This is a genomic window from Bradyrhizobium sp. CFUWI (assembly GCF_056429085.1).
In genome coordinates, this window is record NZ_JBWJZE010000004.1 from 227,522 (window position 1) to 283,248 (window position 55,727).

The following is a 55,727-nucleotide window of genomic DNA, read 5'->3' on the forward strand; positions in this document are numbered from 1 at the left end:
GCAAAACGCGACGAACTGATCAAGCAGCACGGCTTCAGATATTATCCGCGCCACGAATAGTCTTCGTCGGCCGGGGAATCGATCCAAGCAAATGAGCGCCCACCGCGGCGCTCATTTTTTTGAATCATTCCGGAACTTAGACCAAGGGCGATGGAATGCCTCGCGACCGAACGGCATCGTCCACGGGAACCCCAATGTCGTCGGCGGCGCCTTTCAGGCCGGGATTCTGCTGCCCTATCGCATTGCCCTGCCCTGCCATGGCCTCCGACCATCGGTGCACAATCGTGCGACGATCCCAACGATCGACGGCGCGCCTTCTTCCTTCCGCACCGAAATGTTCACAGAGAGCCGGCGCTCCGCTGAGTTGGCAGATCGCAAGCTCAAGAGCGGCCGAATCTCCGGGTGGAATCACAATGCCCGCATCCGTGACTTCCGCCGCAAGACCCGTACCTTCTTCAGCCATCGCGATGACAGGCCTAGCGGACGCGAAGATTGCGCCGAGTTTCGAGGGCAACACCAGATCGGCGGCCTCAGCCTTCTGCGGAATCAGATGAAAATCGGCCGTGGCCATCAATTGATTGAAGCTATCGACCGGCTGAAGCCCGAGAAAATGGATATTGCGATGTCCGGTGGCGAGCTGCTCCAGCCTCGTTTTATGAGGCCCCTCGCCTGCAAGGATGAAGTGGATGTGCGGTTGGCTTTTCTCCAATCCAATCGCGGCCTCGATCACGAGTTCGAGCCCTTGCTTGTTGGACATTGTTCCAGAGTAAAGTGCAACAATATCGCTCTCGCCCAGCTTCAGGTCCTGACGGTATCTGGTCATCCGCGAACCCGGGCAGATCGCACTGGTGTCAATCCAGTTTCTCACCTCGGCTGTCTTGTCGGGACCCAGCCCTTTGATTCTCAGCCGCTCCACCATCGCTTGAGAGATGGTCGAAACATGATCGAACGATCTGAGGATCGCCGCCTCAGCTTTCAGCATCCATTTTCGCAAGTTAGGATTGCGCAACAGACCAAGGTCGAACGCCGCATCGACCTCGAAATCCTGTACATGGAGCCATGATTTGGCACCGACGCGACGGGCTACGAACGACACGAAAGCAGCCGACATCAGCGATGGCGCCACGGCGATCATAATGTCGGGTCGCCAGGATAGCGCCTGAAAGAGGACCGGCGCCGCGCTCGTGAGCGCGAATGAAGCATGATGGACCAACCGTTTTGCGCCCGAGGGATGTCCCGGCACATAAATCGGCGTACGCGTCACCTGAACGCCGCCAATTTCTCTCGATCTGAAGTACGACGACTTGAACGCCGGGGGAATCTTCCAGGCCGGATAATAGGGCGGCGCCGTAATGACCTTAACTTCATGCCCCTCGGCGGCCAGACTTTCGCAGAGCTCGGCGTTGTATTTCGCCACGCCGATCAGATCGGGGGCATAGTTGATGCCGACCAAGAGAACACGCATAAAGCCCCGCCCAAATCAAAGTTCAGAATAAAAATATTTTGCAGTTGAAGTCGTCTACTCAGCGCGTTGCGCTGACTTCCAGATGGCGTCCGTAGCCCTTCAAAAAATCTGCGTAAGCGGCCGCGAGACCGACCCGCAGAGCAACGTTCGGTCGCCAACCAAGCCCACGAATTCGCGAGCTGTCCAGAAGCTTGCGCGGCGTGCCGTCGGGCTTCGACGTATCGAAAATCAGCTTGCCTTCGTAGCCCACGACCTCGGCGACAGCCGCTGCGAAATCCGCAATCGACACCTCGTCGCCACTACCGACATTGATCGGCAGGTCACTCGAATAATTCTTCAGTAGAAAGACGCAGGCGTCCGCGAAATCATCGACGTTGAGAAATTCGCGAAGCGGCGTGCCCGTGCCCCACACGGTGACTGTCGGCGCCTTGGCGAGCTTGGCTTCGTGGAAGCGCCGAATCAGCGCTGCGGGCACATGGCTATGATCCGGATGATAATTGTCGCCGCGGCCGTAGAGATTGGTCGGCATAGCCGAGATGAAATCATCGCCATATTGGCGACGATACGCCTGGCACATCTTGAGGCCGGCAATCTTGGCGATTGCATACCACTCGTTGGTCGGTTCAAGCGGCCCCGTCAGCAATTCGCTTTCGGCGATCGGCTGCTTGGCGTGCTTGGGATAGATGCAGGACGAGCCGAGGAACAGCAGGCGCTGCACACCAACCGCGTGACTTGCGCGAATCACGTTCAACTCCAGCGCAAGGTTGTCGCAGAGAAAGTCGACCGGAAAATTGTTGTTGGCTGCGATACCGCCGACCTTCGCCGCGGCGTGAACTACGACCTCGGGACGATTGGCCTCGAGCCATTTCAGCGTGGGCTCTTCCTTTGTCAGATCGAGTTGGCGGCGATCGGCTGTCAGGACGGTGCAATTCTCGGACGCAAGCCTGCGGACGACAGCCGATCCGACCATGCCGCGGTGACCCGCGACAAAGACACGTTTGCCCGAGAGATCGTAGGTTGCAGCCCCTGTCATCGTATCCTCTACAAGCGTTCGGTTCGCCGGATCATCAGCGATCCAGTTACCGCCGCATTACGCAATCACGCTGCCGATGCAGCCCCGCCGAACAGCTAACACAATCTTCACCATGCGACAGCCTGTCCCGGCCGGACAAAGATATTCATGATGAACCTGCGCTGCGCGCACAAAAGGTCAGCACACAATGAAACAAAAACGAGCAAGGCAGCCGCATCGGCTATGCGGCTGCCTTGGAAGATCGTTGAAAACGGCAGCCGCCGCTCGGGCTAGCTCAACCTCAGTATGCCCGGCGCAAGACAGGGCCGACAGGCGCGCAAACCCGGTCCATGTACCAGCCATAGGGCGTCTCGACCCGCACCAGGGGGCAACGGCGCCACGGCACATACCGATAGGGATAGGGCTGCGCCCAGAACGTCACAGGCGTCGCCTGGCTCTCGCCCGTGAGCAGGGCTGCCGGTGCCGGCATCTGCATCGCGGCGCTCGCTCCGCTCGCCGCGCAGAAGGTAACAGTTGCGGCCAAAAGGCCTGCTCGGATCAACGTCTTAAACATCCAAAATAACTCCTCGCCCCTGCGGATTTGATCCCCGACCGTACTCGTCAGATCCCAGCCGACCGACGTCGCCGGTTCGCAGCGCCACTCCGCGACCAGCCCAAATAGTGAACCGAACTTTACCAAGGCCACCGCCGGAAATGCAACCGGTGCCGGGGCGGCCGAGCGACTTTTGGGACGATATGGCGCGCAGGTGTGGCTTCTTGGTCCTATTTTTCCTCGCTCCAGGCGCCCGGGGCAGCGAGGTCGGGTGAACGGCGGTACACATCCCGGAGGAATTGGTAGTTGACGGTCTGAGCCAGAGGCACATCTTCCTCGCCGAGCTTGGCGAAGAGGAGGATGTCCCGCAGCGTCCGCCAGCGGCTTTCGTCGTAGTCGCCGATACGTCCGCCCGTCGGGAGCACCAGCGGGCGCTGCTGCTGCAGCTCGAATCTGAGCCGCTCGGGATTCAGACTGCCAGGTCCGGCACCGGCGAGAACGGGCACGCTCCGTGCATAGTCCGCGTAGGTGAATTGCCATCCTCGAATGAGGCCCTGAAGGACATCGGCAATCGTGGATGGCTGTTCATGGACGAGAGCATTGCTCGCGAAGTAAACCAAGCCAGGAACATGGATACCATAGTCTTGCGGCTTGATGACATTCAGCTTCACGAAGGCCGAACTGGTGGGATCCGGTTGCGCGTCAATTGCGGCGATGATGGCATCCACCTCCCCGGCTCGCAGAGCATCGAAGCTGTCGCGGTCAGCCACCTTGGTGATCTGGCTTCGGGGCAGTCCGAGCTGCGCCATCATGGCATCGAAAACGACGTCTCCCTCGCTCGCCCTGCGGTATCCCACACGCTTTCCGACCAGATCAGCCGGCCGCCGCAGGCCCGAGCTTTCCAGCGTGAAGATCGCCACGGAGGTATCGAGAAAGCTCGCGGCAAAGGCCGTCACGGGAACGCCGCGCCAGGTTGCCAGCAGGAACTTGTGGCCGCTCGTCACGCCGATGGCATGTTGACGTGCGACAATTTGGACGAAGTCTGGATCGGATTGGGCCGCCAGCTCGATGCGGGACGAGAAATAACTCTGCCTGGATGCAGAGAGTTCGCCCGCAAAGCGCGCGCCATGTGGCCCGTCGAGGAGGAGCTTCACCGCGGCGGCAGTCGGAGCCGTCGGGGCCCGTACGGGTGCCACATCGGGGCGAAGAAGGAGAAGCGCGGTCCCGACCAAGGCCAAGGCAGCAAGGCCAATGGCGAGGGTGCGCTTCCCGCTCGGCCGGGTTCGTCGCCGGGACTGGGTTCGAGGCAACGAGATCTTCCTAACGGGTTGCGAAAATTAACATATCAGCCGGGGCGGGATGGGCTACAATGCAGGCTTGTGGGGTAAGGTTAACTTTTCCTTCGCCTTGTTTTAACAGCGATTTTGACCGATAGCACGGCTGTTCGGGTAATGAATATTGCGTCGATGGATTTGGCAGGATGACTATTCTTTCCACAAGGCCGGTGCCTGTTGCTGATTCTACGGCGAAAATTGGTGTGGTCGAGCCGGCGGCGGATGCGACTTCCGGATTTTCACCGAACTGGCTGCGACCTGTGGTTGTCGAGCGGGCGATGGCGGTCATCGACGCGGCGCTGGTCATGGTCAGCGGCATCGGCTGCGCGGCCGGCTATCACATCGCGACCGCGGGCACGCTCGGCAAGGCGGATGTCTATGCGGCGGCGAGCGTGCTGGTGGCGATCAATTTCGTGCTGCTGACGGTGGTGCAGCACGGCTACCGGCTGAAGAACATCACCAACCTGCCGCGCACCTTCCGGCTGACGCTGACGACCTGGACCGGGCTGTTCGGGGCGCTGCTGGCGATCGCCTTCACGATGAAGGTCAGCGAGGAGTTTTCGCGCGGGACCACGATCTCGTTCTACCTGGTCGGCCTCATTGTGCTGCTGGCCTGGAAGATGATGGCGGCGCGCTGGACCGCGCATGCCTTGCGCACCGGCGCCTTCGCCAACGGCCGCGCCATCATGATCGCCGAGTTCGGCCTTGCCAGCTCCTCCAACGCGGTCGACGACCTCGGCCAGCACGGCTACCGCCTGGTGCGGGTGATGGAGATCCCGCCGAGGGACCTGGCCTCGCCGCTGCTGCTGTCGCAGCTGGCGCCGCGCTTCGAGGAGCTGATCGCGTTCGCGCGCGAGCAGCGGATCGAGCACGTCTTCCTGCTGATGAACTGGAGCCGGCAGCACGCGATCGACAGCATTCTGGACGCGCTGAAGATCCTGCCCATCCCCGTGCATCTGGTGCCGGACCCCAACGCGGCGCGGTTCCTGCGCTATCCGCTGGTCTCCACCGGCAACACGTTCACCGCCGAGCTGCGCCGCGCGCCGCTGTCCTGGAAGGAGCGCGCGCTGAAGCGGATGCTCGACCTCGTCGGCGCGAGCCTTGCGCTTTTCGTGTTCGCGCCGGTGATGCTGGTGACCGCGATGCTGATCAAGCTGAGCTCGAAGGGCCCGGTGTTCTTCCGCCAGACCCGCCACGGCTTTGGCGGGCGCGCGTTCATGATCTTCAAGTTTCGCACCATGCGCGTGCTGGAGGACGGCCCGACGATTCGGCAGGCAGAGAAGAACGACCCGCGCGTCACGCCGATCGGCAAATGGCTGCGCAAGACCTCGATCGACGAGCTGCCGCAGCTCTTCAACGTGCTCAAGGGCGACATGTCGATGGTCGGCCCCCGCCCGCACGCGGCCGCCCACAACGACGAATATGAGCAGATCATCGGCAACTACGCCTTCCGCCACCACGTCAAGCCCGGCATCACCGGCTGGGCCCAGGTTAATGGTTATCGCGGAGAAACCCGCACGCTCGACCTGATGCAGAAGCGCGTGGAGCATGACCTGTGGTACATCAATAATTGGAGCGTGGCGTTGGATCTCAAAATCTTGGTTCGAACAATCGTATTGGGCTTCAGGCAAAACACAGCCTATTGATGCTGGGTACAACGAGATGCAATCATACGCGCGGCAGAAGGCGACATGAAGGATCTGAGCTCTATATCAGGCTACAAATACGACGACGCCGAGCTGAACGATTCACATTCACATTTGGTGCCGTCGCTGCTCTCCTTCTTGGATAGCGTCGGTCAGCCTGGAAACAATTTGAGATTGATGGATCTTGGATGCGGCAATGGCTCAATCACTGAGCTCTTGCATAGGCGCGGGTATTCTGTCGTAGGTGTCGATCCCTCCGAGGAGGGAATCCAACTTGCCAGAGCAAGATATCCGCATCTCACAATTCATCGCGGTTCTGCTTACGACGACTTGGCAAAAACCTATGGCAAGTTCGACGTCGTAGTCAGCCTCGAAGTGGTCGAGCATGTCTACAGCCCGCGCGAATACGCAGATGCAATTTACAATCTACTCGTTCCTGGCGGAATAGCCATTATCAGCACCCCGTACCATGGCTACCTCAAGAACGTCGCGCTTGCCTTGAGCGGAAAATTGGACAGGCATTTTACTGCGTTGTGGGATCACGGCCATATCAAGTTCTGGTCCATTCGGACTCTAACAAAGCTTTTGGATGAAAAAGGATTCAAAGACATCCGCTTTAGGCGCAGTGGACGGGTTCCGGTGCTCGCAAAGTCGATGGTCGCCTGCGCGCGGAAATAGACTGGACTCGCTGCACGCATCGCCCTGCGAAAATCTATCTGTGCTCCGGCTTCTGCGCGGTCCCTCCAGCAACACGCAACCACGCCCTCGCGTCATGAAGCCAAATGAGCTCTAGCCAAGAACCAGGGGACTCAATCTTCCATTCGTCTTGACCGGAACCTCGGATGGCAATCATACCAACTCCATTCGAGGCTTCAGTGCGCACTACTCTGCAAGTTGCACCTGAACAGGAACCGGGCCGAGGAAGTACCAAGCGCTTATTCCCCGTCAAATCCTTTGAGAATACCACCTCCACCTTGCTGGCGCGTGGGAGTTCAAACTCATCATCGGCCGGATCGAGCAGCAACGTAGGCGCGACGTTATGGAAGTTATTTTCGTAGGTAGCCTCGACCCGATATCCGCTCATACTTTTCTGATTTGTACGAAGCGGCAGTGGGCTCAAAAGATTGTAGGAGCTATTCTTTCCGCCGAGTGAGATTCGATCCCAGGCTCCAAAAAATCCAAAACTCTTATCGATGATGTGAGCAACGACAATGTCACTCTCATAAGCATTGATAATCCGAAATGAGGATTGCCCCGAACCACCAGACGTCAACGAACCTTGTATTGTCCACCCCTGACAAAACAATGAACAGCGGCTTGCACGGAGTACACAGACCTCCTTTGCCTCGGGCAAGAGCGCCTTCTTGTGCTCGATATGCACGCTAAGAATAGAGCCGTAGCATTGCTCAAGCGAGATGTCTTCAAACGAAAATCCCTCTATATCCAATTGCGATAAGAAGACCTCGCAATCCCAAATCCGGATGTGAGGCTCAACTGCAGGTGCTCGATAGTGATAGATCCCGATATCTTGGAGAGTGAGGCTGAGTTGGCCAGCGTTCGTCTTGCGCGGCTGGATAAAAATGGCCGCTCCAGTGAAGTTTCGAAAGCGACAGTCGACAATCGACGCGGCCCAAATGAGAGGATTATTGAAGAGGCCTGGGAGATAAGAACTAACGCCACGGAAACCCCCATTGAAATGACAGCTCTCGATTCGAAACCCCCAGCCTCCACCGCCTCCAATTGCAATTGCTATTGATTTCGTATTGTTGCTTCCTTGAAGTTCACTCCATTCGAAACGGAAGCCGGAAATGGTCCACTCTGCCCCTTCAATTTCAAGGATCGGACAATTGGCTTTCGCCTGCTTCAAAACCGCAAAATTGCCGACTACTCGAACTCTGTTTAGCTTCGCCGATACGGAGCCATCGAGAAGATAAGTGCCTGCCGGGAACTCCACCGCGGTCCAGATTCCGGCTAGAGTCGTCTGGGAGCACTTTCCCAAGCATCGAGCAACCGCTTCTGTATCGTTGTGAAGTCCATCGGCATATGCCCCGAACCACCTCGGATTCAACTCTCCATCCGGAATTCGCAACCATCGCCCCTTGCTCGACAGCTCCGACGCAAAGACCAATCCAAGGTCAGGCTCGGAATTCGAATCCGAGCTCCATGCAAAGATACCGCCTCCACCGTCGCCTGCTGTGTGATACCCAAGACAAACAATTGATTCCGAGAGAGGCGCAAGTTTAAGCGCCGAAACGTCGGAAATAGTCCTTATTTCTCCACCCCGAAAGACACTCTCACTCGCTGTCGCGACCTTCGTTGCCGTTCCCGCTCCCATCAAGAAACTGCCTGCAATCAACTCCCGACGCCTCATTGCGCTGCTCCTAAGGGAACCGGGTTCTTACTACCCATTCTTATGACTGAGCTTAGATGTCCTAGGATCATTCTCCTTTGCAGGATAAGCGTAAGCATCGTCGTCACCACAAATGCCAATGAGCTACACAGCAAGCTAATTATACTAGCTGGCCCGGATCCACTACTGAGGTGGACGATCATTGCCGCAATCGTACCCAATGCAGAAGCCAAGCACGGCAGCCAAAGAATACGTGCTACAGATGACCATGTCATTCCAAGCATGGTAAACATGAGCATCAAGGTGCCCACGAATACGACTGTCGAAAACATAAGATACACCCAACACAGTTGAACAATGTTCCAGCCAAACCAAGCGACAGCCGTAAACAACAACAGCGTCAGAACTGTAGTAGCCAGATTAAGCAAGAAGAGGGACTTGGCGCGCCCCCGTATCAGCATTGTCGGCCCAATGTAAGAACTGAGCGATTGTAGCGCCCCTATTGGTGCGAGAATGGCGACAATCTGCGCAGCAAGCTGCCATTGAGGACCCAGCACGTACGGTAGGATGTATGGCCCCTCAATGACAAGGAAGGCGGTCGCAGGAAAGGTTGCAGTAGCAGTAAGGCAAATGACCGAGCCAACAACCTTCCTTGCCTCTCCTGCGTCCGGTCGCAGCCTGCTGAATGTTGCCAAGAGCACACCTGATGCAGGCCAGGTAAGGACCATGAGCGGCAACACGATGAATTGGTAGGCAAAAGCATAAGCACCGAGCGCCGCAGGCCCAAGCATCGCACCAATTATAATATTGTCGCCATTTCTGAAGAGAAACGTGAGGAGGCTAGAACCAAAGACCCAGCTTCCGAAACTTAGAAGGCGCCTTGTAGACGACCAGCGAAGATTCGCCCTAATATCAGAACAAGAAAGTAGGAAGAAACCTGCAAACCGCACCGCTTGTGTAATCAAGTGAAAAGCTACCAAGCTCCAGACGCCCGCCTCTTGCGCCGCAAGGATCAGCCCACAGAGCGCCCCTGAAGAAATCGCGATTGCTTCGATCGCCGCGAGCGATCGGTACGCTAACTTTCGCTCAACCAATGCCCTCGGCACTATCGTCGCTAGGGAGAGTAGCGGGACCACCGAGAATGCAACGATGATGGGCCGGACCGCCGCTGTCCGAGGATCCGGAAGCATCCACAATGCGACATTGACAGCCAAGCTAAGCAGCAAAGCAACGAAAACGCTTAAGGTAAATGCGGCTCCCGCTTCATGCTCTCCCAGATCGCGATCGCGCACAACCGCAGTCGATAGCCCGAAATCCCCAAGCAGGATCACTAGAGTAACCAGCGGAAGAATGAAGTTAACTATGCCGAATTCGGCAGGCGCCAAATAGTGAGTAAGCGCTACGTTGAAGAGAAATTGGAGCAACGCTCGGTAAACGTTTAGCCCCGACGAGGATATTAAGTTAGCTAGCATGTTGGACGCCTAGATCGCCAGAAGGCAAGATCGACAGTGCCATCTGTGTATCCGGTTAGAATCGACTTTGAAAACCAAATATGCTATTCATCCGAAAAGACATAAGGACACCTTTCAATCAATGAATATCGAGCAAAGAAATCGCCTACGGCGCATTGCCAGCGTCGTCGATCCCAATCGTTTTCTCAGAGATGGCATAAGAAATCTACGGGGGCACTGGGCCTATCGCGGGCTGAATGTACTATCTGCGAGCCAAGGAAACGCTGCGCTTAAGGAGATTGTCCAGGCAAGCGCGGCAGCGAGCGTTGGCAAGATTGGCGCTTCCGAGCTCAAGGTTCTTAACCAGTACATTTCAGCGCCTCAAGGTGGGAGCCGTTACGACGAGAGGATTAAGGAGGAGATCTTTGTTCATTCCGGGGTCTTCCCAACAAATGACGATCTCTTAGATCGATACGCAGCAGCGATGCTGACTGCCTTAAGCGCGGTAGACCTTCTTGCAGTTTGGTACAATCCGGGCGAACGCCAAGTCGTGGAGCGCGCCTGTCGAAACGCAACCCTTTGCGAGTTAACCGGACTGGAGTCGTATTATTTTCCAGATCCATGGACGTCGGCGCTACGTGGAAAGCGCGTTCTGGTGATATCTCCATTCATCGATTCGATTCAGGCACAGTATCGTCGGCGAGGTTCCGTCTGGAAAGCTCAGCCTGATGTTCTACCCGACTTCGATCTCGTCACTCTGGCGTGCCCTCAAAGTCCCGCACTTATACCGAGTGCAGATAGTAATTGGTTCGAGGTTTTTGATCGGCTGCAGAACTCAGTCGCCAAGTTGGATTTCGATGTAGCCCTTATCGGAGCGGGCGCACTCTCAATTCCTCTGTGCGCGGCGATCAAGGCCTCCGGCAGGATCGCCGTACATCTCGGCGGGCAGCTCCAGATCTTGTTTGGAATTAAGGGACGACGATGGGATTCTCATCCCGTTATCTCGAAGATGTTCAATGAAAATTGGACACGCACACTCCCCCACGAAAGCCCCCCCGATCGCAACAAGATCGAGAACGGAGCTTATTGGTGAATACACTTGCGAGAGTAGACGGAAGGCAGAAAACCTTTTGCTTCGTTGTTTCGGGTGATGAAACGTACGGAGTTAGGAGGCTTACTCTCTCCCTAATCGCCGCTCTGGTCAAACTCGGAGTAAATTGCCGAGTCATTTCGATGGCGTCAGGGCCCATGGCAAATGACTGTTCCGAGGCCGGCGCAGATTGTGAGATTCTCTCTCTCGGGGTCCCTCCAAACTTTGGAGCGGGATTTTGGCAATCCATCGGAAGAATGGTTAGTCTGGCACTCTATCTCAAACGCGCGGTTAAGGCCGTCTCTCAACGAATTGGTCAATTGGAGCCCGACGCTGCGGTCGTGAGAATGCCGAATCTGGTGCCCATTGCGAGCATGGCCGCACACAGCGTCGGCGTAACAACTTATTGGATAATCCCGAACGCAATCAGCGATGACTATCCCTTCAGGTTGAACAAATGGATCTATGATTTTTGGTTCTACTGGTATTCCGTAAAGCCCTTGGCGAATAGCGCCTTCACTAGCAAAACCCTCTTGAATCGAAAAGTGAAAAGCGCTGTTTTCTATCTCGGAATAGACTCGCGAGGGTTTTCCAAAGAATCTCACTCGCCAATTCAGCGTGCCTCGTTGGGCCTCAACGAGAGGGATCTAGTCTTTGGAATATTTGCACGTTTGGTTCCTGAAAAGGGACAAGAACTCATTATTCGGTCATTAGCTGATGGAGGACATGAATTCGAGTCCATCAAGCTGCTGTTGTGCGGTGGCCCGTATGAAGCCAAATACCAGCAGCGTCTCGTTGGCTTGGTGCGGTCCTTAGGCCTGGATGAGCGCGTAATATTTCTGGGGCCGGTTAAAGAAGTGGCACCCGTCTGCATGACGTGCGACGTCGTCGTGAACTCCCGAATCGATGCCGAGCCTTTTGGGCTCTCCGTCATAGAAGCGATGATGCTGGAAAAGCCGGTCTTAGCTCACTCCTTAGGAGGGCCATCTGAGACGGTCGTCGATGGAGTAACCGGCTGGTTATTTCACGAGCCAACCGTGAGTTGCGTAAAAGAGGCGATTCGCCGAACACTGAAAGACAGGGATAACTGGGCGCGAATGGGGCAAGCTGGCAGATCTAGAGCAATAGAACACTTCGACATCGCCCGCGTTGCCGCCGATCTTTGCGGGCTCGTCGAAAGTACGCCAAGCCCTTCCAAGAACATGTCACAGGCAGGCTGACTTGGGAATACACGTACTGTGGCTTGCAAAGGCCTTTCCGTACGAAGACTCGTTCGGCGGGGACCTTGTCTATTCGAAAGGACTGATGGAAGGGCTCATAGCGAACAACGTCGCATTGACAGTTATTTGCTTCGCGGAAGTCTCATCAGAAACACGAACAACTGCTCACGGAATTCGCTGGATCAAGATCCCATTGCAGCATCGCCCTCGCATTCTTAGCATATTGTCAGCCCTCCCCAGCATCTCGCATCGTTACGCCTCAGAACGTTACAATGAAGCACTTCGTGAGACGCTCAAAGCTGAGAGATGGTCTGCAATTATACTGGACTCGATCGCAATGGGCGTTTTGCTGCCCAATCTTAGGCAGACCAAAACCCCAAAGATCTATCTCGCCCATAACGATGAAACCATTGTACGACGCCAATTCGCACGAACGGCGCGCTCTAAATTTCGCAAGGTCCCGTTGCTCTGGGATGCGAAAAAGGCTGAACTGCTAGAAAAGGACATTTGCAATCGAGTAGATTGCATCGCAACAATCACCGAACAGGACTCCACTACGTTTCGCAAGCGACATCCGCTTGTCGAAACGGTGGTCTGTGCCCCTGGATATTCAGACATCCCTCAATCACTGCCTGATTTTAGGGGCACACGAACAAGAACTGTTGTTTTGCTCGGCTCACTGCACTGGGCTGTTAAACAGCAAAACCTGGAGAGCTTCCTTGAGTGCGCTTACGAGCCATGTTTGAAGGAGTCGGTAAGCATTCGAATTGTCGGTGATACTCCTCCACAATTTGCGGAAAGAATGCTTGTACGATTTCCCGGGATCGACTTTCGAGGCAAAGTCAAATCGTTCGAAGAGCATCTGGCGGATTGTCGAATTGGCCTCGTTATTGATGAACTTGGCGGCGGCTTCAAACTGAAGATTCTAGATTATATCTTCAATGGGATTCCCGTCGCTGGTCTAATCCACGCCATGGAAGGATCTCATCTAAGACCAGGGACTGACTACATCGGATCGGACACAACTGAGGAACTGGTCTCCAGCATACTGAGATCAGTAGATGATATTGATCGACTCGCTTCACTACGTAATTCTGCATATGCACACAGCAAGACGCAGCACTCCTGGAGAGGATCGGCAGAGTCTCTTCTACAAGCCATCCAGATCACCGAGGGTACACTGAGAAGGCCAACGCCAGATGAGCACTAGATCGCTGGCTGCTAGCCGAACCGTGCATGAAGTCTCGCAACGTAGCACCGACACCTTGCTTATGCTCTACTTGCTTGGGGCATATACCGGAGTTTCTATCTACAGCGGCACGCAGATACTTGTGCCTAGCGTAGCCTGCATCGCTATCGCAGGTGTTCTTTACTTCCTCAAATGGCCGAGCATCCCACGCCGATATATCAGCACAATCTATGCGCTGGTCGTGATGTTTACGATTCAATATGCGATCAGTGCCGTCAGATACGGCGATCAAGACGGAGTCATGCTGCGGGCAACGATCAATCAGATCGCTTCAATCTTGATTGGCTTCTCTCTAGTATTGCTCTCTTTCCAACTTTCGGCTGCGCGCTTCTCGAGAGTATTGAAGTATTTCTGGCTCTTCCTGGTTGTCGGCGCAACGCTCGAGCAATTCGCTGGTCTCGGGATAGTCAGCGATACTTTCCGCTCTCTGGTTTATCCAAAGAGCGCTTATGTTGCTGACATAAGAGACATGCAACTATTTGGCGGCGTTAGACCAAAGGTATTCTCCCTTGAACCTTCTTTCGTTGGCATTTGGTTTACAGCGACGATGGCTGCATGGTTGGCCGGCACTGACGCGAGACCGTTTAGCCCTAGGTTCTATGCGGCCTTGGTGACCTGCCTGTGGATGGGATATGTGGTCCGAAGCTCGACGATTGCATTTGTCGCCCCTCTATACGTCGCACAGATACTGCTGCTTCCTTCCTCCAGGGTAAGGCGCTATGGCGACCAAGTTTCCAGGGCAGCCATCGCCACAGCCCTTGTTGGCGCCTTCATCCTGGTTGGAGTGATTATTGAATCCCTTCCCCGTGGATTGGCCCCCGAATTCGTATATGGCGATAGCGTTTATGGGCGCTTGATCGCCCCTCGCTTGGTAACTCAAGCCATTCTGGCCGACTCACCCGTTACCGGCACCGGTCTCGGAAACCAAGACACACTTTTTACAGCAACTTTGCCGGTCTATCTTTCTAATCGGCTCGCATTCACAGGAGGCTACTTGGAAGCCTCCTCGGCGCGATCATTGATTACAAATAGCTTCTTCTTGCACTGGATTTATCTGGGAATAGCGTTTGGCTTAACTGCTGCAGCCGGGTACGTTAGCTTATTGCGCTCAATTCAAATCGAGTCCGTTTCTTACGTCGTCGCGACCGTCTCGATAATATGGTTCTCGATCGGAGGCTACGTCACGGTCCAATGCTGGACCCTCTTCTTTTTGTTTGCCACCGCAGCTCGATACCGTGACAGGGAGTTCAAGATTTCCCGCCAAGGACCCCGCTCAGCCAGCGAGGCGACATAGTCCTCAGAATATTCGGTAGACGCATCAGGCCATCCAAATATCTCTCGTCGGAAACGATGACAAGATCGCAATGGACAGGAGGCACTTTCATATCAGACAGCGTTCCGCCCGAGAGCACATGAACTATGCCCAAAGTCCTCAATTGAGCAACAAAGGCATCTGGATCGGTATTCGCCCTTTGTAGAGAAAGCCGATCGAACTCAACTATCCCTCCGAACGAGGCCGCCCTCCGCAACGTTCGCTCCATTCCTAACATCACCTGTCGTTCATATCCTTCAACGTCGATCTTGAATAGCAAGTTCCGATCGGAGACGGCCTCGACGCAGTGATCGATCGTTGAAGTCGAAAGGTTCAACCTTTCGTACGATTGCTCGCCTCCTCCCTTGAATCCGGAATCTTCGATCTCACCAACAACGGACGAGGTACCAGACCACTTTCTATCGATCACAAATTCAACAGAGCCGGCACGATCCGACACCACCTCGCTGTGAACAATAATATTCTCGCGATTTACATGAGTTGAAACACTTCGATCCAAATACCGTCGGACGTGCGGGTTTGGCTCGAAGAGATGAACCTGTGATTGTTCGGAATATTTCAGTGAAAGCGATATCTCGCCATAGTTGGCGCCGATATCAAGCACAACGTCGGGACGGATCCTCTTTGCGAGCCCGCGCCAAACTAGAGAGACACGAGGCTGCGTAACTCCAGAGCTTCTTAAAACGGATTTCCCCCGATTGTCTGAGGGATCAACAAAAAGCCTACACCGGCCGAGAAACGTTATGTGCGTTTGGGCTGGCAGCGAACCGAATAGTACCGCGTTTCGCAAGCTACGGACAAAATCATTGGCCAAAGTTCAATCTCCGGTTTGGCTTCGAAATACGAGCATTGACACGCTCATTTTTGGCTAATCGAGTAACGGAACGTGCTTACACCACGCATCGTACCAAGAATGATGTCGGCTCGTTTATAAGCCGGCAGCACAACATCTTTGCAATGATCCGTGCTGAAGTAGCAGACTTTCGCACTGATCTGCCTGAGACAATTGTTCTTCAGGCTGACCACATGGTCCAACATCTGAGGATTCACAACATGTGCGCGTGAGGCTGCTTCGACGTCTAGGCATGGTCGACCGAGCGCATCGCGCAGTGATGGAGTTCCCGTTTGCTCAGCCGGCCCCTGCATCGTTAACCTCGGCGGCGAGTTCGTCTGCGATCGAACCGGCATCGCAAGCGATGAGAGGAAGATCACGATTATCAGGTGGCTTTTGCTCACCCACCGATTTAAATCCATCATCACCTCCAAGGTCGTTCGTCGACCGAGATGCCAGCTATGGGTAACTTGATGCCCTCGGCCGCCAACCGCTTGTAAAGATCTTGCCTCGAAACGATGTCGGCAGAGACAAGAGCCGCTAGTAGTCGCTCGCGGTATGGCCACCCAACCCCGATCAGATTGAGTGCCGCATCTTCGACAAAGCCGGCATCGACCATCTGCTCAAACTCTGAAATGACCGCGGACTGAGTGGCATCATCCAGCGTTGGGAAAATGCCGAGAGACAATCGATTACGCCGAAGCGAAATCCATCCCTCTCGAGGCCCCGCTGCATAAGATTGATTGAGGGAACGGAGATTTTGAAGATCGAACCCGCCACGAGTGGTTTCAATCGAATAGAGCATGAGCCAGAGGAATGAGTCGTTGGGGCTGACCGCAAGAGCCGATCTCACGTCCTCTGCGGCGGCTGGTATGTTGCGATCGGCTTGCTCCGAGCTTCCGCGTAACATCGCTTCTTCCGCTAGCCGAAGCTTGACCAGGGCTACAGCACGCAAAAGCCCTGAGGGCGAAAGCGCGCCGGCTTGCTCGCTCTCAATTCCGGCCAACACATTCGCCAGAGCGCCTAGCTTAAATCGATCGTCAGCGACGATCCTTGCCGCAATGTCACCAGCCGGCATCATCTTCCAGATCACAGGCAGGGTGGTGATCGACCAGATCGCGCTATTGAGGCCGCCCGCGAACAGCAGACACCGCAGCACCGCAAGCCCGTAGCTCAGCTTACTATTCCACATACCCGTAACGGGCATAGTATTTCTGGTAGTAGTATCGACCGTGGTACGACTCGTAGCGGGCGAGCGCTTGCGTATCGGCTTTATTCAGAACGACCCCAAGCAACTTGTTCTGGATTTCTGGCGAGCCTCGCAAATTGTGCCTAACAACATCAATATTGGTCTTCCCCCACTCCACAACGAACACATAAGAATCGACGAAAGAAGACGTGACGCGGACGTCGACTACAGGCGCCATCGGCGGCATGTCTACGACCACATAATCGTATTTCGATCGAAGGAGCGTGATCAACGAGTGCATCGCCTTTGAGGCCAAGATCTCATTGGTGTGGAAAAGTTTCGAGGTGATGCCCGCCGGCAGGATTGAAAGCTTTGTTTCGGGATCAACAGTTAACGCGTCTTCAAGCTGCACTTTGTTGGCGACGACATCTACAAGACCGATCTTGGCATCGGGCACCAAGGCACGTGACAGTGATGGATTGCGCAAGTCACCATCAACCAAGATCACGCGTGCACCTCCATGCGCCATCAACTGCGCGAGATTTGTTGATAGCGTGCTCTTGCCCTCGTTTGGTAGCGTCGAGGTGGTCGCTAAAACACGATTCTCGCGCACGATAGAATTAAGGTCCACTGCTACTTTGAGCGAACGTACAGCTTCCGAAAACCGCGATAACGGATTCTCGATCACATAGCGGAGCAGATCTGGCTGCGGATTGCGCTTCCGGGTAAACTTAGCGCCAAGCTTAGATCCTGAAGCTGCGCCACCGAGGGCCGGCAGAATGGCGATGCAGTTCGCTCCCAGCACTTCTTCCACCTGCCCGGTAGTTCTGAAGACCTTGTCCGTGAGTTCACGCGCCATCGCCGCACCGAAGCTCAGTATTAGGCCGCCGAACACCGCAATAGCGAGGACAATCAATGTTTTCGGAAAGCTTTTCACCAGCGGCGTGCTCGCCGCGCTAATCACGCGTGCCTCCGTGATGGGGAATGATTGCTGTTGTACGCTTTCCATGTAGCGTTGCAGGAAGTTGTCGTACATCGCCTGGTAGGATTGCGCGTTACTCTCGAGCTCACGCAGCTGCACCTGAGCTTGATTGGTAAGCTGAGATTCCGAAACGACGTTGGCGAGGCTCGACTTAATCGCCTCCTCGCGAGTCTGGGCGATGTCGTAATCGCTCTTGTAGGATTCCTGGATCCGCTTGAGCTCGTCGACGATGTTCTTCTTGATCTCGGCCATCTGGCGGCGAAGGTTGACGGCAGCCAAGTGATCCGCTCCGTATTTCATCGCCCAGATCGATTCCTTGGAGGCCATATCGACATATTGGCCGCGCAGCTTGACAATCGTGTCGTTCTTTAGCGCGTCCGCGACGCTGGCGTCCGGAATCTCCTGTTTGAGGATATCATTAATGCGGTCCATCCGCGCCTTGGCCTCGGCAGTGGCCGCATGCGCCATCACCAGCTGGCTGTTCACCTCGGCGAGTTGCTGCTCGTTCATCAGCCGGCCGCCGGTATCAACGATGTTGTTGGCGGTTTTAAAATCCACTACCGCCTTCTGCGCGGCGGAAGCCTGGGTACGCAGCTCCTTGATGCGGTCCTGCAGCCAGACGCTGGCCCGGCGGGTCGCCTGGTACTTGGCCTCGAGGGAATCGACGATATAGGCATCCGCAATCGCGTTGGCGATGCGCGCCGCCTTAGCCGGGTCCTTTGAGGTGAAGCCGATCTCCATCACATAGGTCAGGCCGAGCCGCTTGACGGTGCGGCTCTTCTCGAAGCGCTCCAAGGCCTTGCGCGTCAGCTCGAATTCGGATGGCGCATGCCCATCGGAAAATAGGCCGGCGACCGCGCCGACCACCGTGCCGAGCAGGCCGCCTCCGGCGCGGGTAAATTCGGGATCATCGGTCAGGTGCTGGTCGCGGATCACGGCGAGGCTGATGTTCTCGGATTTCAGGATCTCGACCTGGGTTTCCACCGTCGCGGAATCCACCGCGATGTCGCCGAGCACCGATTGCTGCTGGAACAACTGCACCTTGCGGGTGTCGATCACCATCGAGGCGGTGGAGGTGAATTGCGGCGCGGCGGTGAAGAGATAGAGCAGCGCCAGGATCACGCAGGCCGAGACGATCGCGACCATGGTCGGGAACTGGCGCCTGATAATGTCGAGATAGGAGGTCAGCGTCTGCGACGGAGAGCCGTCGGCCTCGGCGAAATCACGGTTGATCTCCGAGGTCGGCTTGTTCACCTGCAACATCCAGTAATTCCTGAAAATGGATCGATCTGTGGTCTTGGGATCAATGTTTGCTGCGTCCGGAGCAAGCCGGATGCCAAAGCCCGCGCTGCGCGCAACATTAGCACAGCCCTGCCTGCAATTGAACGCGCTCGATGCAGTGCAACGCGCGGCTTACGCGACTTTTTGCAGGAAGCTTAACGGCGCAAAAGCAAAGCGGCGCCCGATGGCGCCGCTGCCGTGAGATGAAATGGGCCGGCCGCGCGGGCCGGCTCCGGTCAGCGCGGGCTGACGCTGTTGGTGCTGCTGCCAACGCCGCCGCCGACGGTCGCGGGCGGATTGTTGGGGTTGTTGTTGTTGCCGAACCTGACGGCACCGCCACCATTGCCGCCGGTCGGGAAGTTGTTGCCGGTCGGGCCGCCTGCGCCGGAGCCGCCGCCGCCCGCGCCGCCGCCGGTCGCGGCGATCGCGACGTCGCCGGTCGCGGCCTGGTAGGCGGCGATCACGTCCGCGTTCTGGGTGGCGGCGATCGCGGCCTGGATCTCATTGGCATAGGCCTGATCCTGCTGCGCGGCCATGCGGGCGACCTGGGCGAGGCCGCCGACGATCGCGCGCATCTGGTCCTTGGTGGTCGCGGGATCCTTCAGGAGCGCGATCAGGCCCGGAAGCGTGGTGGGATCGGAGGCGCCGAGATCGCGCACGCGCGAGATCAGCTGCGGGCCGCCGGTCGGATATTGCTGCAAGAGGCTGTTCGGCGCGGCCTTGAAGTCGGAAATGACGGTGGCCGGCAGCTGGCGCTGCGGCGGGTAAACGGCGGCGCTGGCGGCCGACGAAATGGTCGCGGCGAGGGCCGCGGCAGCAGCCATGCGAAGCGCAATTTTGATAACGCTCATAAACAAACCTCCAAAAATCAGCTGCCCCGATGTGCGTCCTCGGCCCGGGCAAAAGGCTGTGCTGGTTGCTGGAACCTAGCGGAAGAGAAAAGAGCTGTCCACTTATTCTAAAGACTTCGTAAACGGCGCAACTGCTTCAAATCTAGACACTTTTGTGAAGCTGGGGCAGCGCGCGCGCCGCCGCGCCGGTGGTTGCATGGCGGCCCTCGCCTCGCCGGCTGGTGGCGTTCGCCTCGGTCATCTCGCGGCCCTCCTTGGTGCGGAAGGATTGCGCCAGGCCCGCGCCGAAAAGCGCAAAGAATGGAATGCTGTAGCCGGGCACCTGCAGCGTGAAGTCGAGGCACGAATGCAGCAGCGACAGCGTCGCGGTCGCCGCGGCCGCCAGCGGGATGATGACATCGCGCCGGCGTCCGAACACGCCGCGCGCCAGCACCAGCAGCATGATCGCCCAGCCCAGCGCCACCAGCAGCGCCATCGGAATGCCCACCTCGGAGGCAAGCTCCAGCGGCGTCGAATGCGCAGCGTCCCAGATTCCGCGAATCGAGATGTTGGGGCTGCGGTAGGGCGGGAAGGCCCATTGGAACGTGCCCATGCCGGTGCCTACCCAAGGATTGTCGCCGATGATCCGCAGCGTCGACTTCCAGGCCTCGATGCGGCCCTCGTCGACCAGGCCCTGGCTGTCGAAGCGGCTGGAGACGCGGCCGCCGAGCAGCTGCAACAGGCCGAGCGCGACCGCCGCGCCGGAGCCGAGCGAGATCCAGATGCCGGTGCGCGGCGGCAGGTCTTTCCTGAGGAACAGCGTGAACGAGACGATCATCGCCAGCAGCGACAGTCCGACGCCGGCGCGCGACGTCGTCATGAACATCGCCATCAGGCAGATCAGCAGGCAGCTAAGCTGCGGCAGGATCTGTTTCGGCGGGATCGCGCGCAGATCGAGCGACAGCCGCTTCCATTCGATGTGCCGCTCCGGCAGCCGACGGCGGACGTCCTCCAGGATCAGGAGCATCCAGATCAAGGCGCAGGAGCCGAAATAGGCCGCCGCGGTGTTGCGGTTGATGAAGGTGCCGGTGACGCTGCCGAGATAGGCCGTCTTGTCCCGCCACAGGATCATGGTGGGCTCGATCAGGAACGAGAGCACGCCGTAGAGCGCGTAAGCCGCGCCCGAGATCGCGAGCACCCACAGCAGGCGGCGGGCGCGGTCGCGGTTCGCCCCGACGGTGATGCCGAGCACGATGGCGAGGATGTTGGCGAGCGGCGCGCCGAGCGCGAAGAACGCCTCGTTCTTGACGATGGACGCGGACGGGGCGATCGGCACGCCGAGCAAATCCGACGCCTGCTTCCAGATCGGCTGGAACGGCGCCACGAAGGGATGATCGGACAGCTGCTCATGCAGCACGAAGGCGTAAGCAGCAACGATGAAGCCGATCCCGGCGAGCAGCCACAGATGCGGCCTGCGCAAATCGCGCGTCGGCGCGAACATCACCGCGATCCCGAGGCACAGGCACCAGAACGCGATCGACAGATCGTTGGTCGAGCCGAACGGAAACGGCGCGCCGGCTGCCACGAAGAACAGGATGAAGGTCGCGGGCAGGCTCCATGACCAGCGAAATGACCAGCGAATCCTGGACCAGCTCATGTTGGGAGGCCAAAGGCGCATCGTGGTGTCTTGCGAGCTTTGCTCTGGGCTTAGAGGAAGCAATCGATCGGATAGATCTTCACATCCACGTTGAGGCGGCTATTCCGGGTCTGCGCCCGGAAGGCGTAGAATAGCCCAAAGCTATCACTCCCCGGATCGAGTTTTATTCCGGGGGTTAATTCGTCGGGCGGCACCATCACGCCGATGTGCCGGTTGATGGCCGAAATCTCGATCCGGCCCTCGCCTTCCGCAAAATGCCCAGCGAGCTGGGTCACCGTGACCTTGGGCAGGCCGCGGCGCTGATGGCAGACCTCCTCCTCCCAGAGCTTGGTCTGCTGGACCAGCGGTTGGCCCGCGCCATCGGGGACGACGATATCCGGGAAAGACGGACGCAGCATCCCGAAGAACTTGCTCTCCCTGGAGTTCGCCGACAGGCGGACGGTAAAGGACAGCTCGCCCTTGGCGCCCTTGAGGCGCGAGAAGATCGGGGCATCAGGCTCGGCGGAGACCGTCACGTCGATCCTGTGACGGACGCCTAGCTCTGCGGCGGCGCCGAGAGCCGTTCCGGCCGATGCAAGCCCGAGAGCGATCAAGACGAGAGCCGGAAGGCGGCAAAACGTTCGAAAGCGCATGAAGCTGATGCCTCTTGCAACATTGCCGCGGGAGCGATGACCCGCGTGACGGGCTAGGCCGCGCTGATCCAAACGCTGCCTCCGCGGCCCGACCATACCGATGGGATCGCGAAACGAAAATGGCACCGGGACAAAGCCCCGGTGCCATCGCTTTTGGTCGATCAAGTCGGCGTCTTACGGCGCCAGCTTGACGTTGTTGCGGAAGATCAGGGCGTCGTTGGCGAGGTTCACGGTATCGCTGCCGGTCGCCATGATCACACGCAGGTAGTTCAAGAACTTGGTAACTTCGACGTTGCGCGAGTTCGAGACGTAGATGATGTCGCCATTCTTCATCATGACCTTGGTCGCGAGGAAGAAGCCGCCCGGATCGCGGAAGTTGACGTTGAAGATGACCGGGATCGTCTCCGAGGTGTACCTGCTCACGTCGATGCCGAGCTGGGCCGCAACCTCGCGCGGCTCGCGGCGATAGAGGTACACGGCAGCCGGATCGGCCTGGCCATCCAGGAGACCGCCAGCCTTGCCGACGGCTTCGCCGAGGTTGATGCGCCAGGCATCGAAATTGAATTCGCCGCTCTGGCCGCTGGCGCCAAACGCCAGGAACTTCTGCTGTTCGCGATAGACGTAGATGCTGTCGTCGGGACGAACATAGACGTTGTTCTCGGGCGCCATCACGAGATTTTCGAACGGCACGGTGGCCCGGCGGCCGCCGCGCTCCAGCATGACCCAGGTCTCGAAGCCCTGGCCTTTGATGCCGCCGGCTCGAGTGATCGCATCGAGCACGCGATCCTTGGCACCTGCAGCGCTGGCAGGATAACGCGCCGGCGAATTGACCTCGCCGAGCACGCTGATCAGCTGAGTGCGCTGCGAGGACATCGCCACGACCGCCTGCGGCTCGATGGCGCGGTTGCCGATCTTCTCGACGATCGCGCGTTGGATCTGGACCGCCGTCAGGCCCGCGGCCTTGATCTGACCGGCATAGGGCACGGTGATGAAGCCGTCATTATCGACTGACTGATCCGGGATCGTCACATAGTTACCGGGACGGACGCCGGCTTCCGCCGGGATGAACAGACCGCCTGCCGCGGCTTCGAAGATGGTGACGCTGACGACGTCGCCGATGCCGAACACGATGCTGGCGGGCGGACGGCGATCGGTGAACACGCCGGCGAGCCCCTTGGGCTCATGGGTGTGCAGGATCTTCACGGTCGCCGGATTGAGCGGCACCAGCTCATAGGCCGGCGCGTTTTCCGTCTGGATCTTGTTGTTAACGTCGTCCGTCAGCGGACCCGAGCCGGGATTGGTCGAGCAGGCCCCGAGCGCCAAGGTGGCGGCCAGAAATGCTGGCTTGAACAGATATGACTTGGCAAATGACTGCATGAATCGCGCCCCGAGAGACCCCAATTACCCTGATTGGTACGGCGGCGCGGGGGGTGCGACAAGGGTTCCCGAGTGGTTAACGATGCGATCCCTCCGCTACTGTTGCGTGCGGGCCACTCTTTGGGGCTTGGTTTAACCCTTTGTGACTATTTGTTGTATTTCGTGTGCCCGGTCGGCGGGCACTTCGCCCAAGTCGAGAGCTCAGTGTGTCGAACGTAAGGCTTCTTCGACCCTCCGTCTGCTAAGACGGGAACCCATCAAGAGAGGACTCCCCGTGTTTGGCCTCCTTCTGTTCGCCTTTCTGGCTGGATCGTTCCTTGGCGGCACGGACCGCCCTCTGGAGGCGGCGATCTCGTGCGCTCGGTCCTCGTGCTCGGGCGTCCCCGTCCTTGAGGTGGCCGCCCCTGCCCCCTCCTCCGTCTGGAAATTCAGCCGGACGCAAGGAGCCAAGGATGGCGAAAGCTTCGCGGCCATCACGAAAACCGCGGACACCACCCAATCCGACCCGGACTTCGCCGGCCTGATCGTGCGCTGTGCGCCCAAGGGCAAGATCGACGTGCTGGTGGCCTTGATCCGGCCCTTCCCGCCCAGGAGCCACCCCAAGGTCAGCATCGCCGCGAGCGGCGGCGGCACTTTAACCTTTGACGCCAGCATGGCGGCCGCGGGCGCCGCCGTGCTGCTGCCCGACGAAGTCTCGGCCTTTGCCGCCGGCAAGTGGCAGGCAACGGCTTCACTGTCCATCGTGGTTAAGGAAAGCGACAGCGAGATCAAGGGTGTGGTGGCGCTGAACGGCTTGCGCGAGGCCTATCATTCGCTGCTGGCGAATTGCAGCCTATAGGCCAAATTTAGCCATACAACTTAAGGGTCTTTTTAGGGTGGGGAACCTAGGGTCCGAGGCACGGAGTGTTTCGGATGACCGCGCTTTTGATTTTCAGCTTTCTGGTAGGTGCCGTGCTGGGCCAACGCTTTCGCGTCCTGGTGCTGCTGCCCGTCACATTCGCTTTGCTGCTCACCGTGCTGCCGGTCAGCCTGATGACCAGCCTTGGCGCCCTCGAAGGCCTGAAGGCCACGGTATTTGCGGCCATTGCTCTCCAGGCCGGCTATCTCTTTGGCTCGGCCGCGCGCTTCAGCCTTGCCGCCGCACGTGCCGCGCGCGTCTTCGGCCGCCCGGTCAAAGCCAGCCGCTGACGCCAATCAACGCTACAACGCGCGCAAACGGTCCAAGGTTTAAGTGATGGACCGAGGCTGGCCTCTGTTTGAAAACCACCCGCTCGCTTGTATGGTGACCTGACAGTTTCAGGATTCCCTTCGAGCGCGCCGTTTGTCCCTCGCTTATTTTGCCCTCATCGTTTCCATCGTTTCCGCTTCCGCTCTCGAAATCGCCGGCGCCAAGTTCGGTGCACAGCTCGGGACGATGACCGCCGCGCTGAGCTTGCTGGCAGCCACCGCAACCGCGCGAAAAGCCGACTCCGACCATTATGTTCGCGCGACCTCCTGGGGCCGCTGGATCCTGATGGCTATTCCGCTCTGCATCGCGGCTCAGCTCGTGCCGCTTCCGCTGAGCTTGGCACATCCGATCTGGGCGAGCGCTCACGACGTCCTGGGTGGCTTGTCCCTCGGCCCGATCACCGCCGATATCGGCCTGACCGTCAGCGCGCTGCTCCTGGCGGTTGCAGCGGTCTCGGCGCTCGGCGTTACCATCCTGGTGGTGCGTGACCGCGGCCGCGCCGAACTGGTCCTCTTCGTCCTCGCCGGTATCGCCGCGGTCTCCGCCCTGACCCTGGATCTGCATCGGCTGTCACCGGCAGGCGCACAGGCCGCCGCAACTTCCGAACTGGCAACAACCCTGGCCGGCTTCGGCCTCGTTCTGAACCTGGCGGTCATGCAGCTTGCCGCGGAGCGGGCCGAAACGCACCATTCGCTGCTTCGCTCGATCGTGCTTGGTTTGTTGAGCCTTGTGGGTGCCCTGATCAGCGCGCTTGCGATCTTCGGCCTCTCAGGCACGAACAGCGCAGTGGCCGCAAGCTTCGGCGTCGCACTGATCCTGCTGATCCTCGTCATCCGCAGGCTCGACCTGTCGCCATTGGCAGCGGGCGCGCTGGCGCTGGCAGCTCTGATTGGAGCAGCGATCGTCCTGACCTTTCTGTTTGAAAAGGGCTCTGGACCAGTCCTCTTGCGGCTGGTGCCGGAGGTGGGCGCCGAAACGAAGGCCGCCCTCGAGCGGATGTTGGCCGACACGCGCTGGTTCGGCGCGGGCGCAGGCACCTTTGCCGCGGTGGGCAGGATCTATCAGAGCGACGCTGGAGCGATCTTGACGGCGCCGTCGGCAGCGACGGCCGTCTTTACGGAGATGGGATGGCTCGGTCTGGCGGCCCTGATCGCGGCGAGCCTGATCGCTCTGGTGCGGCTGGTCTTCGGCGCTTTGCAGCGTGGACGCGACTCGTTCTTCCCCGCGTCCGCCGCGGCCTGTCTGCTCTTTGCGCTGGTTCAGAGCTTCGCAGGTCCCGGACTGCTGCGGCCCGCGGCAATCCTGTGTCTTTCGGTGATCGTGGGACTGGGGCTGTCGCAGAGCGTCAGCCAGTCCGGATCACGATAGAGCGCGGGTGATCAGACCGAGCGGTCGCCGAGCGAGGCCCAGTAGTTCGGGTTCTTGGGCGATTGAATGCGGACCCAGCGATAGGGCTTCTTCGACCACGGCAGGATGTGCCCGGAGAGATTATCCAGCACGAGATCACCGGAGAAGGTCCGCACCACGACCACGAGATGATGCTCGCCCCAGGTGGTCACGACCTCGCTGAGCAGCACCGCGCGCGCCGGAAAGCCCTTGGCGATCAATTCGTGGCGTTTTGTCACAGCGTAGTCGTTGCAGTCGCCGCTCGCCGGATGCAGCAGCCATTTCTCGCCGCGCAGTCCTTCCAGATTGGCCTCGGGACGGATCGCGGTATTGACCTGCCGGTTGACATCTTGCATCTGCGCCAGCCGCTCCGCCGTGAGCTTCAGCCGGCCGCCCCTGAACACGATCTGCTGCGGCCGCGGCTTGCACTCGTCCTTGTACTTCAGGCAAAACAGCGTGAAGGCCATCGGCGCCAGCGTCGGCTGGTCGAACTTGATGTACTGGATGGCACCGCGCAGCCCCAAGGGCGCGCCGACGAAAGCGGCTTCGGCGCGCTGCTGCACCCCCGCAGCAACCACGATCGCGGCCACGGCCGCCAGGAACTTTACAACTTTGCGCATGTCGCGCTCCCCGTTCTTGTTGGGGGAGACGCTACGCGATACGTCTTGAAATACGGCTCAAAGGCCGCACGACCCTTTAATCAAAATGCGGGCGACTTGGTCGGAAACAATTAAGAATACCGATGTGTGACTTGTTCTGCTAAGAGCGGTCACAACGTTCCGCTCGTGACGCTGGATGCGATTCGACCGACCTGATGGGCCTCTCCTCCCGTTTTCGAAAGAAGACCAAGCCGCGGCTTCCCGACGGCGTTCGCGTCTATGCGATCGGCGACGTGCACGGCCGCGCCGATCTGCTTCAATCGCTGTTAACCGTCATCGACGCCGATCTGGCCCGTTCCGCGCCCGAGCGGGCCATTCAGGTCTTCCTCGGCGACTATGTCGACCGCGGCCCGGACTCGCGCGCCGTTCTTGATCTGCTGATTGCGCGCTCGAAGTCACATGAGACGGTCTGCCTGAAGGGCAATCACGAGGTCTTCCTGCTCGAGGTCCTCAAGGACCCCGCCCGCCTGCAGGAGTGGCGCCATTATGGCGGCCTCTTGACGCTGGTCTCCTACGGCATCACGCCGACCATGAACCCGTCGGCGGAGCAACAGGTCGAACTGATCGAAGGACTGAGGCGCGCGCTGCCGCCCGAGCACCTCGCCTTCCTGCAGCAATTGCCGTCGTCCTTTACCTGCGGCGACTTCTTCTTCGTGCACGCCGGCGTCAAGCCCGGCGTCGCGCTCGAGCGCCAGAAGGATGAGGACCTGCTCTGGATCCGCGAGGAGTTCCTCGCCTCCGAAGAACGCTTCGGCAAATACATCGTCCACGGTCATACGCCGGTCAGCGTGCCCGACATTCGCCCGAACCGCATCAACATCGACACCGGCGCTTACGCGACCGGAAATTTGACGCTGCTGACGATCCAGGGCGATAGTCTGTTGGCCGTTTGAATCCCTGCCTTCCTTTCAATTCCTTGCTTGTTTCGCCCTCACAGGCCTCGCCGATTTCACCATGAACATGATCCTGCTTCGCGCCATCGGCATCTCAACTGCGATCGTGCTGGCGCTTCACGCCGGCGTGGAATTCTACGGCGATCTGATACGGCCGAACTTTCGCGCGAGTGATTTGTTCTCGGGCGAAATTCCGCCTGAGAAGGCCAAGCTGGCGACCGCCGGCCGTTTGGCATCCTTTTCATGGGACGGCGACTTGCTTGCCAATTACGCGGCAGCGATGGCCGCTGACGTTCTTCACCGTCCTGCAACCGATGCAGGCGGAAGGGCCAGCGAGAACAAGGCGGCGCAAGCCGCCGTCGTCGCAGCCTTGAAGGTCTCGCCGATCAGGCCGGCACTGTGGCTGACGCTCGGCACGCTGCAGACCCAGGCCGGCGAGGCGGCGACGCCAGCGGTGAAGATGTCCTACCTGACCGGATCGGTGCCGATCGACGTTGCCATGTCTCGCGTCCGGACCGTGACCTCGGGCGCCGCCGCAACGGACGAGGAGATCAGGCTGCTGGCGCAATCCGACATCCGCACCGCGCTCGCCAACCGCTCTCGTTACGAGCCGCTGCTGGTCGCTGCCTACGTGCAGGCCACGCCGCAAGGCAAGTCGCTGCTGCTCGAAACCACGAAAGTGACCGATCCCAAATTCAACGAGATTTTGCGGCGCTACTAACTCAGCGCACCGATCTCGGGGCGAGCGGCACGAAGTCCTGATCGCGGCGCGGTTGATCGGATCGCCCCTGGTAGACGAACATGCCCTTCTTGGTCGTGACGATGTCACCCCGCTGCAGGCTGTCGTCGCGGAGCAGACGTTCGGTCGCGACGAGGTCCGGATCTTCCGGGATCGGCTTGTAGAGCTCGGGATGCTCCCGCCGCTCGCGCGAGACCTCCTTGGCCCGCTGCCGCGCCTGCTCGATGCGTTGCCGCCATTCGTCGCGCGAGACTTCCGGCTCGCTTGGCGGAAGATAGTCGCTCAGCGACGGCTCCGGGTCGCTCTGAGCAAGACATGAGAACGGACCGGCCCCATACACGGTCAGTCCGACCGCGGCGGCCACGATCGCCTTGACTGGTGCATTCCTCAGCATCCGGCGGCCCGATGCGGAATTGCGGCGAATGGATTGCACTCCGACGACTCCAAAGCAGGCCCCGGCAGTCGGAGGCCCTTTGGAACTTCAGCTCATAGGGTTGCCAATTGCAAGATGGTGGACTCGCAGAGAGCTACTGGCGCTCAAAAGTCGAAAAACAACCCCATGCACAGTAGCCGGCCCCAGCGAAATCAAAGGGTTACGATTCTCAGAAATGCAGATTGATTGGGGCGAGACGGACGCATGACGGCATCGTTCCGGGCCGGGCCGACGAGGGCACCCTCCCTCCGACGCTCTCCCGCCAGCGCCAAAGGGAGTGCACCGTCGTTGCAGCGACAGGCTTCCTAATAGCGATGGCTCGACCCGCTGCCCCGGGTTCTGTTCCCGTAGTACGGGCGGGCACGTCCGCTGCCGGTCGTCACGGGCGGCTCGATCCGGCTCGGAATGTTCCGCGTCGCGTTGGGCGGCGCGGGCTGCGACGGATTGATGATGGTGACGTTGCGGTTGGGCGTCGAGGAGTCGTTGACGCCCTGGGCCCAGCTGGCGGCAGGCACAAGCAACGCGATGGCGATCAGGACTGTTCTTTTCATGAATATCTCCCGAAGCAAGAACGTCAGGGAGGCGATCACCGTTCCATCACGGTTCGTTGGGTGACGGCCTCAGCGGGGAACGGCGACCAGCTTGCCATCGCGCCAGACGCCCTGGGCCGACCTTCCAGCGGGCAGGCTGCCTGACAGGTTTCGAACGGCGGTCGGCCGCGACGCCGCCTGACCGGTCTGCGCCTTCTTCGTGGGCGTCGTGATGATGCTGGAGCTCGTGGTGTTGGCCTGATCCTTGGTCCCTTGCGCAACGGCAGGCGAAGCCAGGAATGTCAAAGCCGTGAGGACTGCCAGAACGCCGCGCATGATCAAACACCGGAATGAGGAGCTCCGCGAAATGTCACAGGTTTTCCCCCAAAAGCAAGCACCTTCGAAGCACCGAGAGGGGCGTCGGCAGACCCGGCAAAATCAGCGGCAGAGCGGCCTCGGTCGTGACGTCTCAAGCGGAAAAGCCTAGCGAAATGGCCTCATCCGGGCTACTTGATCGCCCTTGATGACCGACTCCGGTGAAACTGCGGCCAACGTCCCCTCGGCGCAACAGATCAAAGCCGGGTTTATCCGTCTCCTGTCGAGCCGCATCCGCGCCGTATCCGACGATCCCCAGCAAATGCGGGAGATCGTCTATGAGCTGGCACGCGTCAAGCTGCTCGAGCAATTCACGCACGCCGACGCGCGAGAATCCCGCGAGCTTCTGCAGGTCCTCGAACGCGCCATCAAAGAGGTGGAACGTTCCTTTGCGAGCAGCGGCGCGGCGGAGCCACAAAATGTCGTGGCGGCACCTGCCGTCCCGGCGCCCCCGCCGGTCCCTACTCACTCTCCTCCGCCGGTTCCGTCGCCATCCGCTTCCGCTGCGACGCCAACTGCGAAGGACGCGGGAGCATCGCGCCGTCCCCTGGCATCGCCGCGATCCCCCGATCAGCCCAAACGCGGCAACGCCTTCACCCTTCTGGCTCGATTGGCGGTCATCCTCCTGCTCATCGCCGCGGGCGCGACCGTGGCTGTCTATTGGCCTCGGCTGAGGTCGCAGCTGACCGCATTGTCGCAGATGGCGCCGCCGCCCGATCGAGCACCGAACGGCCCGGCATCTCAGCCGAGCGCCAGCCCGCCTTCCGCCGTGGGCGAGGCTGTTGAACGGACGCCGGATAGCCCGAAAGAGCCGGCGCAAGCTGCACACCCCTCGATGCCTCTGCCGACGACGTTCGGAGTCTACGCCTTGAGCGAGGGCCAGCTCCATGAGCTCAAGTCGGTGCCGGGCAAGATTCCGGACCGCCGCGTCGCGATCTCGGCGGCCATCACCACGCCGAGCGCGACAACGTTGATGGACGGCGACGTCAGGTTCATCGTGTTCAGGCCCGATGGTGGTGTCGATGCAAGCGGGACCGAAGTTCGGGTCGTCGCGAAAGTCTCGCGAGCCATGGGCGTCGATGCCAGCGGGAAAGCCTCCATAGTCAGCGCCGGAGATTCCTGGGTCATCCGCAGCATGTCCTACCCCTATAAGGTAGGCCCGGTCGACGACCAGCCGAGAATGCTGTTGCTGCAACCGGAGCAGGACGGCTTTACGCTCGCTCCCGGCCGCTACGTCGTGGTGATCAAGGGCATGGGCTACGACTTCACCGTGGCCGGAACGGTCACCGATCCCAATCAATGCGTCGAACGCATCAATGCGGCGAACGGCGCGTTCTACTCGCCCTGTCCGCCGCCTCGACGCTAAAGCATGATGGTGTCAGGCCCGATCGACGCGGGCGATTACCTCTCCCCGACGGGGAGAGGTCGGATTGCTACGGCGCGCAATTGCGCGCCTCAGCTATCCGGGTGAGGGAGCGCGGCACCCCTTGACCAGAACCCCTCACCCGGACCGCATCTTCGATGCGATCCGACCTCTCCCTACGGGAGATGTGATCTGAGTTCACCGCACGCATCGACTCAGCCAAAACGCATTCCGCTTTAGCCGAGGCCCGATTTCTCATTTGGCCGGCTTGCTGTCCTTGGACGTCTCCGCCGGAGCGTCGTCGACCTTGCCGTTGTTGGCGACGCATTTCTGGAAGTATTCGCGCTGATCCTTGCCCGTGCCCTTGGTGCTACCGGCCGCGGGGTTGCCTATTTGCCTTGGCGGAAAGGCCTTGGCCACCGCCGCGTCGCATGCGCGCGCAACTTCGACGGTAATGGCCGATGCCGCCGCCGGCGCAGCCAGTGTCAACACGCATGCCAATCCAACCAATCTTCGCATATGTCTGACCGGCACCTTGTTGCTCCTTCGAACCATGAATATTTGCCGGGACCATAGCAAAAAGGATCGAAGCGCTAAACCGCAAACATCCCTCAACGCTAGCTGTTGAGCTGCGGCGGTTTGAAATCCGGAAAGCGCGTCAGCATGGCTGTTCTGACGAACTTCAAGTGCGCAATGCTGCTTGCCAATTCCTTCAGCCGGCGCTGGCCGTTGGAGATGTCGGCGGCGAACAGGTCCTGGTGATGATTGTCGAGTGCTTCCCGCTCGAGATATTCGTCGGTGCCGTTTCCGAAGGTGACGGATGCACGTGCAAGTGCGTCATCGACACGCCGGTTGAGGCCGGCCTGCTCCCGCTCCGCTTCCTGCAATGCCGTTTCAATCGCCGCCAGGACCGCACCGATCCGGACACGGTCGGTCTCGGCATCACGCTCGACGGAGCGCGCCTTGAAGCCTTTGTCCTCGCGGCGAGAGCCGAGAAGATTATGTGCGCGCGCTCTCAGGAACAGCTGAAACATTTGGGCTATCCCCACATTCGAGATTTAAACCGCTACCATCGGTCACGCATAGTTAACAAAGCCTAAATCCCGCGGCCGCTCCGCCTGGCTTCGTGCGATCCATGCCCGCCAGGCTCCTTCGTGCTTGGAGTAGAGCTCAAGCCACCGAACGTCGTCAACCGCACCCGTTCCCCTGCCCATGCCGGTTTCGGCCGCGATTTGCACCGTCTCCGCCGGTGCTAGATCCAGCGCCTCGAATTCCGCCGTCTCCTGCAGCGAAAGGCCGATCAGAACGCGGTGCCCCTGCGCGTCAACGAAATACCTGCGCGGCGCGTTGTGCCGTTGGTCAATCATTTGAACGACCCTCGTTCACGATCCAAGGACCCGGAAGGTCGTTCAGATGCCGGCCATAACTACAAACAAACGCAATCAAAATGAGGACGCAGATCGTCGCGCCCAGCAACGCAATGAGATACGTCATCTATGTCCACCTGCGCGCCTCCGAAAAAATAGAGGCGGCCAAACGCTCGCCATGAATTGTTCCGTCTTAGGCTGCCTGTCCGAAGCGCTCAAGGACGGCGACGAGTTAACCTAACCGCACGTGGTTATTTCGTTTCCGCCACGATTGTTGGAGCGGGGACCCGCGCGCCGTCTACGATGATGATGGCCCCTGGGTTCGACCGGCCTCCATCGAGGCCGGCGTATAGGGCGCGTAAAGACGATATCGCGCCGATCGCCTCCGCGAGCGCCATGCCCTTACACCATAGCCGCAGCCAAAGCCCGCTGCGAAAATCGAAACCAAAACCAAAACAGCCAACATTTGGAATGTCCCACGTTTGCTGGAACGTTCCTCCCGCACTCATTTCATCTTTTCGTTGCACCGACTTCAAGATCGGCAGCGCCGAAACTTTTGTCAGACGAAGATGAAGTTTGTGCAACGTGGTGCTTGAAGATTGGTCGGCACGTGAGGGAAGGTGCGGCGCAGAGGCTCCAGTTCTTTTTACCAGAACTCGACCCGCCGACACCATGAACCCTCGTTCACCGTGGTTATACGGTACCTCGCCTGCCGATTTTGTCGCGGTAAGGTTGAGCGGTTAGCTTAATCCGCGTTGTTTGTTGCGAAGTCTCACCGATCGCATATCCATCTTCGCACCAGGCTCCCCCAAGCCTGGCCCCACCCAAGCAAAGCCGTCGAGCGAACATGGGTCGCTTGGCGGCTTTGTCATTGTGTCGACAAGAGGATCATTTCGGTTATGGCGCGCAAGCCCTGGTCGTTCAAGGAAGACCGCCGGCTCATGGAGTTGGCCAAGTCTTCGGCTTCGCTGGAGCAGGCGGCGAAACTTCTCGGCCGCTCGCCGGATGCGATCAAGCGCATGGCTTTGCGGCTTGGTCTTTCGCTGAAGTCGAAGACCGGCAAGAAGGGCTAGTCCCGGAAACAGTTCGTCGCCGACGGCAGCTTTGTCCGTCATCGCGGCAACATCTCCTTCCGAACCCCGTGCACCGCCCGTGCGACCGAGCGTCCTGCCTTCAGTCCGCCCGGCCGTTCAGATCTAGTTGTTCGTCTTCTTCTGGGAGCCCATCCCGGGGCTGGTACCGTAGTTGGGTGTCCCCGTCCCCTTGAAAGCTCCACCCATGCTGTCCGAGCCGGAATTCGTCGCCGTGCCGCTGCGGGTGGTGGGCTGATTGCCCGCTGGCTGGTCTTTGGTCCCCTGCGCGGAGGCCACCGAGCTTCCGAGGACCAACGACAGGAGGAGGCTTAACGTCCTGATCATACTGCTCAACTTTCATGCTTGGGCCGCGCGGACCATCGGTCAGGCAAACCACGCGGTCGCCCTTCCGGGGCGGTCCGGCCGTTAAACCCTATCTTAGCCCCCGCTGGCTAGGATCAATCCCAAGATAATTCTCAAGATCATTCCCAAGATCAGTCCCAGCCTCTCCTGAGTTCCACCCGGACCGGATGATGCCCAAGCACCTGCTGAGCGCCGGCTTCGTTGAAACGCTGCGGCGCACGGTGCTGACGGCGAGAATCTCCGCACGCCAGATCGTGGTCGAAGTGACCGAGCGCGACGAGCTCGACGATCTCGCGCACGCCGCGACTGTGGTCGCCGAGCTGCGTGACCATGGCTTCCGCGTCGCTATCGACGACGTCGGTGTCGGCCATAGCGGCCTGTCGCGGCTGAAGGGGCTCGGCGCCAGCGTGATCAAGATCGACAAGTTCTTCGTCGACACCATCACCGAGGATGCGTCGACCACGACGATCGTCGAGATGCTGGTCGCGCTCGCCAGGGATTTTCGGATGACGGTCGTTGCCGAGGGCATCGAGACCGAGGAGCAGCGCCGTGCCCTGATCGCGTCCGGCGTCGAAGAAGGACAGGGCTATCTCGTCGCCGCTCCGCTCCCATTCGCCAAATTCAGCGAGCTCGTCGAGTCGCGCCGCCTCTCCGCAGCCGCGGCACCGGCTGGCGACGTCCTGGTCGCCTGACCATCCCCGCCGGCGCCCACCACGGCGCTTTAACGATGTTCTCGTCTTTCGAAGCGGTACGATTTCCGAGCGGCTATGGTAGGCCATGCGTCGAAATCACCTCATCGCAGCGGCGGCCATCTGCCTCGCTCTCATCGTCTATGCCACCTTGGCAAGACTGGCGGGGCGGCCGGCGCTGATGGGGCATCACGAGGCCTATTGGATCGTCGTGATCGAGCGCTTCAGTGCTTACGGCCTGTTGGGCTTCCTGCTGTCCTTCCTGCTGCCCGGCCGGGTCGCTCTGGCCTGCTCGCTCGTCGTGGCCGTCGCCATGGGCCTGGAAGTTCTGCAAGCGCTGATCCCCGATCGCGATCCGGGTTTCCTCGACGTGTTGCAAAAGGCGGCGGGAGGCACCGTCGGCGTCCTCCTCGCCCAGACGATCCTGGCCTTCCTGCCCCGGCCGCCAGCCTGAAGATCACGGCGACAACCTCTTCAGCGCCACCGGGACATCATCCCTACTTCATCATCTGCCCGCGCAGTTCGCCGCCGGGGTTCGCGACCGTATGGATGTTCGCGTACCATTTCCCGGCCAACAGATCGGCCGCCTGAGCGTCCGTCAGGGTGTTGCTGCCCTGGATCGGGCTTTGAACCGTCTTGAACGGCAAAGCGATGCCGGCATTGGCGCTTAGGCTGCCCCGCGCTCGCGGAACCCGGGCGGTGCCAGCAGTTCGGCCATTTGCCTGTGGGTGGTCTGGAGCGCCTCGATGGCCCCGTCGAGATCGAAATCCGCTTCGCGGATCGATGCGAAGAACCTGGCCGTCAGCGCCAGGTCAAGCTTGACGCGCGTTGCCCCGTCGCGGCTCTTGCGGCGGTCGAGCGACAAATGGAGCGCTCGCAGCCTGGCCTCTGCCGGCGTGCAGCCACTGAGCGTCGCCAGTTCGTCGTAGGTCATCCAGATCTGGGGCATGTTCTCGTCATTCCTTTGCAGCGGCCGCATCCTAGCGCTCTGCGTGTAAATGCACCGTTGCCGCGCCGCCGTCGCAGCCCGTTTCACTGCGACACCGTTATCGCAAGACTAAGATACGGGAGGCCTCGCAGGCGCAGGGAACTGGCGCGGCCGCGAACGGCTGTCGAGGCCCTTGGGCAATTTGTCATTGAGCTTCACGACAGCGGATCGAGCCTCCGCAGCCGGCGCATCGTCCCGGCAGAAGATCAGCGTCACCTCGAACATCACGTCGGGCGCTTGCTTGGCTTTCCCGGAGCAGGTCGCCAGCGCGCCGCTGCACACGCCCGCGAGTTCGACCTCGACCTCGTCCAGACCGAACACGGTCGGCGGTCCCTCGGCATACCGCCGCGTGGTCAGCACCGCCGTGAAGTGCTGGTCGTCAGCGAACCGATAGGACCCGCCATAGGTGAAGAAGCTGTCGCTGCCGGAGATCCGTCCATCCGCCAGATGCACGATGCCCGTGCCCTGGGCGCGCGGCGTCCTGAACCAGGCCGCGTATTTGCCGTCTCGCATCATGGAAGCACCCACCGTAGAATTCACCGGTATTTGCAACCAAGTCTGGGGCGCGACAATGACCGATGCGGCGAGCATTCCGCCACGGTTAATGCCCTGCAAAGCAGACCCGTCAAATTGCCCCCGCCGCACGAGGCGATCGCTGCGGCGCGTCAGAACAATTCTATGCCGTCGTCCGCCGGTTCGACCGCCTCGACCCGGCGCGAGGCGGCGGTCGATACCAGTCCAAGCGTTTGCAGGAAGTCGCGATGAACGTCGCGCTCGCGTTCCATGGTGTAGCGCGCGAAGAGATCGTCGAGGATCGCCTGATCCTGCACCTCCACCTGTAGCCGCTGCGCACCCGCCGCGCCCGCAGTCTCCAGCCGCGCGGCGACCGCAGGCAGGGCCGCCGAGCTTTCGCCGAGCATGGTCATCAGGCCTTGGGCCGAATTCATCAGCCTCTCGAATTCCGCGCCTTCGTTCACGAGCCGGCTCATCTGCTTGCCGAGCCGCTCGGTCGCCGTCGAGCGAGGCGGCCTCGATCCGCGCGCTGCGCGCGATGATGGTGATCATCTGGATGTGCTTGAACAGCGGCTTGAGCAGCGAAGACGCCTCCGCCGTGCTCTTGCCGATCGTCTCCAGCAGCGCGCTTTCCGCGGGCAGCGCCGCGGGGCAGCAGGCCACGCCGTTTCAGAAGACCGAAGCCACGCCCGTCCCGATATAGAGAGTGCAGCGGAGCGCCCTCCGGCCGAGCCCGTCCCGGCCGCCTGACAATTCGACCAACAGCTTGCCGCGGCTCTGTTTTCTCCGGTCGCCGGGTTGAACCTGTTCCTGCTAGAGTAGCACCAACAACAAAGAGTGATTCTGGTCACACTTGCCTGGAGACCCTGCTGCTAAGCATCGAACCAGGACGGGGACCGGTCATACCGTCGGTCGAACTGGATGAGAATTACAATGAAATGCCTGATCGGCGCCGCTGTCGGCGCGTTCTGTGTTGCGGCCCCTGCCTTGGCGGAGACGCCGGCCGCCATCGTCGAGGATGTGCAAGGCAAGGTCGACGGCGTCGAATTCATGGACTATGTCGCGGCCGGCAAGATCATCAAGCTCGGCCCCAAGGCCAGCATTACGCTCAGCTATCTCAAATCCTGCCTGCGCGAGACGATCAGCGAAGGCGTCGTGCTGGTCGGCGCCGAGCAAAGTACCGTGCAGCTCGGCGAGGTGCAGCGCGCCAAGGTGCCGTGTGACACCAAGGCGGCGCAGCTCTCCGAACGCGAGGCGAACCAGAGTGCCGCGACCACGTTCCGGACCATGCGGTCCGATGCCAAGGCCGCTCCATCCAGGCTGCCGACGATCTATGGCGTCGCGCCGCTCATCCAGGCCAAGAGCGGCAGCACGCTGGTGATCGAGCGCACCGACGGCAAGGAACCCACGATCAGCGTGCCGCTCAAGAGCGACGTCATGACCCGCGGCAAGTTTTATGATTTCGCCAAGGCCGGGAAGTCGCTGACCCCGGGCGGCAGCTATCTCGCAAGCCTCGGCAGCAAGCGCTACACCTTCCAGGTCGATGCCAGCGCCACCGCATCGCCGACCCCGATCATCGGCCGCCTGCTGCGGCTCGAATAGCGGACCTAGCGACGGGGCGATGCGGCGGATCGGGGGACGGGACATCGTTGCAGCGATTCTGATTGCGCTCCTCGCGGGCGCAATTTTCACGTCTCCGCCGCTTCAGGTCCTGCAAGGCCTCTCGCTCGACATCCTCACGGCGCTGCGCGGCAAGCTCATTGCCGACCGCCGCGATCCCGCCAATTCGCCGGTCGTCGTCGTGGCGATCGACGGTGAGACCTACGAGACTCCCCCCTTCAAGGGATCGCCGACGCAGACCTGGACCCGCGAGATCGGCCGGGTGCTCGGCAGCATCACCGAAGGCGGCGCCAGGGTGATCGGTTTCGACGTCATCTTCAAGAACTCGATCGAGCAGTCGGAGATTCCCTTTGGCGACACCGCGCTAGGCGGCCGCATGAAAGGATTCGATCGGGATTATCTCATCGCGCTGCGGCAAATCTCCGACAGCGGCAAATTGGTGCTGGGCGAAATCCTCAGCAATGACCATCCGGAAGTGCCCTATCGCGCCCAGCAAGTGGCCGTGCGCAACACCGTCCGGGCGCTCAATGTCCATACCGACCACGACGACGTCATCCGGCGAATGCCGCTGAGCTTCGCCATCGAGGGCCGGCCGGTCCCCGCGATGGCGGTCGAGCTCGCTGCGCGCGCGACCGGCGCAAAGCCAGCGATTGCGCCTTCCGGCGCGACCGATTTGTCCGGCTACGCGATCCCGAGCGCGGTGCCGAATACGATGACGCTCAACTTCCGAGGGCTGGGACGCGACATCCCGACCTTTTCCTTCGTCGACCTGCGTGCCTGCGTCGAAAAGAGCGACCGCGATTTCTTTCGCCGCGCTTTCGACGGCAAGGTCGTGCTGCTTGGCACGGTGTTGAATTTCGAGGACCGCAAGCTTACCTCGATGCGCCTGTCCGGCGGCCACGACGGCACGCCGGCCCCCCGATGCGCCCTGCCCGCGCCGGCAAGCACGCCGCAGAAATCCCGCAGCGACGTCGCGGGCGTGTTCGTCCACGCCACGGCGGTCCGAAACCTGATGGAGCACGACGCTGTTACCGAGCTCGGTTTTCCGATGCGGGCCGTTCTCACGATCGCGTTCGCTGCAATCATCGCCTGCGCGGCCTCCATATTCGTGCCGACCGGGGCGCTCGCGGCCTGGCTCGTCCTCACTGCCGTTTACGCCGCCGTGGCCGTCGCGGCCTTCGTTCACGCCCAAGCGCTGCCGCTGACCGAGCCGGCGCTCGCAAGCCTTGCCGCGATCGGGATGATGATCGGCTACCGCTTCGTGCTGGCCGACCGCGACGAGCGCTTCCTGCGCAAGAGCTTTGCGCTCTACCTCGCGCCCGAGGTGATCGAGACCATGGTCGCCTCCGGCAAGATGCCGGCGCTCGGCGGCGAGATGCGCAACGTCACCATGTTCTTCTCCGATCTCAGGGGTTTTTCGTCCATTGCCGAGACCATGACGCCGGGCGAGCTGGTGACGCTGATGAACGAATATCTGTCCGCCATGACCGACATCATCGAAGGCCATGGCGGCTATGTCGACAAATATATCGGCGATTCCATCGTCGCCATGTTCGGCGCGCCGGCCGACGATCCCGCACACGCAACGAATGCGGTTCGCGCCGCGCTGAAGTGCCACGACAAGCTGGCGGAGCTCAACGCCGACAACCCTGCCTTCGCCGGCCACGGCCTGTCGCATCGCATCGGGCTGAACAGCGGCGAAGCCGTGGTCGGCAACATCGGCTCGCGCCGCCGCTTCAATTACACCGTGATGAGCGACACCGTGAACGTCGCCTCGCGGCTCGAGGGTGCCAACAAATATTACGGCACCGCGATCATGGCCTCCGAAACCACGATGGCGCAGACCGGCGATGCCTTCGCCTGGCGCGAGCTCGACGCGATCAGGGTGCTGGGCCGCGGCGAGGCCATCAAGGTGTTCGAACCATTGGCCGAGAAGGGCGCGGAGAGCGACCGCCAGGCGAAGCTGGCTGCTGCCTATGCGGACGGGCTCGCCTGCTGGCGGTCAAGGGAGTTTGCGAAGGCCGCTGACGTTTTTCGGCAGATGGCAGAAGCCGATCCGGCCTCAGCGCTGTTCGCCGGGCGCGCGAATGCGCTTGCGGCAAATCCACCGCCGCCGGATTGGACACCGGTCAATATTCTGGAAGGGAAGTAGTGGCGCTTACCCTCCCCTGGAGGGGGAGGGTCGGCTCACATTGAGCGCAGCGAAAATGTGAGACGGGGTGGGGTGATCTCTCCACACGGGCACCGTCTCAATGGAGAGACTGTCACCCCACCCCGCTCGCGCTGCGCGCGACCGACCCTCCCCCTCCAGGGGAGGGTAAGTGGGGATCGGTCTAAAACGGCAGGCCCACGTAGTTCTCCGCGAGCAGGCGCTGCACGGTCTCGGACGAGAGCAGATAGTCCAATTCCGTCTGCTGCAGCCGATCCTCATAGGCGAGGCGGTCGGGGAAGCGGTGCAAGAGCATCGTCATCCACCAGGAGAAGCGTTGCGCCTTCCAGATCCGGGCGAGCGCCTTGGCGGAATAGCCTTTGAGGCCGGAATCATCGCCGCGCTGATAATGTGCGAGCAGGGCGTGATAGAGGTAGTAGATGTCGGACGCGGCGCTGTTCAGCCCGCGCGCGCCGGTCGGCGGCACGATGTGGGCGGCATCGCCGGCGAGGAACAGCCGGCCATAGCTCATCGGCTCGGCGACGAAGCTGCGCAGCGGCGCGATGCTTTTCTCGATCGACGGCCCCGTGATCAAATTGCCGGCGACTTGGTCCGGCAGGCGGCGCTTCAGCTCGGCCCAGAACGCATCGTCCGACCAATCCTCGACCTTGTCGGTCAGCGGCACCTGGATGTAGTAGCGGCTGAGTACCTGGGAGCGCAGCGAGCACAGCGCAAAGCCGCGCTCGTGCTTCACATAGATCAGCTCGGGCGACACCGGCTTGGTGCGCGACAGCACGCCCAGCCAACCGAACGGATAGACCTTTTCATATTCGCGCAGCACGTCCTTCGGGATCGACTTGCGGCTGACGCCGTGAAAACCGTCGGCGCCGACGACGTAATCGCACTCGATCCGGACCGTCTCGCCGTTCGATCGAAAGGTCACGTAGGGCCGGTCCGACGTCAGATCGTGCGGCGCCACGTCTTCCGCATTGTGCACGACCTTGCCGCCGAGGCGGTCTCGGGCCTCATAGAGGTCGCGCGTCAGCTCGGTCTGGCCGTAGACCAGCACCGAATTGCCGCCGGAATGCTTGTGCAGATCGATCTTGGACAGCACGCCATCATGGGCGATCTCGAAACCGGTGTGGATCTCCCCCTCGCGGTCCATCCGCTCGCCGCACTGGGCCTCGCGCATCAGCTTCGCAAAGCCGTGCTCGAGCACGCCGGCACGGATGCGGGCGAGCACGTGATCGCGGCTGTATTTCTCCAGCACGATTGTGTCGATGCCCTTCAGGTGCAGAAGCTGGGACAGCAACAACCCGGACGGCCCACCGCCGATGATACAGACCTGAACTTTCATTTTTGCATCCTCCCGTCGGCACTTTTTTGCAGATCCAACGCCGCAAACCGATGGAGGGTTTTGCCTTTGTCTTGTACTATTCGAACATGAGAAGCTCAGCCCCTGCCCCGGCGATCCGGGTCTACAATCTGTTCGGCGAGTCCGGCGATCTGCCTGACGTCGTGCATTGCGAGACCATCGCGTCGCGCTCGGTGCTGCACGACTGGACGCTGGCCGTGCACCGCCACGCCCGGCTGCACCAGGTGCTGCTGATCGAGCGCGGCGGCGGCGAGGCGACGCTCGACGGACGCGTGGTGCCGTTGAAGCCGATGCAGATCGTCAACGTGCCCGTCGGCCACGTCCACGGCTTCCGCTTCGTGCCCGAGACGCAAGGATGGGTGCTGACCATCGCTGCGGAGATTCTGGACGAGGCGCTGCTCGCCGCCGAGGGCCTGCGCGGCGCGCTGTCGCGCTCGGCCGTGGTGCGCGGCACGCCGCAGATCCGCGCCATCATGAAGCAGATCTTCGCCGAGCACGCCGCACGCGATTTCGGCCGCGCGCATGTGCTGCGCGCGTTGTCGTCCGCCATGATCGGGCTGGTGGCACGCGCGCTCACGAGCGAGAGCGGCGGCAACGGCACGGTCGAATCCAGCCTGTTCCGCCGCTTCGAGGCGCTGCTGGAGCAGCACCATCTGGAGCGCTGGAGCGTCGCGGACTATGCCGAGGCGCTGGCGGTGACGCCGACGCATCTCAACCGGATCACACGGGCGGCGACCGGCGATACCGCCTCGCACCTGATCCTCAACCGGCTGATCCGCGAGGCGCGGCGGAACCTCGTCTACACCAATCTGCCGGTCTCCACGATCGCCTACACGCTCGGCTTCGAGGATCCCGCCTATTTCAGCCGCGTCTATGCCGCAGCCACGGGCGCGTCGCCGCGCGCTTTCCGCGCGCAGCTCCATGGCGAAGAGGGCTGACACATCCGACGAACGATCCGGGCGGCGCTTATGGTCGGAGGCCGGCCGCGAACTGTAATTCCGCTGGTTGTCGGTGCGGCCACTTACCTTCGTATAGGGGAAGCTACCCTTTGTACAATTGAGCAAGGGTTGCACGCGCCTTAGCGTGGCTGCATTCGGCGCCCTGGCGCTGGTGGCATCGAACCTCCTTAACCTCGGCGCAAGACGGCCCTCCTGTCCGGTCGTCTGCGTCGCTTTTTCTACAGGGCCGCCGGCGCCGTCAGTGCTTTCCGGCCCATGCAGCGTGCCCTGACGGCCGGACTGGCTGCTTTCGTTCGGAACGGGGGATTTGTGCAGAATGTCTTCGATCGAGAAGATCGCACTCTTTATCGACGGCTCCAATTTCCATGCCACGTCCAAGGCGCTTGGCTTCGACATCGATTACAGGCGTCTGCTCGACGAATTTCAAAGCCGGGGCACGCTGTTGCGCGCCTTTTACTTCACGACCGTCATCGAGGATCAGGAGTTTTCGTCGATCCGCCCGTTGATCGATTGGCTCGGCTATAACGGATACACCGTCGTCACCAAACCCACCAAGGAGTTCGTCGACGCCACTACGGGCCGCCGCAAGGTGAAGGGCAGCATGTATGTCGACCTTGCCGTGAGCGCGATGGAGCTTGCCGAACGTGTCGACCAGATCGTGTTGTTCTCGGGCGATGGAGATTTTCGTTCGCTGGTGGAGGCTCTGCAACGCCGCGGCGTCCGCGTGACGGTCGTCTCCACGCTCGCCACTCAGCCCCCCATGGTCGCCGACAACCTGCGCCGGCAGGCGGACGTTTTCATTGATCTGGTCGCACTGAGACCAAAGGTCGGCCGCGATCCGGTCGACCGGCTGGCATCGCGCGAGGTGCGGCAGCCACCGCAATTCCTCGCGCGCGGAACGATCAAGCGCGACGACCGGGTAGAGTGACCCTGCGGGACGCCGCCCGATCGTCACACGTCGAAGAACACCGTCTCCTCCGGCCCCTGCAGATTGATCGTGAAGGAATACACGACCTTGCCGCCGCGCTCGGTGCGCTTTGCGATCAGGGTCGAGCGCCGGGACGGCTGCTCGATCAAATTCAGCACGGGGTCGGCGGCGTTGGCGGCCTCTTCATCCGAGAAATAGAGCCGGGTGTTGAGGCCGATATTGATGCCGCGCGCGACGATCCAGACATTGACATGCGGCGCGCATGTCCGGCCCGCTCTGTCGATGATGGCACCCGGCTTGATGGTCTCGAACGTCACGAGGCCACTCTCGAAGTCGGAGCCGGCGCGGCCCCAGCCGCGAAACTCCTCACTCAGCGCGCCGGCCGAACGATCGGCCGGATGGTTGTAGCGGCCGCTGGCATTGGCCTGCCAGATCTCCAGCAGCACGTCGCGCAGCGGCGTGCCGGTGCCGTCGAGCACCTTGCCTTCCAGCGTGATGCGCTCGCCCTGCGTATCCGGCGTTGTCAGGACATTCGAGAAGTTCTTCTCGAAGATGTCGAAGCCGGCCATCGCCGGGATCAGTCCGATATGGACGTAGGGCCCGGCCGTCTGCGAGGCGGTTTCCTTGAGATAGTTGAGCGGCTGCGGCATGGCTCAGTTCCCCGCGGTGCGATTTTCAAAATAGGTGGAGCGCTGGCCGCGCAGGACGACGTCGAAGCGGTAGGCGAGCGAGTCGAACGGCGTCGAGGCGTTGAGATCGAGCGGTGCGACCAGGCGGTCGAGCGCATCCTTGTCCGGAATCGTCGCCAGGATCGGGCAGATCGGGATCAGGGGATCACCCTCGAAATACATCTGCGTGATCAGCCGCTGCGCGAAGCCCGAGCCGAACACCGAGAAATGGATGTGGGCGGGACGCCAGCTGTTGACGTAGTTGCGCCAGGGATAGGGTCCCGGCTTCACGGTACGGAAGTAGTAGTAACCGGTGTCGTCGGTCAGCGCGCGGCCGCAGCCGCCGAAATTCGGGTCGATCGGCGCCAGATAGGTGTCCTTCTTGTGCCGGTAGCGGCCGCCGGCATTGGCCTGCCAGAACTCGACCAGCGTGTTCGGCACGCCGCGGCCGGTCTCGTCGACCACGCGGCCGTGGACGACGATGCGCTCGCCGATCGGATCGCCGTCCTTGGCGTAGTTGCGGATCAGGTCGTTGTCGAGCGGACCGAGATCGTTATGGCCGAACACCGGCCCCGTGATCTCCGAGATCGAGCCCTCCAGCGACAGCAGAGCCTGCCGCGGCGAGCGCAGCACCGAGGATTTGTAACCCGGCGCATGCGCCGGCGGATGGATGGAACGGTCGCGCTGGAAGAAGCCGCCGTCGCCGAGCGGCGGCGTCAGGGGCTCGGGACGGTTGAGGCGGGCGTCCCGCAAGGCTGGCGCCTGGGCATTCATCGTGTCTCTCCCTGGGGGCGCCCGGTCCGGACGCGCTTATCGGGAGATCATGGCCCGGTCTATTCCCCGGATAAATAGATCGATTATAATGTATTGCATGAAAGAAATCGATCATTTGGCGCTCGACGGCCACGCGCTCGAACTGTTCCTCGCCGTGCTGGAGGAGGGATCGGTCACCGCGGCGGCAACGCGGCTCGGCCTGACGCAATCGGCGGTCAGTCACGGGCTGAACAAGCTGAGGCGGATCGCAGGCGATCCGCTGTTCGCGAAATCCGGCCGCGGCATCGTCGCCACCGCGCATGCGCAGGCCCTCGCCGCAAAGGCACGGGCGCTGATCGACGAGATGCGGAGCTTTGCCGGTGGCGTCACGTTCGAGCCGGCTCGCGCGCAGCTTTCGCTGACGATCGCCGCCAATGACTTCCAGCGCGATCTGCTGCTGCCGCGGTTCTTCGATCATGTCGCAGCACAGGTGAAGAGCCTGAACCTGCGCGTGATCCCTTCGCAGTCCCCCTCGCCCGCGATGCTGCGCGAAGACCGCTGCGACGTCCTGATCACGCCGCTGCCGCCGTCCGGTATCGACATCGTGCAGAAGCGCCTCTTGAGCGATCATTACGTCTGTTACTTCGATTCCAAGGTGCGTACCGCGCCGACCCGCCGCGGTGCCTATCTTGCGGCGCGCCACATCACGGTCGTCTATACCGACAATGAGCGGCTCGACTTCGACCGCCGGCTGGCGGCCAACGGCCTTCACCGCGACATCGCGATCTCGGTGCCGAGCTTTTCCGGCGTGCCGTCGTTCCTGCGCGGCTCGCAGATGCTGGCGAGCATGCCGAGCCTGCTGGCGTCGGGGATCATGCGCGATTTCGCGCAAACGCGGATTCCGCTGGCCTCCCGCACGCGGACGCTGGCCGAACTGCCGATGTTCATGGTCTGGCACCAGCGCTATCAGAAGGACCCGGCCCATCGCTGGGTCAGGAGCCAGCTCGAGACGGTGGCGGCAACGGCCGCCAAGGCGTGATTGGACCGTCTTTCGGAAGACCAGCCCTCGCCAAATCCACTGGTTGCGCGCCGGCCGCCACGCTAGAATTCGCCCATGACAGTGACCGACATTGCGAGCCGGACCTACAATCACAGCTGGCGGCTGGATCCCATCATCCGCAGCCTGCTTGATACCGACTTCTACAAGCTATTGATGTTGCAAATGATTCGGGAGGCCTACCCGGATCAGCAGGTGACCTTCTCGGTCATCAACCGCTCGCGCCACGTGCGGCTCGCCGAGATCATCGACGAGAGCGAACTGCGCGCCCAGCTCGACCATGCCCGCACCATCCGCTTCACCAAGAAGGAGCTGATCTGGCTCGCCGGTAACACCTTCTACGGCAAGACTCACATGTTCTCGGCGGACTTCATCCGCTGGCTGGCCGAATTCCGCCTCCCCGAATACGAGCTGCGCAAGGTCGAGGGCCAGTACGAACTGCATTTCCACGGGCCCTGGACCCACACCACGATGTGGGAGATTCCGGCGCTCGCAATCCTCAACGAGCTGCGCTCCCGTGCGGCGATCAAGGGCCGCGGCCGCTTCGAGCTCGACGTGCTCTATGCCCGTGCCAAGGCCAAGCTCTGGACCAAGGTGGAGCGTCTTCGCAAGCTGGAAAATCTGCGCCTGTCCGACTTCGGCACCCGCCGCCGTCACGGCTTCCTCTGGCAGCGCTGGTGCGTTGAGGCCGTGAAGGAAGGCCTGGGCTCGTCCTTCATCGGTACGTCCAACGTGCTGCTGGCGATGGACAACGACCTCGAGGCGATCGGCACCAACGCGCATGAGCTGCCGATGGTCGCGGCCGCGCTCGCCAAGGACGATGAGGAATTGCGCTGGGCGCCCTATCGCATTCTCGACCAGTGGCGCCAGACCTATGGCGGCAACCTTCTGATCGCACTGCCCGATGCCTTCGGCACCAAGGCCTTCCTGCGCGATGCACCGGAATGGGTTGCCGACTGGACCGGCTTCCGGCCCGACAGTGCGCCGCCGATCCAGGCCGGCGAGGAGATCGTCGCGTGGTGGGAGAAGAAGGGTCGCAACCCCAAGGACAAGCTGCTCGTATTTTCCGACGCGATGGATGTCGGATCGATCGAGGAGACCTATCATCACTTTGCCGGCCGGGTGCGGCTCTCCTTCGGCTGGGGCACCAACCTCACCAATGATTTCGTCGGCTGCACGCCGGACGGCTCGTTCAATCTCGATCCGATCTCGCTGGTCTGCAAGGTGTCGTCGGTCGACGACCGTCCCGCCGTCAAGCTCTCCGACAATCCGGAGAAGGCGACCGGCATACCCTCGGAGATCGAGCGGTATCTGCGCGTGTTCGGCGACGCCGGCCGTGTGCGCAAGCCGGTGCTGGTCTAAAGCGCGATGCAATTGGGACGAATCGTCATCGCGCTTTAGGTTGTTGTTTAAGCATGATCTTTTCGGAAAACCGCTGCGCACTTTTCCGGATCATGCTTTAGCTCGGGACACATCCCTCCTCGTCAAGCAAAGCGCCCACGACGAACGCGATCAGTCGGGTCGGGCGATTTGCCGGCATTTGAAGCAATCTGCGGCCGATCATTTCACGACGCCTTCACCCTGCGACGCAGTCCTCCGCACCTTTCAGGTCGAGTTAAGCAACCATCGCCTCTACTTGGCATTGCAGGCGCAGCGCATCGTTGGGGCGTTGCGCGATTTGGGGAACGCCAGGGTGTTTCGCAGAACAGCGACATCGATGAAGGGGCGCAGCCTTCTTCACGTCATCAAGCTCGTCTCGCCTTTTGTGATGGTCGTCGTGCTTCAGGCGGCGATCGCGGGATTCAGCCTGGAGGTGATGTCGTCGGTTCGCGCCTATGTCGCGGGCGAAGCATTGTGGTCGCGCTCGCAGAAGAACGCCGTCTATTTCCTTAATCTCTATCTGCATTCCGGCGAGGCCAGCCAGTTCGCGCAGTACCAGGCCTCGCTCGCCGTCCCCATCGGCGACGAGTTCGCGCGCTGGGCACTCGAGCGCGATCCGGTCGACGTCGAGGCGGCCCGCATCGGCTTCCTGCAAGGCGGCAACCATCCCGATGACGTTCCGGGATTGATCTGGCTGTTTCGCTATTTCAACCGCGTCAGCTTCCTCCAGGAAGCGATCCGCGAGTGGGCCGCCACCGACCCCATGCTGCTGGAGCTGAGCGTCTTCGGCGAAGTCATTCGGTCCGAGTGGGAGGGCGGTAGGGTTCAGGACGCAAGCCGCGTGCAAGTCCTATCGGCACGGCTCTCCGAGCTCAACACCGAGTTCACGGTGCATGCCAAACGGTTCTCGGCCGTCCTCGGTGAAGGCTCCCGCGCCATCAAGCTGACGCTGACCGGCATCAACATCGTCACCGCGGTGACCCTGATCCTGCTCCTGATCTGGCACACCAGACGATTGGTGCTGCAACGACAGGCATTCGAACACGCCTTGCATGCCGAGAAGGAACGTCTGGCCTTCCAGGCTTCGCACGACTGGCTGACCGGCCTGTCCAATCGCCGCGCCTTCGAGGCGCGACTGCAGGGCGAGCTGGACGTTGCCCCCGCGGGTTCGCTGAGCCTGATCCTGCTCGACCTCGACCAGTTCAAGAACGTCAACGACAGCTGCGGACACCTTGCCGGCGATCGCCTGCTCTGCCAGGTCTCGCGCCTCCTGCAACAGGACCGGCGTCCGCACGATTTGGTGGCGCGCCTGGGCGGCGACGAATTCGGCCTGATCCTGCCGCAGTGCTCGCCTTATGATGCGGTCGATATCGCCGAGCGGTTGCGGCGGGCGCTCGAGCTGTTCACCTTCGCCTGGGACGATCGCTGCTTTGCGGTGACCGCCAGCATCGGCGTCGCCTGCATCGCCGACAGCACCACCACGCTCGAGGACGCGATGCGGCGCGCGGATGCCGCCTGTTATCGCGCCAAGGAGAAGGGACGCAACCGGGTCCAGGTCGACGACGGGAGACCCGACGTCGTCCTCGTTGCAACCCGGCCGCGCGAGGCCGTCGCGGGGCGAGGCTGATCGCCGCCTGCGAGCCGCTTCATCTCGTCAGCCACGAGGACCGGCCGCTCGGACGCAAGCGGGATCTGGCCGGGTGCGCTAAAGGCCTGCACGACTGCCTCCTGAGCAGCTTTGCGTAAGACGCAGGGCCGCAACGCCCCGGTTGTGGTACCCCGGCCACATCATTCCCGAAAACGTTGCGTCTTTCGCATTTCGACACTTCGCTTTGCGCGCTGGTCCAAGAAGGCCAAGGCCTCCATCACTAAGCATAGCAACCGCCCAGCGTTGCTGGCCGGATTCCATCCGGACCGCATCGCGAACGGAGTTTGCAGTTGCCTTGGAATCATTGGATGACCTCGCCGTACGTCAGCGCGGCAACGACGCGCCCGCGACACGCGCTGCTCTTGAGCAGCGCGATCAGTGCTCTTGCTGCGGGTGCCACACTGCCCTGGTTCTCCGCGCCGGCAGCAGCGGCCTGCGTGATTACCGGTAGCGGTTCGCAGACGTCGCTCCAATCGGGCGATTCGATCACCTGCACCGGGGCGGGCAACACCCTCGTCAAGACGGCACCTGCGGTCAGCGGCGTCACCGTCAACATCGGCGACGGCACCGCGACGTCCGTGAATGATCCCGCCTTTGCGGGCGTCGTCTTCGAAGCCGCGTCCAATGGCGCGATCAATGTTTCCGCCAACGCGTCGATCACGTCCGCCAACAGCGACGGCATTACATTGGTCAGCGGCAGCAACAACAACGTCGTCACGATAGATGCGGGTGCCGTTGTCGGGTCGTCGGCCGTCGGAACTACGGCACTCGCCCTCTCCAATTCCAGCAACAACATCGTCGTCATCGGGGGGACGGTTGGAAGCGCCGCGCCCCTAACGAGCGGCGTTGGGATCGGCGGCGGATCGGCGAACAACCAGGTGAACATCCTGTCGGGCGGCGTTGTCCAGGCCAGCAATGTCGGGGCTGTCGATCTCAACGGCGCGGGCGCCGGGAGCATCGTCAACAACGCAGGCACGATCTCGAGCGCCTCCGGCTCCGCGATCCTCGGCTCGGCCAATCAGGACACCGTCATCAACTCCGGCACGATCATGACCGGCGCCAGCACGGCCGTAGATCTCAAGGACGGCAACGACATGTTCGAGTTGCGGACGGGATCGAGCGTCACGGGCTGGGTCCTGGGCGGCAACGGACTGGACACGTTGCGCCTGGGCGGGACCGCCAACGCGACCTTCGACCTCGGCACATTCGGCGCGGCCGGTCAATTCCGGGAATTCGAGGTGCTGGAAAAGACCGGCAGTTCCACCTGGACACTGACGGGTTCGACGACGGACACGGCGACCATGGACGTCCAGGCCGGCACCCTCATCGTCAACGGCACGATGGCCAACATCGCGACGATGGTGACCGGCGGCACGCTCAGTGGCAGCGGCATGATCGGATCGCTCACAGTGCTGTCGGGCGGCAGGGTCGCGCCCGGCAATCTCGGTCAACTAATCGTCAACACCAATGCAGCGTTCCAGTCAGGGTCGACGTACGCGATCTCGGTCAACGCGGCCGGACAATCAGACAAGATTGCCGCCATCAGCGCGACGCTGACAGGCGGCACCGTCGCCGTCACCACGCTTGCCGGCGCCTACGGCGCATCGACGCAATACACGATCCTCAGCACGACGACCGGCGTCACCGGATCCTTCGCAAACGTCACGCTGAGCGGATACAATCCGCAGTTCTTCACCTCCGCCCTTAGCTACGATGGGTTCTCGGTATTCCTGACGCTCAATTACAACTCGGCCGTCTTCCAATCCGTCGCCCAAACGCAGAACCAGAAGGCCGTGGCCGGCGCATTGAGTGCGTTCGGCCCCAACCTGCCGTTCCTGGCATCGTTCGCCGGCCAGAGCGATGCCCAGCTGCGCTACAGCCTGGACCAACTTTCGGGGGAAGCCGCGACAGGAGCCCGGCAGGGCGCTTTCCAGTTCACGGGCCAGTTCCTCGGCCTCATGCTCGATCCATTCGTCAGCGGACGCGGGACCTTGGGCAATGCGACCGGCGACACCGTGCTCGGTTTCAATCCCGCGCGCGCCGCGCTTCCGCACGATATTGCGCTGGCCTACAACAAGGTCATGGGCTCACCGGCCGCGAAGGCGCCGACCTTCGTGGAGCGCTGGACCGCCTGGGGAACGGCGTTCGGCGGCGCCAACCGCACCGGCGGCGATCCCGTGGTGATCGGCAGCCACGACCTCAGCGCGCGCGGGGGCGGCGTCGCGGCCGGAGCCGACTATCATGTCAGCCGCGACGCGATCGTCGGCTTTGCGCTCTCCGGCGGCGGCACCAAATGGGATCTGGCGCAGGCGCTAGGCGGCGGCAAGAGCGATGCACTGCAGGCCGGCGTCTATACCGCGGTGCGTGCCGGCCCGGCCTATTTCGCCGCCTCGCTCGCCGTGGCCAACCACTGGATGTCGACAGACCGCCTCGCGCCGTTCAGCAATCAGCTCACCGCGAAATTCAATGCGCAGACCTTCGGCGGCCGCATCGAGGGCGGCTATCGCTTCGCGACGCCGATCGGCGGCTTCACGCCATACGCAGCGGCACAGGCGCAGGCGTTTCGCACGCCGACTTACGCCGAGGTTGATCTGGCGGGCGGCGGTCTTGGGCTGACGTATCAGGGCCGCACCGCCTCCGACACACGGAGCGAACTCGGCGCGCGCTTCGATCGGACGACACTGATTGCACCGAATGCGGTCCTGACGTTGCGCGGTCGCGCGGCCTGGGCGCATGATTGGGTGAGCGATCCGGCACTCGTCGCCGCATTCCAGGGCCTGCCCGCCACAAGCTTCATCGTCAATGGTGCGACGCCGGCGAAGGACGCCGCGCTCGCATCCGCCGGCGCCGAGCTGAAATTTTCGAACGGTGTTTCCCTGTCTGCCAAGTTCGACGGCGAGTTCGCGGCCCGCAGCACCACCTATTCCGGCACTGCGAGCCTGCGATACGCGTGGTAGCGGCGATCCCTCATCGCGATGGCCGTGCGCCCACCGGCAAAATGCCGAGGCCGGCGAGATGGGCGTCGATGAACTGCTCGACCTGCTGGCGCAGCATCTGGGGCGGCACGGCGACCATGCGCTCCTCGAGGCCGAGCGAGATGATGCCGTGCACGGCGGAGAACAGCGTGCGCGACAACAGCGCGATCTTCACGTCGTCCGCATCCGGCAGCAGCCGCACCAGCGGCGCATGCATCAGCGCGAAGGCGTCCATCACCATCTGCAGGATGTCGTCGGGATAGGGGCGGTCATCCTCCATCCGGTGCTCGAACAGCGAGCGCAGCAGGTTGGCGTGCTCGGCAAAGAAGTCGAGATAGGTCGCGGCAAGCCCGTAGAGCTGGCGCACGGGATCATCAGCGGGAACCCCGCGAAGCCGGGCCGTGAGGGCCTGAACGGTCTCCCGGTTGACGGTCAGGATCACCCCGTCGAAGTCGCCGAACTCGTTATAGACACTGCCGACGGAACAGCCGGCGGCCTCCGAAACGTCCCGAACCTTTAACGATCTCAATCCCTTAGTCGCGATGATGCCGCGCGCGATCTCCAGGATCTGAAGCCGCCGCCGATTTTTTTTCCGGTCGCGCAGCGATTCTTCTTGAACATTGTTCATTTTCAAGCTACTCATGTGAACATTGTTCAAATTAACCCGGAGACCTGCAAAATGCAAACCTTCGCTGTTGATATCGCCGCCACCTTCGTCGACGACGCTGCTGCCCTCGTCACCGGCTTTGGCCGAACCCTGTTGCGGTTCGCCATGGCGCCGATCAATCGCATCGCCAACGCCTGCGACGTCGCCGGCGTGCTCGCGGAACGTCGGGCGGCCTTTCGGATGTGGCGGGCCAGCCGCGACCGTGCACGTTCCCAAGGGCGCAGGTTTAGCGTTCTCGGCCGCTTCTCGCCCTTTCGTCACCTCTCCCATCTGACCTGAGACGCCGGCCCATCGGGTCGGCTCGAATGCCGGGTCAGGTTGCAACGAAGGACTCACCATGCCCGGACATTCGCGGTTGATCCCGCTGGCCTCCCTGATGCGGTTCAGGTTTTCCTCATCGCCCGGACCATATCCGGGTATGCCCGAACGCGGGCCGCGACCAGATATCTGCGAACCTAACGAGACCATTAGGAGACCAACAGGATCGGAGGAACCGAGGGGACAGAGCATGCCGGCGCATCCTCGCCGTGCAATCGTTCGTCCCATGCGCTTCCGGTCGTGACGCTTCACAGACAACGTAACAACCTCAGGCTGCCTTTCCAAAACAGGACTAGTCATGATCAGGGAATTGATGTCGTCACGCCGCTTTGCGCCGCTGTTCTGGGCGCAATTCTTCTCGGCGCTCAATGACAACGTGCTCAAGAACGCACTCGTCATCATTCTGCTTTACAGTGCCGCAACCGGCCACGGCGATGCGCTGGTGACGGTGGCCGGCGCGGTCTTCATCTTCCCCTATTTCATCCTGTCCGGGCTCGGCGGCCAGCTCGCCGACAAATACGTCAAGTCCGTCGTCGCAAGGCGGCTCAAATTCGTCGAGATCTTCGCAGCATGCTTTGCCGCCGCCGGCTTCTTCCTGCACTCGGTGCCGCTCTTGTTCGCAGCGCTCGCGCTGTTCGGCGTCATCGCCGCGCTGTTCGGGCCCGTGAAATACGCCATGCTGCCGGACCAGCTCGAGCTCGGCGAGCTCGCGACCGGAAACGCGCTGGTCGAGGGCGCGACCTTCATGGCCATCCTGCTCGGCACCGTCGCCGGCGGCCAGTTCGTGGCCGGCTCCGCGCATATGGGCTGGGTCGCATCCGCCGTGGTCGTTCTGGCCCTGCTGTCATGGGCGTTCGCCTCCCGCATTCCGCAGACAACGCCCTCCGCGCCCGACCTGCCCGTGGATGCCAATCCCTGGACCTCGACCGTCAGCCTGCTCAGGACCTTGCATGCCGACCATCGCTTGTGGGACGGCACCGTGATCGTGTCCTGGTTCTGGCTGGTCGGCGCCATCGTGCTGTCGCTGCTGCCGGCGCTGGTCAAGGAAGTCGTCGGCGGCACCGAGGGCGTGGTGACGCTGTGTCTTGCCATCTTCGCGATCGGCATCGCCATCGGCTCGCTGTTCGCCGCGAGCCTCAGCCACGTTCGTCCGAACCTCGCGCTGGTGCCGATCGGCGCCATCATCATGGGATTCGCCGGGCTCGATCTGGCCTGGGCCATCGGTGTGACCGCCAAGGGCCACGACATCACCGCGCTCGACTTCGCAACCTCGTTTGCCGGCTTGCGCATGCTGGTCGATTTCGTCGCCTTCGCGTTCGGCGGCGGCTTGTTCGTCGTTCCGTCCTTTGCCGCGGTCCAGGCCTGGTCGGCCACCTCCGAGCGCGCCCGCATCATCGCCGCCGGCAACGTGTTGCAGGCCGCCTTCATGGTGATCGGCTCGCTGTTCGTCGCGCTGTTGCAGGCGGCGGGTCTCCATATCGGCTGGATCTTCTTCGGCCTCGGCCTCGCCAGCTTCGGCGCGGTCTGGTTCGTGCTGACCAAGTGGGGCAAGGAAGGCGTGCGCGATGCCGGCGGGCTTCTATTCCGCGCCCTGTTCCGCACGGAGGTGCGCGGGCTGGAAAACCTGCCGCCTCCGGGCACGCGCATGCTGATCGCGCCGAACCATGTCAGCCTGATCGACGGCCCGCTGCTGCACGCCGTGCTGCCGATCGACGCCAGCTTCGCGGTCGACACCGGCATTGCCAAGGCCTGGTGGGCCAAGCCGTTCCTGCGCGTCGTCAAGCACTACACCATGGATCCGACCAAGCCGCTGGCCGCGCGCGACCTGATCAAGCTCGTCGCTGCGGGCGAGCCCGTGGTGATCTTCCCGGAAGGGCGCATCACCGTCTCGGGATCGCTGATGAAGGTGTATGACGGCACCGCGATGATCGCGGACAAGGCCGATGCCGTGGTCGTGCCGGTCCGCATCGAAGGCGCGCAACGCTCCTATCTCAGCTATCTCACCAGCAGCCAGATCAAGCGCTCCTGGTTTCCGCGGGTGACGGTCACCATCCTGCCGCCGGTCAAGCTCCCGGTCGACGAAACGCTGAAGGGCAAGGCGCGCCGCAATGCCGCCGGCGCCGCGCTGCAAGACGTCATGATCGACGCGCTGGTCAAGAACGCCATGCTCGATCACTCGCTGTTCGAGGCGCTCGGACACGCCTATCGCGATCGCGACACCGGCAAGGTCATCATCGAGGATGCGCTCGGCACCAAGCTGACCTATCGCAAGCTGATCCTCGGCGCGCAGGTCCTCGGCCGCAAGCTGGAGGCCGGCACCGCAATCGGCGAGAATGTCGGCGTGCTGCTGCCGAATTCGGCGGGCGTCGCCGTCGTCTTCATGGCGCTGCAGAACAGCGGCCGAGTGCCGGCCATGCTCAACTTCTCGGCCGGCCCGGTCAACGTGCTCGCCGCCATGAAGGCCGCGCAGGTCAAGACCGTGCTGACGTCGAAGGCGTTCATCGAGAAGGGCAAGCTCGACAAGCTGATGACCGCGATCTCCGCCGAGGCGCGCGTGGTCTATCTCGAAGACGTCCGCGCCTCGATCGGCGTGGCCGACAAGATCAAGGGCCTGCTCGCCGGCACCACGCCGCGCGTTGCCCGCCAGGCCAACGATCCCGCCGTCGTGCTGTTCACGTCGGGCTCGGAAGGCACGCCCAAGGGCGTGGTGCTGTCCCACCGCAACATCCTGGCCAACGCGGCGCAGGCGCTGGCGCGGGTCGATGCCAACGCCAATGACAAGGTGTTCAACGTGCTGCCGGTGTTCCACTCGTTCGGCCTCACCGGCGGCATGATGATGCCGATGCTCGCGGGCATTCCGATCTACATGTACCCCTCGCCGCTGCACTACCGGATCGTGCCCGAGCTGATCTACCAGACCGGCGCCACCATCCTGTTCGGCACCGATACGTTCCTCACCGGCTATGCGCGGTCGGCGCACCCTTACGACTTCCGCACCCTGCGCCTCGTCATCGCCGGCGCCGAGGCGGTCAAGGACCGCACCCGGCAGGTGTTCATGGAGCGCTACGGCATCCGCATTCTCGAGGGCTACGGCGTCACCGAGACGGCGCCGGTGCTGGCGATGAACACGCCGATGGCCAACCGTCCC

Annotated in this window: 57 protein-coding genes and 1 pseudogene (2 of these 58 running past the window's edge); 27 read left to right on the forward strand and 31 right to left on the reverse strand. The window is 61.4% G+C overall.

The genetic code is table 11. The features are described 5' to 3' along the window. A protein-coding gene (gmd, locus tag AC066S_RS11480) for a GDP-mannose 4,6-dehydratase (RefSeq protein WP_126262108.1) crosses the window boundary here: on the forward strand, positions 1–60 show its 3' portion. 1,032 nt of this gene lie to the left of the window's left edge; the window shows 60 of its 1,092 coding nt (coding positions 1,033–1,092); its start codon lies beyond the left edge, outside the window; the stop codon is at positions 58–60. A 76-nt stretch (positions 61–136) separates the two neighbouring features. Here gmd and AC066S_RS11485 read toward each other — a convergent pair whose 3' ends face one another. The 5 genes from AC066S_RS11485 to AC066S_RS11505 all read right to left on the reverse strand — a co-directional run bounded on the left by AC066S_RS11485 (position 137) and on the right by AC066S_RS11505 (position 4,653). Then, positions 137–1,465: a WcaI family glycosyltransferase gene (locus tag AC066S_RS11485; RefSeq protein WP_478269695.1), complete on the reverse strand. Its 1,329-nt coding sequence runs from the start codon at positions 1,463–1,465 to the stop codon at positions 137–139. Positions 1,466–1,523: 58 nt separating this feature from the next. Beyond that, positions 1,524–2,498, reverse strand: a complete 975-nt coding sequence (locus AC066S_RS11490; RefSeq protein ID WP_126262106.1) for a GDP-L-fucose synthase family protein — start codon at positions 2,496–2,498, stop codon at positions 1,524–1,526. A 280-nt stretch (positions 2,499–2,778) separates the two neighbouring features. Continuing rightward, on the reverse strand, positions 2,779–3,051 hold the full coding sequence (locus AC066S_RS11495) for a hypothetical protein (protein ID WP_235885170.1): 273 nt from the start codon (positions 3,049–3,051) through the stop codon (positions 2,779–2,781). 209 nt (positions 3,052–3,260) lie between these two features. Next, a complete protein-coding gene (locus AC066S_RS11500) occupies positions 3,261–4,184 on the reverse strand; it encodes an ABC transporter substrate-binding protein (RefSeq protein WP_235885169.1) in 924 nt (307 codons plus the stop codon). A 166-nt stretch (positions 4,185–4,350) separates the two neighbouring features. Beyond that, positions 4,351–4,653, reverse strand: coding sequence for a hypothetical protein (locus AC066S_RS11505; protein ID WP_478269696.1), 303 nt, complete (start codon positions 4,651–4,653; stop codon positions 4,351–4,353). On the opposite strand from AC066S_RS11505, the gene AC066S_RS11510 reads away from it, so the two are divergent. Both AC066S_RS11510 and AC066S_RS11515 read left to right on the forward strand, forming a co-directional pair. Then, positions 4,643–6,010 (forward strand): undecaprenyl-phosphate glucose phosphotransferase, encoded by a 1,368-nt coding sequence (locus tag AC066S_RS11510; RefSeq protein WP_478269697.1) that lies wholly within the window; start codon positions 4,643–4,645, stop codon positions 6,008–6,010. The two genes, AC066S_RS11505 and AC066S_RS11510, sit on opposite strands and share 11 nt — an antisense overlap. Before the next feature lie 45 nt (positions 6,011–6,055). Beyond that, positions 6,056–6,688 (forward strand): class I SAM-dependent methyltransferase, encoded by a 633-nt coding sequence (locus tag AC066S_RS11515; protein ID WP_478269698.1) that lies wholly within the window; start codon positions 6,056–6,058, stop codon positions 6,686–6,688. A gap of 34 nt (positions 6,689–6,722) precedes the next feature. Here the strand turns inward: AC066S_RS11515 and AC066S_RS11520 are convergent, their stop codons facing one another. Then, positions 6,723–7,964 (reverse strand): hypothetical protein, encoded by a 1,242-nt coding sequence (locus AC066S_RS11520; protein WP_478269699.1) that lies wholly within the window; start codon positions 7,962–7,964, stop codon positions 6,723–6,725. A 413-nt stretch (positions 7,965–8,377) separates the two neighbouring features. Continuing rightward, positions 8,378–9,832, reverse strand: a complete 1,455-nt coding sequence (locus AC066S_RS11525) for an oligosaccharide flippase family protein (RefSeq protein ID WP_478269700.1) — start codon at positions 9,830–9,832, stop codon at positions 8,378–8,380. A gap of 67 nt (positions 9,833–9,899) precedes the next feature. Between AC066S_RS11525 and AC066S_RS11530 the strand changes: the two genes are divergently transcribed. From AC066S_RS11530 to AC066S_RS11545, 4 genes are all read left to right on the forward strand, one after another. Continuing rightward, positions 9,900–10,904, forward strand: coding sequence for a hypothetical protein (locus tag AC066S_RS11530; protein WP_478269701.1), 1,005 nt, complete (start codon positions 9,900–9,902; stop codon positions 10,902–10,904). A gap of 155 nt (positions 10,905–11,059) precedes the next feature. After that, positions 11,060–12,121 (forward strand): glycosyltransferase family 4 protein, encoded by a 1,062-nt coding sequence (locus tag AC066S_RS11535; RefSeq protein ID WP_478269702.1) that lies wholly within the window; start codon positions 11,060–11,062, stop codon positions 12,119–12,121. 85 nt (positions 12,122–12,206) lie between these two features. Continuing rightward, on the forward strand, positions 12,207–13,331 hold the full coding sequence (locus AC066S_RS11540; protein ID WP_478269703.1) for a glycosyltransferase: 1,125 nt from the start codon (positions 12,207–12,209) through the stop codon (positions 13,329–13,331). Next, the gene (locus AC066S_RS11545) at positions 13,321–14,664 is read left to right on the forward strand and encodes a hypothetical protein (RefSeq protein ID WP_478269704.1); all 1,344 of its coding nucleotides are present in this window, start codon (positions 13,321–13,323) and stop codon (positions 14,662–14,664) included. The genes AC066S_RS11540 and AC066S_RS11545 overlap by 11 nt, the downstream gene beginning before the upstream one ends. Here the strand turns inward: AC066S_RS11545 and AC066S_RS11550 are convergent. From AC066S_RS11550 to AC066S_RS11565, 4 genes are all read right to left on the reverse strand, one after another. After that, a complete protein-coding gene (locus tag AC066S_RS11550; protein WP_478269705.1) occupies positions 14,618–15,307 on the reverse strand; it encodes an FkbM family methyltransferase in 690 nt (229 codons plus the stop codon). The two genes, AC066S_RS11545 and AC066S_RS11550, sit on opposite strands and share 47 nt — an antisense overlap. A gap of 254 nt (positions 15,308–15,561) precedes the next feature. After that, positions 15,562–15,969, reverse strand: coding sequence for a hypothetical protein (locus AC066S_RS11555; protein ID WP_478269706.1), 408 nt, complete (start codon positions 15,967–15,969; stop codon positions 15,562–15,564). Beyond that, on the reverse strand, positions 15,960–16,727 hold the full coding sequence (locus AC066S_RS11560; protein ID WP_478269707.1) for a hypothetical protein: 768 nt from the start codon (positions 16,725–16,727) through the stop codon (positions 15,960–15,962). Before AC066S_RS11560 ends, AC066S_RS11555 begins: the two co-directional genes overlap by 10 nt. Continuing rightward, positions 16,717–18,969, reverse strand: a complete 2,253-nt coding sequence (locus AC066S_RS11565; RefSeq protein ID WP_478269708.1) for a polysaccharide biosynthesis tyrosine autokinase — start codon at positions 18,967–18,969, stop codon at positions 16,717–16,719. Before AC066S_RS11565 ends, AC066S_RS11560 begins: the two co-directional genes overlap by 11 nt. A gap of 70 nt (positions 18,970–19,039) precedes the next feature. Between AC066S_RS11565 and AC066S_RS11570 the strand changes: the two genes are divergently transcribed. Continuing rightward, entirely contained in the window at positions 19,040–19,189 is a 150-nt protein-coding gene (locus tag AC066S_RS11570) for a hypothetical protein (RefSeq protein WP_478269709.1), read from the forward strand. 34 nt (positions 19,190–19,223) lie between these two features. Here the strand turns inward: AC066S_RS11570 and AC066S_RS11575 are convergent, their stop codons facing one another. The 4 genes from AC066S_RS11575 to AC066S_RS11590 form a co-directional block, all read right to left on the reverse strand. Next, positions 19,224–19,838, reverse strand: coding sequence for a hypothetical protein (locus tag AC066S_RS11575; RefSeq protein WP_478269710.1), 615 nt, complete (start codon positions 19,836–19,838; stop codon positions 19,224–19,226). A gap of 142 nt (positions 19,839–19,980) precedes the next feature. Next, positions 19,981–21,495, reverse strand: a complete 1,515-nt coding sequence (locus tag AC066S_RS11580) for an O-antigen ligase family protein (protein ID WP_478269711.1) — start codon at positions 21,493–21,495, stop codon at positions 19,981–19,983. Between the two features lie 29 nt (positions 21,496–21,524). Beyond that, a complete protein-coding gene (locus AC066S_RS11585) occupies positions 21,525–21,989 on the reverse strand; it encodes a hypothetical protein (RefSeq protein ID WP_478269712.1) in 465 nt (154 codons plus the stop codon). Between the two features lie 291 nt (positions 21,990–22,280). Further along, positions 22,281–23,483, reverse strand: a complete 1,203-nt coding sequence (locus AC066S_RS11590; RefSeq protein ID WP_126259828.1) for a polysaccharide biosynthesis/export family protein — start codon at positions 23,481–23,483, stop codon at positions 22,281–22,283. A gap of 274 nt (positions 23,484–23,757) precedes the next feature. On the opposite strand from AC066S_RS11590, the gene AC066S_RS11595 reads away from it, so the two are divergent. The 3 genes from AC066S_RS11595 (at position 23,758) to AC066S_RS11605 (ending at position 26,079) form a co-directional block, all read left to right on the forward strand. Beyond that, positions 23,758–24,321, forward strand: a complete 564-nt coding sequence (locus AC066S_RS11595) for a hypothetical protein (protein ID WP_478269713.1) — start codon at positions 23,758–23,760, stop codon at positions 24,319–24,321. 74 nt (positions 24,322–24,395) lie between these two features. Beyond that, on the forward strand, positions 24,396–24,671 hold the full coding sequence (locus AC066S_RS11600) for a hypothetical protein (RefSeq protein ID WP_126259830.1): 276 nt from the start codon (positions 24,396–24,398) through the stop codon (positions 24,669–24,671). A 133-nt stretch (positions 24,672–24,804) separates the two neighbouring features. Continuing rightward, on the forward strand, positions 24,805–26,079 hold the full coding sequence (locus AC066S_RS11605; protein WP_478269714.1) for a hypothetical protein: 1,275 nt from the start codon (positions 24,805–24,807) through the stop codon (positions 26,077–26,079). Between the two features lie 11 nt (positions 26,080–26,090). On the opposite strand, the gene AC066S_RS11610 is transcribed toward AC066S_RS11605, so the two are convergent. Further along, positions 26,091–26,717, reverse strand: a complete 627-nt coding sequence (locus AC066S_RS11610; protein ID WP_126259834.1) for a transglutaminase-like cysteine peptidase — start codon at positions 26,715–26,717, stop codon at positions 26,091–26,093. 194 nt (positions 26,718–26,911) lie between these two features. Here AC066S_RS11610 and AC066S_RS11615 point away from each other — a divergent pair, with 194 nt between their 5' ends. Both AC066S_RS11615 and AC066S_RS11620 read left to right on the forward strand, forming a co-directional pair. After that, entirely contained in the window at positions 26,912–27,649 is a 738-nt protein-coding gene (locus AC066S_RS11615; RefSeq protein ID WP_126259836.1) for a metallophosphoesterase family protein, read from the forward strand. Positions 27,650–27,710: 61 nt separating this feature from the next. Beyond that, positions 27,711–28,370, forward strand: coding sequence for a hypothetical protein (locus AC066S_RS11620; RefSeq protein ID WP_478269715.1), 660 nt, complete (start codon positions 27,711–27,713; stop codon positions 28,368–28,370). Between the two features lies 1 nt (position 28,371). On the opposite strand, the gene AC066S_RS11625 is transcribed toward AC066S_RS11620, so the two are convergent. The 3 genes from AC066S_RS11625 to AC066S_RS11635 form a co-directional block, all read right to left on the reverse strand. Then, the gene (locus tag AC066S_RS11625) at positions 28,372–28,821 is read right to left on the reverse strand and encodes a hypothetical protein (protein WP_478269716.1); all 450 of its coding nucleotides are present in this window, start codon (positions 28,819–28,821) and stop codon (positions 28,372–28,374) included. A 305-nt stretch (positions 28,822–29,126) separates the two neighbouring features. Continuing rightward, complete coding sequence (locus AC066S_RS11630) at positions 29,127–29,372, reverse strand: hypothetical protein (protein WP_478269717.1); 246 nt, start codon at positions 29,370–29,372, stop codon at positions 29,127–29,129. A gap of 69 nt (positions 29,373–29,441) precedes the next feature. Further along, a complete protein-coding gene (locus tag AC066S_RS11635; RefSeq protein WP_126259841.1) occupies positions 29,442–29,687 on the reverse strand; it encodes a hypothetical protein in 246 nt (81 codons plus the stop codon). Positions 29,688–29,874: 187 nt separating this feature from the next. Between AC066S_RS11635 and AC066S_RS11640 the strand changes: the two genes are divergently transcribed. Continuing rightward, positions 29,875–31,092: a hypothetical protein gene (locus AC066S_RS11640; RefSeq protein ID WP_478269829.1), complete on the forward strand. Its 1,218-nt coding sequence runs from the start codon at positions 29,875–29,877 to the stop codon at positions 31,090–31,092. Between the two features lie 252 nt (positions 31,093–31,344). On the opposite strand, the gene AC066S_RS11645 is transcribed toward AC066S_RS11640, so the two are convergent. The 4 genes from AC066S_RS11645 to AC066S_RS11660 form a co-directional block, all read right to left on the reverse strand. Beyond that, positions 31,345–31,581 (reverse strand): hypothetical protein, encoded by a 237-nt coding sequence (locus AC066S_RS11645; protein WP_235885164.1) that lies wholly within the window; start codon positions 31,579–31,581, stop codon positions 31,345–31,347. 125 nt (positions 31,582–31,706) lie between these two features. Further along, positions 31,707–32,123, reverse strand: a complete 417-nt coding sequence (locus tag AC066S_RS11650; RefSeq protein WP_126259844.1) for a hypothetical protein — start codon at positions 32,121–32,123, stop codon at positions 31,707–31,709. A gap of 42 nt (positions 32,124–32,165) precedes the next feature. Next, complete coding sequence (locus tag AC066S_RS11655) at positions 32,166–32,456, reverse strand: hypothetical protein (RefSeq protein ID WP_126259846.1); 291 nt, start codon at positions 32,454–32,456, stop codon at positions 32,166–32,168. Between the two features lie 251 nt (positions 32,457–32,707). After that, a complete protein-coding gene (locus AC066S_RS11660) occupies positions 32,708–33,130 on the reverse strand; it encodes a hypothetical protein (protein ID WP_478269718.1) in 423 nt (140 codons plus the stop codon). A gap of 225 nt (positions 33,131–33,355) precedes the next feature. Between AC066S_RS11660 and AC066S_RS11665 the strand changes: the two genes are divergently transcribed. The 3 genes from AC066S_RS11665 (at position 33,356) to AC066S_RS11675 (ending at position 35,035) form a co-directional block, all read left to right on the forward strand. Continuing rightward, positions 33,356–33,529: a hypothetical protein gene (locus AC066S_RS11665; RefSeq protein WP_164718874.1), complete on the forward strand. Its 174-nt coding sequence runs from the start codon at positions 33,356–33,358 to the stop codon at positions 33,527–33,529. A gap of 533 nt (positions 33,530–34,062) precedes the next feature. After that, complete coding sequence (locus AC066S_RS11670) at positions 34,063–34,584, forward strand: EAL domain-containing protein (protein ID WP_478269719.1); 522 nt, start codon at positions 34,063–34,065, stop codon at positions 34,582–34,584. Positions 34,585–34,669: 85 nt separating this feature from the next. After that, the gene (locus AC066S_RS11675) at positions 34,670–35,035 is read left to right on the forward strand and encodes a VanZ family protein (RefSeq protein WP_126259849.1); all 366 of its coding nucleotides are present in this window, start codon (positions 34,670–34,672) and stop codon (positions 35,033–35,035) included. 43 nt (positions 35,036–35,078) lie between these two features. Here the strand turns inward: AC066S_RS11675 and AC066S_RS11680 are convergent. The 4 genes and pseudogenes from AC066S_RS11680 to AC066S_RS11695 form a co-directional block, all read right to left on the reverse strand. Next, positions 35,079–35,243 (reverse strand): annotated as a pseudogene (locus AC066S_RS11680) (CHRD domain-containing protein); the annotation flags it as partial. A 5-nt stretch (positions 35,244–35,248) separates the two neighbouring features. Further along, complete coding sequence (locus AC066S_RS11685; protein WP_126259850.1) at positions 35,249–35,530, reverse strand: hypothetical protein; 282 nt, start codon at positions 35,528–35,530, stop codon at positions 35,249–35,251. Between the two features lie 108 nt (positions 35,531–35,638). Next, positions 35,639–36,085, reverse strand: a complete 447-nt coding sequence (locus AC066S_RS11690) for a hypothetical protein (protein ID WP_126259852.1) — start codon at positions 36,083–36,085, stop codon at positions 35,639–35,641. 149 nt (positions 36,086–36,234) lie between these two features. Further along, positions 36,235–36,516: a hypothetical protein gene (locus tag AC066S_RS11695; RefSeq protein ID WP_235885163.1), complete on the reverse strand. Its 282-nt coding sequence runs from the start codon at positions 36,514–36,516 to the stop codon at positions 36,235–36,237. A 104-nt stretch (positions 36,517–36,620) separates the two neighbouring features. On the opposite strand from AC066S_RS11695, the gene AC066S_RS11700 reads away from it, so the two are divergent. From AC066S_RS11700 to AC066S_RS11710, 3 genes are all read left to right on the forward strand, one after another. Beyond that, positions 36,621–36,785: a hypothetical protein gene (locus tag AC066S_RS11700; RefSeq protein ID WP_167767639.1), complete on the forward strand. Its 165-nt coding sequence runs from the start codon at positions 36,621–36,623 to the stop codon at positions 36,783–36,785. Positions 36,786–37,015: 230 nt separating this feature from the next. Next, the gene (locus AC066S_RS11705; RefSeq protein WP_167767638.1) at positions 37,016–37,684 is read left to right on the forward strand and encodes a hypothetical protein; all 669 of its coding nucleotides are present in this window, start codon (positions 37,016–37,018) and stop codon (positions 37,682–37,684) included. 19 nt (positions 37,685–37,703) lie between these two features. Then, positions 37,704–39,854 (forward strand): CHASE2 domain-containing protein, encoded by a 2,151-nt coding sequence (locus AC066S_RS11710; protein WP_478269720.1) that lies wholly within the window; start codon positions 37,704–37,706, stop codon positions 39,852–39,854. Between the two features lie 181 nt (positions 39,855–40,035). Here the strand turns inward: AC066S_RS11710 and pobA are convergent, their stop codons facing one another. Next, entirely contained in the window at positions 40,036–41,208 is a 1,173-nt protein-coding gene (gene pobA, locus AC066S_RS11715) for a 4-hydroxybenzoate 3-monooxygenase (RefSeq protein ID WP_478269721.1), read from the reverse strand. Positions 41,209–41,258: 50 nt separating this feature from the next. On the opposite strand from pobA, the gene AC066S_RS11720 reads away from it, so the two are divergent. Next, positions 41,259–42,164, forward strand: coding sequence for a helix-turn-helix domain-containing protein (locus AC066S_RS11720; protein WP_126259859.1), 906 nt, complete (start codon positions 41,259–41,261; stop codon positions 42,162–42,164). A 337-nt stretch (positions 42,165–42,501) separates the two neighbouring features. Further along, positions 42,502–43,113: a LabA-like NYN domain-containing protein gene (locus tag AC066S_RS11725; RefSeq protein ID WP_126259861.1), complete on the forward strand. Its 612-nt coding sequence runs from the start codon at positions 42,502–42,504 to the stop codon at positions 43,111–43,113. Positions 43,114–43,136: 23 nt separating this feature from the next. On the opposite strand, the gene pcaG is transcribed toward AC066S_RS11725, so the two are convergent. Together pcaG and pcaH are read right to left on the reverse strand one after the other, a co-directional pair. After that, positions 43,137–43,763 (reverse strand): protocatechuate 3,4-dioxygenase subunit alpha, encoded by a 627-nt coding sequence (gene pcaG / locus AC066S_RS11730; RefSeq protein ID WP_126259863.1) that lies wholly within the window; start codon positions 43,761–43,763, stop codon positions 43,137–43,139. Between the two features lie 3 nt (positions 43,764–43,766). Next, positions 43,767–44,555, reverse strand: a complete 789-nt coding sequence (gene pcaH, locus AC066S_RS11735; RefSeq protein WP_126259865.1) for a protocatechuate 3,4-dioxygenase subunit beta — start codon at positions 44,553–44,555, stop codon at positions 43,767–43,769. Between the two features lie 88 nt (positions 44,556–44,643). On the opposite strand from pcaH, the gene AC066S_RS11740 reads away from it, so the two are divergent. The 4 genes from AC066S_RS11740 (at position 44,644) to AC066S_RS11755 (ending at position 51,576) form a co-directional block, all read left to right on the forward strand. Continuing rightward, positions 44,644–45,573 (forward strand): LysR family transcriptional regulator, encoded by a 930-nt coding sequence (locus tag AC066S_RS11740; protein WP_478269722.1) that lies wholly within the window; start codon positions 44,644–44,646, stop codon positions 45,571–45,573. Between the two features lie 75 nt (positions 45,574–45,648). Next, positions 45,649–46,953 (forward strand): nicotinate phosphoribosyltransferase, encoded by a 1,305-nt coding sequence (gene pncB / locus AC066S_RS11745; protein WP_478269723.1) that lies wholly within the window; start codon positions 45,649–45,651, stop codon positions 46,951–46,953. 331 nt (positions 46,954–47,284) lie between these two features. Further along, positions 47,285–48,598, forward strand: coding sequence for a GGDEF domain-containing protein (locus tag AC066S_RS11750; protein ID WP_478269724.1), 1,314 nt, complete (start codon positions 47,285–47,287; stop codon positions 48,596–48,598). A gap of 329 nt (positions 48,599–48,927) precedes the next feature. Next, positions 48,928–51,576 (forward strand): autotransporter outer membrane beta-barrel domain-containing protein, encoded by a 2,649-nt coding sequence (locus AC066S_RS11755; RefSeq protein ID WP_478269725.1) that lies wholly within the window; start codon positions 48,928–48,930, stop codon positions 51,574–51,576. Positions 51,577–51,586: 10 nt separating this feature from the next. Here AC066S_RS11755 and AC066S_RS11760 read toward each other — a convergent pair whose 3' ends face one another. Then, positions 51,587–52,222: a TetR/AcrR family transcriptional regulator gene (locus AC066S_RS11760; protein WP_135165251.1), complete on the reverse strand. Its 636-nt coding sequence runs from the start codon at positions 52,220–52,222 to the stop codon at positions 51,587–51,589. A gap of 655 nt (positions 52,223–52,877) precedes the next feature. Here AC066S_RS11760 and AC066S_RS11765 point away from each other — a divergent pair. Continuing rightward, positions 52,878–55,727 carry the 5' portion of an acyl-[ACP]--phospholipid O-acyltransferase gene (locus AC066S_RS11765; protein WP_478269726.1) on the forward strand. The gene runs 555 nt beyond the window's last position, so only the first 2,850 of its 3,405 coding nucleotides appear in the window; the start codon lies at positions 52,878–52,880; its stop codon lies off the right edge, out of view.

Coding starts and splice junctions, on each gene's coding strand:
- AC066S_RS11640 (WP_478269829.1), top strand. CDS start 29,875: ATGACCGACTCCGGTGAAACTGCGGCCAACGTCCCCTCGGCGCAACAG.
- AC066S_RS11755 (WP_478269725.1), top strand. CDS start 48,928: ATGACCTCGCCGTACGTCAGCGCGGCAACGACGCGCCCGCGACACGCG.
- AC066S_RS11620 (WP_478269715.1), top strand. CDS start 27,711: ATGAACATGATCCTGCTTCGCGCCATCGGCATCTCAACTGCGATCGTG.
- AC066S_RS11650 (WP_126259844.1), bottom strand. CDS start 32,123: ATGTTTCAGCTGTTCCTGAGAGCGCGCGCACATAATCTTCTCGGCTCT.
- AC066S_RS11540 (WP_478269703.1), top strand. CDS start 12,207: ATGGAAGGGCTCATAGCGAACAACGTCGCATTGACAGTTATTTGCTTC.
- AC066S_RS11510 (WP_478269697.1), top strand. CDS start 4,643: ATGGCGGTCATCGACGCGGCGCTGGTCATGGTCAGCGGCATCGGCTGC.
- AC066S_RS11580 (WP_478269711.1), bottom strand. CDS start 21,495: ATGCGCCTTTGGCCTCCCAACATGAGCTGGTCCAGGATTCGCTGGTCA.
- pncB (WP_478269723.1), top strand. CDS start 45,649: ATGACAGTGACCGACATTGCGAGCCGGACCTACAATCACAGCTGGCGG.
- AC066S_RS11615 (WP_126259836.1), top strand. CDS start 26,912: ATGGGCCTCTCCTCCCGTTTTCGAAAGAAGACCAAGCCGCGGCTTCCC.
- AC066S_RS11695 (WP_235885163.1), bottom strand. CDS start 36,516: ATGAATTCGGCCCAAGGCCTGATGACCATGCTCGGCGAAAGCTCGGCG.
- AC066S_RS11675 (WP_126259849.1), top strand. CDS start 34,670: ATGCGTCGAAATCACCTCATCGCAGCGGCGGCCATCTGCCTCGCTCTC.
- AC066S_RS11740 (WP_478269722.1), top strand. CDS start 44,644: ATGTATTGCATGAAAGAAATCGATCATTTGGCGCTCGACGGCCACGCG.
- AC066S_RS11590 (WP_126259828.1), bottom strand. CDS start 23,483: ATGCAGTCATTTGCCAAGTCATATCTGTTCAAGCCAGCATTTCTGGCC.
- AC066S_RS11630 (WP_478269717.1), bottom strand. CDS start 29,372: ATGAAAAGAACAGTCCTGATCGCCATCGCGTTGCTTGTGCCTGCCGCC.
- AC066S_RS11600 (WP_126259830.1), top strand. CDS start 24,396: ATGACCGCGCTTTTGATTTTCAGCTTTCTGGTAGGTGCCGTGCTGGGC.
- AC066S_RS11515 (WP_478269698.1), top strand. CDS start 6,056: ATGAAGGATCTGAGCTCTATATCAGGCTACAAATACGACGACGCCGAG.
- AC066S_RS11725 (WP_126259861.1), top strand. CDS start 42,502: ATGTCTTCGATCGAGAAGATCGCACTCTTTATCGACGGCTCCAATTTC.
- AC066S_RS11670 (WP_478269719.1), top strand. CDS start 34,063: ATGCCCAAGCACCTGCTGAGCGCCGGCTTCGTTGAAACGCTGCGGCGC.
- AC066S_RS11760 (WP_135165251.1), bottom strand. CDS start 52,222: ATGAACAATGTTCAAGAAGAATCGCTGCGCGACCGGAAAAAAAATCGG.
- AC066S_RS11505 (WP_478269696.1), bottom strand. CDS start 4,653: ATGACCGCCATCGCCCGCTCGACAACCACAGGTCGCAGCCAGTTCGGT.
- AC066S_RS11720 (WP_126259859.1), top strand. CDS start 41,259: ATGGAGGGTTTTGCCTTTGTCTTGTACTATTCGAACATGAGAAGCTCA.
- AC066S_RS11490 (WP_126262106.1), bottom strand. CDS start 2,498: ATGACAGGGGCTGCAACCTACGATCTCTCGGGCAAACGTGTCTTTGTC.
- AC066S_RS11570 (WP_478269709.1), top strand. CDS start 19,040: ATGCCAAAGCCCGCGCTGCGCGCAACATTAGCACAGCCCTGCCTGCAA.
- AC066S_RS11575 (WP_478269710.1), bottom strand. CDS start 19,838: ATGAGCGTTATCAAAATTGCGCTTCGCATGGCTGCTGCCGCGGCCCTC.
- AC066S_RS11485 (WP_478269695.1), bottom strand. CDS start 1,465: ATGCGTGTTCTCTTGGTCGGCATCAACTATGCCCCCGATCTGATCGGC.
- AC066S_RS11495 (WP_235885170.1), bottom strand. CDS start 3,051: ATGTTTAAGACGTTGATCCGAGCAGGCCTTTTGGCCGCAACTGTTACC.
- AC066S_RS11565 (WP_478269708.1), bottom strand. CDS start 18,969: ATGTTGCAGGTGAACAAGCCGACCTCGGAGATCAACCGTGATTTCGCC.
- AC066S_RS11700 (WP_167767639.1), top strand. CDS start 36,621: ATGATGGTGATCATCTGGATGTGCTTGAACAGCGGCTTGAGCAGCGAA.
- AC066S_RS11635 (WP_126259841.1), bottom strand. CDS start 29,687: ATGCGCGGCGTTCTGGCAGTCCTCACGGCTTTGACATTCCTGGCTTCG.
- AC066S_RS11655 (WP_126259846.1), bottom strand. CDS start 32,456: ATGATTGACCAACGGCACAACGCGCCGCGCAGGTATTTCGTTGACGCG.
- AC066S_RS11660 (WP_478269718.1), bottom strand. CDS start 33,130: ATGGTGTCGGCGGGTCGAGTTCTGGTAAAAAGAACTGGAGCCTCTGCG.
- AC066S_RS11665 (WP_164718874.1), top strand. CDS start 33,356: ATGGCGCGCAAGCCCTGGTCGTTCAAGGAAGACCGCCGGCTCATGGAG.
- AC066S_RS11545 (WP_478269704.1), top strand. CDS start 13,321: ATGAGCACTAGATCGCTGGCTGCTAGCCGAACCGTGCATGAAGTCTCG.
- pcaH (WP_126259865.1), bottom strand. CDS start 44,555: ATGAATGCCCAGGCGCCAGCCTTGCGGGACGCCCGCCTCAACCGTCCC.
- AC066S_RS11710 (WP_478269720.1), top strand. CDS start 37,704: ATGCGGCGGATCGGGGGACGGGACATCGTTGCAGCGATTCTGATTGCG.
- AC066S_RS11690 (WP_126259852.1), bottom strand. CDS start 36,085: ATGATGCGAGACGGCAAATACGCGGCCTGGTTCAGGACGCCGCGCGCC.
- AC066S_RS11560 (WP_478269707.1), bottom strand. CDS start 16,727: ATGTGGAATAGTAAGCTGAGCTACGGGCTTGCGGTGCTGCGGTGTCTG.
- AC066S_RS11685 (WP_126259850.1), bottom strand. CDS start 35,530: ATGCCCCAGATCTGGATGACCTACGACGAACTGGCGACGCTCAGTGGC.
- pobA (WP_478269721.1), bottom strand. CDS start 41,208: ATGAAAGTTCAGGTCTGTATCATCGGCGGTGGGCCGTCCGGGTTGTTG.
- AC066S_RS11535 (WP_478269702.1), top strand. CDS start 11,060: ATGGCAAATGACTGTTCCGAGGCCGGCGCAGATTGTGAGATTCTCTCT.
- AC066S_RS11610 (WP_126259834.1), bottom strand. CDS start 26,717: ATGCGCAAAGTTGTAAAGTTCCTGGCGGCCGTGGCCGCGATCGTGGTT.
- AC066S_RS11525 (WP_478269700.1), bottom strand. CDS start 9,832: ATGCTAGCTAACTTAATATCCTCGTCGGGGCTAAACGTTTACCGAGCG.
- AC066S_RS11705 (WP_167767638.1), top strand. CDS start 37,016: ATGAAATGCCTGATCGGCGCCGCTGTCGGCGCGTTCTGTGTTGCGGCC.
- pcaG (WP_126259863.1), bottom strand. CDS start 43,763: ATGCCGCAGCCGCTCAACTATCTCAAGGAAACCGCCTCGCAGACGGCC.